58 protein-coding genes (1 of these 58 only partly in view) are annotated in these 55,845 nt (G+C 73.5%); 41 read left to right on the top strand and 17 right to left on the bottom strand.

Annotated elements, in window-relative coordinates; genetic code table 11:
- The 4 genes in view from ACYVID_RS09585 to ACYVID_RS09570 are tightly spaced (at most 49 nt apart) and all read left to right on the top strand, a layout consistent with a single transcriptional unit that may run on beyond the window.
- A protein-coding gene (locus ACYVID_RS09585; protein ID WP_460736482.1) for a phosphoglycerate kinase crosses the window boundary here: on the top strand, positions 1-1,019 show its 3' portion. The gene continues 187 nt to the left of window position 1, outside the view; the window shows 1,019 of its 1,206 coding nt (coding positions 188-1,206); its start codon lies off the left edge, out of view; its stop codon occupies positions 1,017-1,019.
- Positions 1,020-1,025: 6 nt separating this feature from the next.
- Positions 1,026-1,823 (top strand): triose-phosphate isomerase, encoded by a 798-nt coding sequence (gene tpiA / locus ACYVID_RS09580; RefSeq protein WP_460736481.1) that lies wholly within the window; start codon positions 1,026-1,028, stop codon positions 1,821-1,823.
- Between the two features lie 49 nt (positions 1,824-1,872).
- Positions 1,873-2,103: a preprotein translocase subunit SecG gene (secG, locus tag ACYVID_RS09575; protein WP_300644445.1), complete on the top strand. Its 231-nt coding sequence runs from the start codon at positions 1,873-1,875 to the stop codon at positions 2,101-2,103.
- A 29-nt stretch (positions 2,104-2,132) separates the two neighbouring features.
- On the top strand, positions 2,133-2,492 hold the full coding sequence (locus tag ACYVID_RS09570; RefSeq protein ID WP_460736480.1) for an RNA polymerase-binding protein RbpA: 360 nt from the start codon (positions 2,133-2,135) through the stop codon (positions 2,490-2,492).
- Between the two features lie 8 nt (positions 2,493-2,500).
- Here ACYVID_RS09570 and pgl read toward each other — a convergent pair whose 3' ends face one another.
- From pgl to tkt, 4 genes are all read right to left on the bottom strand, one after another.
- Positions 2,501-3,256 carry a 6-phosphogluconolactonase gene (gene pgl / locus ACYVID_RS09565; RefSeq protein ID WP_460736479.1) on the bottom strand — a complete coding sequence of 252 codons (756 nt, stop codon included), beginning with the start codon at positions 3,254-3,256 and terminating at the stop codon, positions 2,501-2,503.
- Positions 3,253-4,920, bottom strand: a complete 1,668-nt coding sequence (pgi, locus tag ACYVID_RS09560) for a glucose-6-phosphate isomerase (RefSeq protein ID WP_460736478.1) — start codon at positions 4,918-4,920, stop codon at positions 3,253-3,255. Before pgi ends, pgl begins: the two co-directional genes overlap by 4 nt.
- On the bottom strand, positions 4,917-6,023 hold the full coding sequence (gene tal, locus ACYVID_RS09555) for a transaldolase (RefSeq protein ID WP_460736477.1): 1,107 nt from the start codon (positions 6,021-6,023) through the stop codon (positions 4,917-4,919). Before tal ends, pgi begins: the two co-directional genes overlap by 4 nt.
- A 96-nt stretch (positions 6,024-6,119) precedes the next feature.
- Positions 6,120-8,153 (bottom strand): transketolase, encoded by a 2,034-nt coding sequence (gene tkt, locus ACYVID_RS09550; RefSeq protein ID WP_460736624.1) that lies wholly within the window; start codon positions 8,151-8,153, stop codon positions 6,120-6,122.
- A 206-nt stretch (positions 8,154-8,359) separates the two neighbouring features.
- Between tkt and ACYVID_RS09545 the strand changes: the two genes are divergently transcribed.
- The 8 genes from ACYVID_RS09545 (at position 8,360) to ACYVID_RS09510 (ending at position 19,867) form a co-directional block, all read left to right on the top strand.
- Positions 8,360-9,316 carry a heme o synthase gene (locus ACYVID_RS09545; protein ID WP_460736476.1) on the top strand — a complete coding sequence of 319 codons (957 nt, stop codon included), beginning with the start codon at positions 8,360-8,362 and terminating at the stop codon, positions 9,314-9,316.
- A 199-nt stretch (positions 9,317-9,515) separates the two neighbouring features.
- Entirely contained in the window at positions 9,516-10,388 is an 873-nt protein-coding gene (locus tag ACYVID_RS09540) for a glycosyltransferase family 2 protein (RefSeq protein ID WP_460736475.1), read from the top strand.
- Complete coding sequence (locus ACYVID_RS09535) at positions 10,385-11,584, top strand: glycosyltransferase family 4 protein (protein WP_460736474.1); 1,200 nt, start codon at positions 10,385-10,387, stop codon at positions 11,582-11,584. The genes ACYVID_RS09540 and ACYVID_RS09535 overlap by 4 nt, the downstream gene beginning before the upstream one ends.
- On the top strand, positions 11,581-13,920 hold the full coding sequence (locus ACYVID_RS09530) for a hypothetical protein (protein ID WP_460736473.1): 2,340 nt from the start codon (positions 11,581-11,583) through the stop codon (positions 13,918-13,920). Before ACYVID_RS09535 ends, ACYVID_RS09530 begins: the two co-directional genes overlap by 4 nt.
- Complete coding sequence (locus ACYVID_RS09525) at positions 13,917-16,541, top strand: hypothetical protein (protein WP_460736472.1); 2,625 nt, start codon at positions 13,917-13,919, stop codon at positions 16,539-16,541. Before ACYVID_RS09530 ends, ACYVID_RS09525 begins: the two co-directional genes overlap by 4 nt.
- 244 nt (positions 16,542-16,785) lie before the next feature.
- Positions 16,786-17,613: a polysaccharide deacetylase family protein gene (locus tag ACYVID_RS09520; RefSeq protein ID WP_460736471.1), complete on the top strand. Its 828-nt coding sequence runs from the start codon at positions 16,786-16,788 to the stop codon at positions 17,611-17,613.
- Complete coding sequence (locus ACYVID_RS09515; protein WP_460736470.1) at positions 17,610-18,632, top strand: glycosyltransferase family 2 protein; 1,023 nt, start codon at positions 17,610-17,612, stop codon at positions 18,630-18,632. Before ACYVID_RS09520 ends, ACYVID_RS09515 begins: the two co-directional genes overlap by 4 nt.
- Positions 18,629-19,867, top strand: a complete 1,239-nt coding sequence (locus ACYVID_RS09510; RefSeq protein ID WP_460736469.1) for a glycosyltransferase family 4 protein — start codon at positions 18,629-18,631, stop codon at positions 19,865-19,867. The genes ACYVID_RS09515 and ACYVID_RS09510 overlap by 4 nt, the downstream gene beginning before the upstream one ends.
- On the opposite strand, the gene ACYVID_RS09505 is transcribed toward ACYVID_RS09510, so the two are convergent.
- Genes ACYVID_RS09505 through ACYVID_RS09495 form a run of 3 tightly spaced genes read right to left on the bottom strand, consistent with a single transcriptional unit; the run spans position 19,816 to position 22,501 of the window.
- Positions 19,816-20,742, bottom strand: coding sequence for a COX15/CtaA family protein (locus tag ACYVID_RS09505; RefSeq protein WP_460736468.1), 927 nt, complete (start codon positions 20,740-20,742; stop codon positions 19,816-19,818). The genes ACYVID_RS09510 and ACYVID_RS09505 overlap by 52 nt on opposite strands.
- A gap of 5 nt (positions 20,743-20,747) precedes the next feature.
- Positions 20,748-21,521 carry an ABC transporter permease gene (locus ACYVID_RS09500; RefSeq protein WP_460736467.1) on the bottom strand — a complete coding sequence of 258 codons (774 nt, stop codon included), beginning with the start codon at positions 21,519-21,521 and terminating at the stop codon, positions 20,748-20,750.
- Positions 21,518-22,501, bottom strand: coding sequence for an ABC transporter ATP-binding protein (locus ACYVID_RS09495; RefSeq protein WP_460736466.1), 984 nt, complete (start codon positions 22,499-22,501; stop codon positions 21,518-21,520). Before ACYVID_RS09495 ends, ACYVID_RS09500 begins: the two co-directional genes overlap by 4 nt.
- 58 nt (positions 22,502-22,559) lie before the next feature.
- On the opposite strand from ACYVID_RS09495, the gene ACYVID_RS09490 reads away from it, so the two are divergent.
- From ACYVID_RS09490 to ACYVID_RS09435, 12 genes are all read left to right on the top strand, one after another.
- Positions 22,560-22,928, top strand: a complete 369-nt coding sequence (locus ACYVID_RS09490; RefSeq protein ID WP_300644418.1) for a hypothetical protein — start codon at positions 22,560-22,562, stop codon at positions 22,926-22,928.
- Complete coding sequence (locus ACYVID_RS09485) at positions 22,921-23,352, top strand: hypothetical protein (RefSeq protein WP_460736465.1); 432 nt, start codon at positions 22,921-22,923, stop codon at positions 23,350-23,352. Before ACYVID_RS09490 ends, ACYVID_RS09485 begins: the two co-directional genes overlap by 8 nt.
- Before the next feature lie 32 nt (positions 23,353-23,384).
- Positions 23,385-24,065 carry a helix-turn-helix transcriptional regulator gene (locus ACYVID_RS09480; protein WP_460736464.1) on the top strand — a complete coding sequence of 227 codons (681 nt, stop codon included), beginning with the start codon at positions 23,385-23,387 and terminating at the stop codon, positions 24,063-24,065.
- Positions 24,062-25,480, top strand: a complete 1,419-nt coding sequence (sufB, locus tag ACYVID_RS09475) for a Fe-S cluster assembly protein SufB (protein ID WP_460736463.1) — start codon at positions 24,062-24,064, stop codon at positions 25,478-25,480. The genes ACYVID_RS09480 and sufB overlap by 4 nt, the downstream gene beginning before the upstream one ends.
- A 53-nt stretch (positions 25,481-25,533) precedes the next feature.
- A complete protein-coding gene (gene sufD / locus ACYVID_RS09470; protein ID WP_460736462.1) occupies positions 25,534-26,727 on the top strand; it encodes a Fe-S cluster assembly protein SufD in 1,194 nt (397 codons plus the stop codon).
- Positions 26,727-27,086: a non-heme iron oxygenase ferredoxin subunit gene (locus ACYVID_RS09465; RefSeq protein WP_460736461.1), complete on the top strand. Its 360-nt coding sequence runs from the start codon at positions 26,727-26,729 to the stop codon at positions 27,084-27,086. The genes sufD and ACYVID_RS09465 overlap by 1 nt, the downstream gene beginning before the upstream one ends.
- Positions 27,083-27,847: a Fe-S cluster assembly ATPase SufC gene (sufC, locus tag ACYVID_RS09460; protein ID WP_460736460.1), complete on the top strand. Its 765-nt coding sequence runs from the start codon at positions 27,083-27,085 to the stop codon at positions 27,845-27,847. Before ACYVID_RS09465 ends, sufC begins: the two co-directional genes overlap by 4 nt.
- A 56-nt stretch (positions 27,848-27,903) precedes the next feature.
- Positions 27,904-29,169, top strand: coding sequence for a cysteine desulfurase (locus tag ACYVID_RS09455; RefSeq protein ID WP_460736459.1), 1,266 nt, complete (start codon positions 27,904-27,906; stop codon positions 29,167-29,169).
- Positions 29,170-29,173: 4 nt separating this feature from the next.
- Positions 29,174-29,653, top strand: a complete 480-nt coding sequence (sufU, locus tag ACYVID_RS09450; protein WP_460736458.1) for a Fe-S cluster assembly sulfur transfer protein SufU — start codon at positions 29,174-29,176, stop codon at positions 29,651-29,653.
- Positions 29,646-30,029, top strand: a complete 384-nt coding sequence (locus ACYVID_RS09445) for a metal-sulfur cluster assembly factor (RefSeq protein ID WP_300640961.1) — start codon at positions 29,646-29,648, stop codon at positions 30,027-30,029. Before sufU ends, ACYVID_RS09445 begins: the two co-directional genes overlap by 8 nt.
- A gap of 212 nt (positions 30,030-30,241) precedes the next feature.
- On the top strand, positions 30,242-30,889 hold the full coding sequence (locus ACYVID_RS09440) for an acVLRF1 family peptidyl-tRNA hydrolase (RefSeq protein ID WP_460736457.1): 648 nt from the start codon (positions 30,242-30,244) through the stop codon (positions 30,887-30,889).
- Between the two features lie 82 nt (positions 30,890-30,971).
- Entirely contained in the window at positions 30,972-31,880 is a 909-nt protein-coding gene (locus ACYVID_RS09435) for a phosphotransferase (RefSeq protein ID WP_460736456.1), read from the top strand.
- A gap of 8 nt (positions 31,881-31,888) precedes the next feature.
- On the opposite strand, the gene ypfJ is transcribed toward ACYVID_RS09435, so the two are convergent.
- Entirely contained in the window at positions 31,889-32,797 is a 909-nt protein-coding gene (gene ypfJ / locus ACYVID_RS09430) for a KPN_02809 family neutral zinc metallopeptidase (RefSeq protein ID WP_460736455.1), read from the bottom strand.
- An 88-nt stretch (positions 32,798-32,885) separates the two neighbouring features.
- Here ypfJ and ACYVID_RS09425 point away from each other — a divergent pair, with 88 nt between their 5' ends.
- The 3 genes from ACYVID_RS09425 to ACYVID_RS09415 all read left to right on the top strand — a co-directional run bounded on the left by ACYVID_RS09425 (position 32,886) and on the right by ACYVID_RS09415 (position 37,355).
- Positions 32,886-34,484, top strand: a complete 1,599-nt coding sequence (locus ACYVID_RS09425) for an ABC-F family ATP-binding cassette domain-containing protein (protein ID WP_460736454.1) — start codon at positions 32,886-32,888, stop codon at positions 34,482-34,484.
- Positions 34,485-34,645: 161 nt separating this feature from the next.
- Complete coding sequence (locus tag ACYVID_RS09420) at positions 34,646-35,443, top strand: enoyl-CoA hydratase/isomerase family protein (RefSeq protein ID WP_460736453.1); 798 nt, start codon at positions 34,646-34,648, stop codon at positions 35,441-35,443.
- Positions 35,444-35,483: 40 nt separating this feature from the next.
- On the top strand, positions 35,484-37,355 hold the full coding sequence (locus ACYVID_RS09415) for an ABC transporter ATP-binding protein (protein WP_460736622.1): 1,872 nt from the start codon (positions 35,484-35,486) through the stop codon (positions 37,353-37,355).
- Between the two features lie 23 nt (positions 37,356-37,378).
- Here the strand turns inward: ACYVID_RS09415 and ACYVID_RS09410 are convergent, their stop codons facing one another.
- Positions 37,379-38,167, bottom strand: a complete 789-nt coding sequence (locus tag ACYVID_RS09410) for an SURF1 family cytochrome oxidase biogenesis protein (protein ID WP_460736452.1) — start codon at positions 38,165-38,167, stop codon at positions 37,379-37,381.
- 87 nt (positions 38,168-38,254) lie between these two features.
- Between ACYVID_RS09410 and moaA the strand changes: the two genes are divergently transcribed.
- Positions 38,255-39,268: a GTP 3',8-cyclase MoaA gene (gene moaA, locus ACYVID_RS09405; protein ID WP_460736451.1), complete on the top strand. Its 1,014-nt coding sequence runs from the start codon at positions 38,255-38,257 to the stop codon at positions 39,266-39,268.
- Positions 39,269-39,298: 30 nt separating this feature from the next.
- On the opposite strand, the gene ACYVID_RS09400 is transcribed toward moaA, so the two are convergent.
- Together ACYVID_RS09400 and ACYVID_RS09395 are read right to left on the bottom strand one after the other, a co-directional pair.
- Positions 39,299-39,520 carry an acetone carboxylase gene (locus ACYVID_RS09400; RefSeq protein WP_460736450.1) on the bottom strand — a complete coding sequence of 74 codons (222 nt, stop codon included), beginning with the start codon at positions 39,518-39,520 and terminating at the stop codon, positions 39,299-39,301.
- A 12-nt stretch (positions 39,521-39,532) separates the two neighbouring features.
- A complete protein-coding gene (locus ACYVID_RS09395; protein ID WP_460736449.1) occupies positions 39,533-39,883 on the bottom strand; it encodes a DUF3099 domain-containing protein in 351 nt (116 codons plus the stop codon).
- 106 nt (positions 39,884-39,989) lie between these two features.
- Between ACYVID_RS09395 and ACYVID_RS09390 the strand changes: the two genes are divergently transcribed.
- The 4 genes from ACYVID_RS09390 (at position 39,990) to ACYVID_RS09375 (ending at position 42,489) form a co-directional block, all read left to right on the top strand.
- Complete coding sequence (locus ACYVID_RS09390) at positions 39,990-40,202, top strand: dodecin (protein ID WP_300640939.1); 213 nt, start codon at positions 39,990-39,992, stop codon at positions 40,200-40,202.
- A 104-nt stretch (positions 40,203-40,306) separates the two neighbouring features.
- Complete coding sequence (gene fabG, locus ACYVID_RS09385) at positions 40,307-41,026, top strand: 3-oxoacyl-ACP reductase FabG (RefSeq protein WP_460736620.1); 720 nt, start codon at positions 40,307-40,309, stop codon at positions 41,024-41,026.
- Positions 41,027-41,039: 13 nt separating this feature from the next.
- Complete coding sequence (fabI, locus tag ACYVID_RS09380) at positions 41,040-41,819, top strand: enoyl-ACP reductase FabI (protein ID WP_460736448.1); 780 nt, start codon at positions 41,040-41,042, stop codon at positions 41,817-41,819.
- 130 nt (positions 41,820-41,949) lie between these two features.
- On the top strand, positions 41,950-42,489 hold the full coding sequence (locus ACYVID_RS09375; protein ID WP_460736447.1) for a SixA phosphatase family protein: 540 nt from the start codon (positions 41,950-41,952) through the stop codon (positions 42,487-42,489).
- Positions 42,490-42,561: 72 nt separating this feature from the next.
- Here the strand turns inward: ACYVID_RS09375 and serB are convergent, their stop codons facing one another.
- Together serB and ACYVID_RS09365 are read right to left on the bottom strand one after the other, a co-directional pair.
- Positions 42,562-43,812 carry a phosphoserine phosphatase SerB gene (serB, locus tag ACYVID_RS09370; RefSeq protein ID WP_460736446.1) on the bottom strand — a complete coding sequence of 417 codons (1,251 nt, stop codon included), beginning with the start codon at positions 43,810-43,812 and terminating at the stop codon, positions 42,562-42,564.
- A gap of 34 nt (positions 43,813-43,846) precedes the next feature.
- Complete coding sequence (locus ACYVID_RS09365; RefSeq protein WP_460736445.1) at positions 43,847-44,605, bottom strand: hypothetical protein; 759 nt, start codon at positions 44,603-44,605, stop codon at positions 43,847-43,849.
- A gap of 104 nt (positions 44,606-44,709) precedes the next feature.
- Here ACYVID_RS09365 and ACYVID_RS09360 point away from each other — a divergent pair, with 104 nt between their 5' ends.
- The 3 genes from ACYVID_RS09360 (at position 44,710) to ACYVID_RS09350 (ending at position 47,169) form a co-directional block, all read left to right on the top strand.
- Positions 44,710-45,504, top strand: a complete 795-nt coding sequence (locus ACYVID_RS09360; RefSeq protein ID WP_460736444.1) for an ABC transporter ATP-binding protein — start codon at positions 44,710-44,712, stop codon at positions 45,502-45,504.
- Positions 45,505-45,513: 9 nt separating this feature from the next.
- Positions 45,514-46,005: an NfeD family protein gene (locus ACYVID_RS09355; protein ID WP_460736443.1), complete on the top strand. Its 492-nt coding sequence runs from the start codon at positions 45,514-45,516 to the stop codon at positions 46,003-46,005.
- 75 nt (positions 46,006-46,080) lie between these two features.
- Positions 46,081-47,169, top strand: coding sequence for an SPFH domain-containing protein (locus ACYVID_RS09350; protein WP_460736442.1), 1,089 nt, complete (start codon positions 46,081-46,083; stop codon positions 47,167-47,169).
- A gap of 73 nt (positions 47,170-47,242) precedes the next feature.
- Here the strand turns inward: ACYVID_RS09350 and ACYVID_RS09345 are convergent, their stop codons facing one another.
- Genes ACYVID_RS09345 through ACYVID_RS09335 form a run of 3 tightly spaced genes read right to left on the bottom strand, consistent with a single transcriptional unit; the run spans position 47,243 to position 49,535 of the window.
- Positions 47,243-47,662, bottom strand: coding sequence for a hypothetical protein (locus ACYVID_RS09345; protein ID WP_300640921.1), 420 nt, complete (start codon positions 47,660-47,662; stop codon positions 47,243-47,245).
- A 54-nt stretch (positions 47,663-47,716) separates the two neighbouring features.
- Positions 47,717-48,688: an alpha/beta hydrolase gene (locus ACYVID_RS09340; protein ID WP_460736441.1), complete on the bottom strand. Its 972-nt coding sequence runs from the start codon at positions 48,686-48,688 to the stop codon at positions 47,717-47,719.
- 16 nt (positions 48,689-48,704) lie between these two features.
- Positions 48,705-49,535 (bottom strand): glycerophosphodiester phosphodiesterase, encoded by an 831-nt coding sequence (locus tag ACYVID_RS09335; RefSeq protein WP_460736440.1) that lies wholly within the window; start codon positions 49,533-49,535, stop codon positions 48,705-48,707.
- Between the two features lie 75 nt (positions 49,536-49,610).
- Here ACYVID_RS09335 and ACYVID_RS09330 point away from each other — a divergent pair, with 75 nt between their 5' ends.
- Genes ACYVID_RS09330 through ACYVID_RS09320 form a run of 3 tightly spaced genes read left to right on the top strand, consistent with a single transcriptional unit; the run spans position 49,611 to position 52,463 of the window.
- A complete protein-coding gene (locus tag ACYVID_RS09330) occupies positions 49,611-50,714 on the top strand; it encodes a PP2C family protein-serine/threonine phosphatase (protein WP_460736439.1) in 1,104 nt (367 codons plus the stop codon).
- 50 nt (positions 50,715-50,764) lie between these two features.
- Complete coding sequence (locus ACYVID_RS09325) at positions 50,765-51,529, top strand: class F sortase (protein WP_460736438.1); 765 nt, start codon at positions 50,765-50,767, stop codon at positions 51,527-51,529.
- Complete coding sequence (locus tag ACYVID_RS09320; RefSeq protein WP_460736437.1) at positions 51,522-52,463, top strand: hypothetical protein; 942 nt, start codon at positions 51,522-51,524, stop codon at positions 52,461-52,463. Before ACYVID_RS09325 ends, ACYVID_RS09320 begins: the two co-directional genes overlap by 8 nt.
- Here ACYVID_RS09320 and ACYVID_RS09315 read toward each other — a convergent pair.
- Positions 52,417-52,947 carry a YbhB/YbcL family Raf kinase inhibitor-like protein gene (locus tag ACYVID_RS09315; protein WP_460736436.1) on the bottom strand — a complete coding sequence of 177 codons (531 nt, stop codon included), beginning with the start codon at positions 52,945-52,947 and terminating at the stop codon, positions 52,417-52,419. The genes ACYVID_RS09320 and ACYVID_RS09315 overlap by 47 nt on opposite strands.
- A gap of 85 nt (positions 52,948-53,032) precedes the next feature.
- On the opposite strand from ACYVID_RS09315, the gene cobA reads away from it, so the two are divergent.
- The 3 genes from cobA to ACYVID_RS09300 form a co-directional block, all read left to right on the top strand.
- On the top strand, positions 53,033-54,364 hold the full coding sequence (gene cobA / locus ACYVID_RS09310; RefSeq protein WP_460736435.1) for a uroporphyrinogen-III C-methyltransferase: 1,332 nt from the start codon (positions 53,033-53,035) through the stop codon (positions 54,362-54,364).
- A gap of 1 nt (position 54,365) precedes the next feature.
- On the top strand, positions 54,366-55,169 hold the full coding sequence (locus ACYVID_RS09305; protein WP_460736434.1) for a TrmH family RNA methyltransferase: 804 nt from the start codon (positions 54,366-54,368) through the stop codon (positions 55,167-55,169).
- Positions 55,170-55,352: 183 nt separating this feature from the next.
- The coding region (locus ACYVID_RS09300) for a helix-turn-helix domain-containing protein (protein WP_460736433.1) at positions 55,353-55,845 on the top strand (493 nt) is incomplete at its 3' end.

Genomic DNA, 55,845 nt, shown 5'->3' with positions numbered 1-55,845 from the left:
GGCCGAAGGGGGCTCCGGAGGAGCGGTACTCCCTGGCTCCCGTCGCCGCCCGCCTCGGCGAGCTGCTCGGTGCCGAGGTCGCCTTCGCCCGCGACACGGTGGGGGAGTCGGCGCACGAGACCGTGGCCACGCTCGAGGACGGACAGGTCGCCCTGCTCGAGAACGTCCGCTTCAACCCGGGCGAGACCAGCAAGGACGACGCCGAGCGCGCCGCGTTCGCCCGGCAGCTGGCCGACCTCGCCGACGCGTTCGTCTCCGACGGCTTCGGCGTGGTCCACCGCAAGCAGGCCAGCGTGTACGACGTCGCGCAGCTGCTGCCCAGCGCCATGGGCACCCTGGTGGCCACCGAGATCGACGTGCTGCGCCGCCTGACCGACTCCCCGGAGCGGCCCTACGCCGTCGTGCTGGGTGGGTCGAAGGTCTCCGACAAGCTCGGTGTCATCGACAACCTCCTGGGCAAGGCCGACAGGCTGCTCATCGGGGGCGGCATGGTCTTCACGTTCCTCAAGGCCCAGGGCCACGAGGTCGGCAGGAGCCTGCTCGAGGAGGACCAGCTCGACACGTGCCGGGAGTACCTCGCCCGCGCCGAGCAGCTCGGGGTGCAGATCCTGCTCCCCGGCGACGTCGTGGTCGACACCGAGTTCCCGTCCGGCGACCGCGAGCCCCAGCCCCGCGTGGTGCCCGCGACCGAGATCCCGGCCGACTGCCTGGGCCTCGACATCGGGCCGGCAGCGGGCGCCGACTTCGCCGCGGCGCTCGCGGACGCGCGGACCGTCTTCTGGAACGGCCCGATGGGGGTCTTCGAGGTGCCGCAGTTCGCCGACGGCACCCGGGCCGTCGCCGAGGCCCTGACCCGCACCGAGGGACTGTCCGTCGTGGGCGGGGGCGACTCGGCTGCCGCCGTACGCGCCCTCGGGTTCGACGAGGCGGCCTTCGGCCACATCTCCACCGGTGGCGGCGCCAGCCTGGAGTACCTCGAGGGCAAGGCCCTCCCCGGCATCGACGTCCTGGAAGGCTGAGCACACATGGCACCTGCAGCACGCACTCCGCTGATGGCCGGCAACTGGAAGGCGAACCTCAACCACCAGGAGGCCGTCGTCCTGGTGCAGAAGCTCGCCTGGACCCTGTCGGACAAGAAGCACGACCACGCCAAGGCCGAGGTCCTGGTGGTCCCGCCGTTCACCGACCTCCGCTCGGTGCAGACGCTCGTCGACGGCGACCGCCTCCCCATCAAGTACGGCGCCCAGGACTGCTCCGCGCACGACGGGGGCGCCTACACCGGCGAGATCCCGGTGGGCATGCTGGCCAAGCTGGGCTGCTCCTACGTCGTGCTCGGGCACTCCGAGCGTCGGGAGTACCACCACGAGGACGACGCCCTGGTCAGCGCGAAGGCCCACAAGGCGGTCGCCGCCGGGCTCGTCCCGATCGTGTGCGTCGGTGAGGGTCTCGAGGTCCGCCAGGCTGGGGAGCACGTCGCCCACACCCTGGCGCAGGTCGACGGCTCGCTCGCCGGGTTCACCGCGGATCAGGTCGCCGCCCTGGTCGTGGCCTACGAGCCCGTGTGGGCCATCGGGACCGGCGAGGTCGCCACGCCCGAGGACGCCCAGGAGGTCTGTGGCGCGATCCGGGCCCGGGTGCGCGAGGTGCACGGCGACGAGGCGGCCGACGCGCTGCGCATCCTCTACGGCGGGTCGGTCAAGGCAGCCAACGTGGGCGCGATCATGGCGCAGCCCGACGTCGACGGCTGCCTGGTCGGCGGAGCCAGCCTGCAGGCCGACGAGTTCGGCGCGATCTGCCGCTTCTACGACATGCCGGTCCTGTGACGCGGCCCGCCGCGTCCACCGCCCCCTCGATCACGTAGGATCACCGCTCGTGGAACTGCTCTTCACCATCATCCTGATGATCACCAGCGCGCTGATGATCCTGCTGGTGCTCCTGCACAAGGGCCGCGGTGGCGGTCTCTCCGACATGTTCGGCGGCGGTGTCTCCAGCTCGCTCGGCGGATCGTCGGTGGCGGAGCGCAACCTCGACCGACTCACCGTCGGCATCGGTGGCATCTGGTTCGCCACCGTCATCGCGCTGGGCCTCCTGCTCGCCTACTGACCCTCTCGGGCCCGACGAAGGAGACAACCGTGGCTGGTGCTGGAAACGCGATCCGGGGTAGCCGGGTCGGAGCGGGTCCGATGGGCGAGGCGGAGCGCGGCGAGGCCGCGCCCCGGCAGACCGTCGCCTACTTCTGCTCCAACGAGCACCGCGTGGTCGTGGCGTTCGCGATCGAGGCGCAGGCCCCCGACTCGTGGGACTGCCCCAAGTGCGGCCTCCCGGCCAGCCTGGACTCCGACAACCCGCCGCCGGCGCCCAAGACCGAGCCCTACAAGACGCACCTCGCCTACGTGAAGGAGCGGCGCTCCGACAAGGAGGCGGCCGACATCCTCGACGAGGCCCTCGCGCTCCTGCGCTCGCGCCGCAAGTCCGGCGACCTCATCTTCTGACCCTCCGGTCAGAGGCGCGAGGCGGCGTCCCGGTCGAGGAACCAGACGGTCTGCTCGCGGCCCGCGGCACCGACGGCGGGCACCTCGTCCACCGGGGGAACGTCCGTGCCGTCCTGGGACAGGGCGCCGGCCAGCGCACGCGCCACGGCCTCGGCCTTGCCCTCCCCGCTGACGAGGAACCAGGTGGCCCGCGTGCGGTTGAGGGCGCGGTAGGTCAGCGAGACGCGCTCCGGCGGCGGCTTGGGGGAGCCCGTCACGCCGACGGCGTCGACGTCGGTGACGTGCACCTGGGGGTGGCCGGGGAAGAGCGAGGCGATGTGCGCGTCCGGGCCGACGCCCAGCATCACGACGTCGAAGCCGTCGGGTGCGTGCCCCGCCAGCTCCGCGGCGTACGCCGTCGCCGCCTCGTCGACGTCGGCCGCCTGCTCCGTGGACGCGACCTCGTGGACGCGCTCGGCGGGCACGCCGAGCGCGTCGATGAAGGCGGCGCGGGCCTGGCCGGCGTTGCGGTCGGGCGAGTCGTGCGGGACGAACCGCTCGTCGCCCCACCACAGGTGCACGCGGTCCCAGTCGACGCCGGAGCCGGGCGAGAGGCGCGCGACCTCGCGGTGCACGGCCTCGGCGATGGTGCCGCCGGTCAGGACGACCTGGGGCTCACGCCCTGCGGCCTGCACCTCGGCGAGCGTGCGCAGCAGCGCGCCTGCGACGGTGGTGGCGAGGGCCTCCGCCGTGTCGAGGACCTCGATCCGCGCCGCGCTGCTCACGACCGGTTCCGCAGGTAGTAGTCGACCAGGCCCCGGGTCGAGGGGTCCTGCGCGGCGAGGACGTCGCGGTCGCCGGCCAGGGCCGGACCGAGCTCGGTCGCCAGCTGCTTGCCCAGCTCCACGCCCCACTGGTCGAAGCTGTCGATGCCCCACACCACGCCCTGGGTGAAGGTGATGTGCTCGTAGAGCGCGACCAGCTGGCCCAGCACCGACGGTGTGAGCCGCGGCGCCATGATCGACGTGGTGGGCCGGTTGCCGGCGAAGACGCGTGCGGGCACCACCGCCTCGTCCGTGCCCTCGGCGCGCACCTCCTCGGCGGTCTTGCCGAACGCCAGGGCCCGGGTCTGGGCCACGAAGTTGGCCAGCAGCAGCTCGTGGACGTCCTGCTCGCGGCCGTCCACGGTGTCGGTGAGCGGGTAGGACGGCTGGGCGAAGGCGATGAAGTCGGCGGGCACGACCTGTGTCCCCTGGTGCAGCAGCTGGTAGAAGGCGTGCTGGCCGTTGGTGCCGGGCTCGCCCCAGAAGACCTCGCCGGTGCCGGCGGTGACCGGGCTGCCGTCCCAGCGCACGCTCTTGCCGTTGGACTCCATCGTCAGCTGCTGGAGGTAGGCAGGGAAGCGGTGCAGCAGCTGGGCGTAGGGGAGCACGGCGTGGGTGCGGCAGCCGAGGAAGTCGGAATACCACACGTTGAGCAGCCCCATCAGGACCGGCACGTTGGCCTCCAGCGGCGCCGTCCGGAAGTGCTCGTCGACGGCGTGCATGCCGGCGAGCAGCGCACGGAACGCGGCCGGACCGACCGCGAGCACCAGGGAGGTCCCGATCGCGGAGTCCAGCGAGTAGCGTCCGCCCACCCAGTCCCAGAACCCGAACGCGTTCTGCGGGTCGATCCCGAAGTCCGCGACCTTGTCCAGGGCAGTGCTGACGGCGACGAAGTGTCGAGCCACGGCGGTGTCCCGCACGTCCTCAGGCAACCCGTCGAGCAGCCAGGACCGGCACAGCCGCGCGTTGGTGAGCGTCTCCAGGGTCCCGAAGGTCTTGGAGGAGACCACGAAGAGGGTCGTCTCCGGGTCCAGGCCCGCCAGGGTCGTCGCGGCGTCGGTGGGGTCGATGTTGGACAGGAACCGGCAGGCCGGCCCGTCGGCGTACGGCGCCAGCGCCTCGTAGGCCATCACCGGACCGAGGTCGGAGCCCCCGATGCCGATGTTGACGACCGTCTCGATCCGTCGACCGGTCGCCCCTGTCCACGCGCCCGAGCGGACCTGCTCGGCGAAGGCGAAGACCCGGTCGAGGACCTCGTGGACCTCGGGCACCACGTCGGTGCCGTCGACGACCAGCGAGGCCTCGCGCGGGAGCCGCAGGGCCGTGTGGAGGACGGCACGGTCCTCGGTGGCGTTCACCCGCTCGCCGCGCAGCATCGCGTCGCGCCGCGCCTCCACCCCGACCTCGCGTGCGAGCTCCAGGAGAGCACCGAGCACCGTGTCGGTGAGCAGGTTCTTCGACAGGTCCACGCGGAGGTCGGCCACCTCGTGGGTGAATCGACCCACCCGGGCCGGGTCCTCGGCGAACCAGCCGCGGAGGTCCGGCTCGAGCGTGCCCGCGAGGGTGGTCAGCCGCGACCAGGCCGCGGTGGACGTGGGGTCGACCGGGGCCTGTGCGCCGCTCACGCTCGCGCCTTCTCCATCTGGCCCTCGACGGTCTCGACGAGCTCGCCCCACGAGGCGACGAACTTCTCCACGCCCTCCGTCTCGAGCGAGGCGATGACGTCGTCCCAGTCGACACCCTGGGCGCGCACGGCGTCGATCAGCTGCTGCGCCTCGGCGGCTCGTCCGGTGACCTGGTCACCGTCGAGCTCGCCGTGGTCGGCGAAGGCCTGCATCGTCTTCTCGGGCATGGTGTTGACCGTGTCGGCCACCACCAGGTCGGTGACGTAGAGCGTGTCGGGGTAGTCGGGGTTCTTGACCCCCGTGGAGGCCCACAGCGGTCGCTGGGCGTTCGCACCGGCCTCGGCCAGCCGGCGCCAGCGGTCGGAGGCCACGACCTGCTCGTACGCCGCGTACGCGACCCGCGCGTTGGCGACCGCGGCGCGACCACGCAGGGCGAGGGCCTCGTCGGTGCCGATCGCCTCCAGCCGCTTGTCGACCTCGGAGTCCACGCGCGAGACGAAGAACGAGGCCACGGAGCGGATCGTCGACAGGTCGATGCCCGCCTCCTGGGCCTGCTCCAGGCCGGTGAGGTAGGCGTCCATGACCTCCTGGTAGCGCTCGACGCCGAAGATGAGCGTGACGTTGACGCTGATCCCCTCGGCGGTCACCGCGGTGATCGCCGGCAGGCCGGCCCGCGTGGCAGGGATCTTGATCAGCACGTTGGAGCGGTCCACGGCCTTCCACAGCGCCCGGGCCGAGGCGATCGTGCCCTCGGTGTCCTGGGCCAGGTCGGGCTCGACCTCGATGGAGACCCGCCCGTCGTGCGCGGTGCGCGCGGCCACCGGTGCCAGGACGTCGCAGGCGTTGCGGACGTCCTCGGTGGTCAGCTCGAAGATGACGCGGTCGACCGGCTCGCCGGCCTCGACGAGCGAGCGGACCTGCTCGTCGTAGCGCTCGCCGTCGGCGATGGCGCCCGCGAAGATGGTGGGGTTGGTCGTGACGCCGACGACCGAGCTGGTCTCCACGAGCTCGGCGAGCCCGCCGCTCTCGATGCGCTCGCGCGACAGGTCGTCGAGCCAGATGGACACCCCGGCGTCAGCCAGGGCCTTCAGTCGCTCACTCATGGGATCCTCCCGTTGGATCGGTGGTCGAGGCGCTGCGGTGTGGTGCTCTGACTGGGTCGCCGGCCGGCGCGGCCGACGGGGTCGCGGGGGCCGCGCTCAGCGGGCCGCGTCGATGCTGCTGTGGGCCGCGTCGACCACGGCCTGCGCGGTCATCCCGAACTCGGTGTAGAGCCGCTGGTAGTCGGCCGAGGCGCCGTAGTGGTCGATGGAGACGATCCGGCCGGCGTCGCCGACGTACTCCCGCCAGCCCTGCTTCACGCCGGCCTCCACGGAGACGCGGGCCTTGACCTGGGGCGGGAGGACCATGTCGCGGTAGGCCTGGTCCTGCTCCTCGAACCACTCCACGCACGGCATCGAGACGACCCGGGCGGCCACGCCGGCCTCGGCGAGCACGCGGCGCGCCTCGACCGCGATCTGGACCTCGGAGCCGGTGGCGATGAGCACCACCTCGGGCTCGCCGTCGCTGTCGAGCAGGACGTAGCCGCCGCGCTCGACGCCCTCGGCGGAGCCCCAGCGCTCGCCGTCGACGGTGCCACGCGGGAAGACCGGGACGTTCTGCCGGGTCAGGGCCAGCGCGGCCGGGCGGTCGGTGTGGCGCAGCAGCGTCGCCCAGGCGACCGCCACCTCGTTGGCGTCCGCCGGGCGGATGACGTCGAGGCCGGGCATCGCGCGCAGCGATGCGATGTGCTCGACCGGCTGGTGCGTGGGGCCGTCCTCACCCAGGCCGATGGAGTCGTGGGTCCACACGTAGGTGACCGGCAGCTGCGAGAGCGCCGCGACGCGGACGGCTCCACGCATGTAGTCGGAGAAGGTGAGGAAGGTCCCACCGAAGACGCGGGTCAGTCGGTCAGCGGCGATGCCGTTCATGATCGCGCCCATGCCGTGCTCGCGGATGCCGAAGTGCAGCACGCGTCCCTGGAACGGGTCGGCCTCGTAGCCCTCGGCGCCGTTGTCGGCCGGGAGGAAGGACGGCGCGCCCTTGATGGTGGTGTTGTTGGAGCCGGCGAGGTCGGCCGAGCCGCCCCACAGCTCGGGCATCACGCCGGCGATGGCGTTGATGACCTGGCCGGAGGCCGAGCGCGTGGCGACGCCCTTGGCGTCGGGCTCGAAGGTCGGCAGCGCCTCGGCGAGCCCGGCGGGGAGCTCACGGCGCTTGAGCCGGTGCAGGAGCTCGGCGCGGTCGGGGTTCGCTGCGGCCCAGGCGGCGTACGCCTCGTCCCACTGCTTGCCCCATGCCGCGCCGCGCTCGCGCAGGGCCCGGGTGTGGGCCAGGACGTCCTCGGGGACCTCGAAGTGCTGCTCGGGGTCGAAGCCGAGCACCTTCTTGGTGGCCGCGACCTCCTCGGCGCCCAGGGCGCTGCCGTGGGCGGCCTCGGTGCCCTGGGCGTTGGGCGCGGGCCAGGCGATGATCGTGTCGAGGACGACGAGCGAGGGCTTGTCGGTCACCTCCGCGGCGGCGCGCACGGCGTCGTAGAGCGCGTGCACGTCCTCCTTGTACGTCGTGCCGCCCTGGGTCCAGTCGACGACCTGCACGTGCCAGCCGTAGGCCTCGTAGCGGGCCGCGACGTCCTCGGTGAACGCGACGTCGGTGTCGCCCTCGATCGAGATCCGGTTGCGGTCGTAGACCACGGTCAGGTTGCCGAGCTGCTGGGTGCCGGCGATCGAGGACGCCTCGCCGCTGACGCCCTCCTGGAGGTCGCCGTCGGAGCACAGGACGTAGACCTGGTGGTCGAACAGGCTCTCGCCCGCGGCGGCCTCGGGGTCGAGCAGACCGTGCACGCGGCGCGCGGACATCGCCATGCCGACGGCGTTGGCGACGCCCTGGCCCAGGGGACCGGTGGTGACCTCGACGCCCGCGGTGTGGCCCAGCTCGGGGTGGCCGGGGGTCTTCGAGCCCCACGTGCGCAGCGCCTGCAGGTCGGAGAGCTCGAGGCCGAAGCCGCCGAGGAAGAGCTGGGTGTAGAGCGTGATGCTCGAGTGGCCGCAGCTGAGCACGAAGCGGTCGCGGGCGATCCACTCCGGGTCGGCCGGGTCGTGCCGCATGACCTTCTGGAACAGCAGGTACGCCGCCGGCGCCAGGCTCATGGCCGTGCCGGGGTGACCGTTCCCCACCTTCTGCACGGCGTCCATCGCCAGCACGCGGGCGGTGTCCACCGCCCGGTCGTCGACGTCGGTCCAGTCCAGCTGCGGGCTGAGGGTCACGTGGTTCCTTCCAGGGGGGTCGAGGAGCCTGGTCGCAGGCGATCACGAGCCTACTCGTGCCGGGCAGTAGACTCCGAGGCGCACCCGCACGTCTCACCCGACTGCACCCCGAACCCGTCCAGAGGGGCCTCTCCGTGACCCACGTCGGCCAGCCGGCCGCTGCCTCGCAGTGGCACGAGCCGACCCCTGACGCCGGGGGCGCCACCTGGCGCGACGTCGTGGCGGCGTACGTCGGGCTGACCAAGCCCCGGGTGATCGAGCTGCTCCTGCTCACCACCGTGCCGGTCATGTTCTTCGCCGCACGCGGGGTGCCGCCGCTGGGCCTGGTGGTGGCGACCGTCGTCGGCGGCAGCTTCTCCGCGGGCTCCGCCTCGGTCTTCAACTGCGTCTACGACCGCGACATCGACGAGCAGATGCGGCGCACCCGGCGACGGGCCCTGCCGCGGCACATCGTGAGCCCCCGTGCCGCGCTGGTCTTCGGGGCGGTGCTCGGCGTGCTGTCGGTGGTCGTGCTCGCGGTGTGGGTCAACACGCTGTCCGCGGTGCTGGCCGTGGTGGCGGAGGCGTTCTACGTCTTCGTCTACACGATGGTGCTCAAGCGCCGCACGACGCAGAACATCGTCTGGGGCGGCCTGGCCGGGTGCTTCCCGGCCCTCATCGGCTGGACCGCGGTCACCGGGGAGCTCGCCTGGACCCCGGTCGTGCTCTTCGCAGTGGTCTTCTTCTGGACCCCACCGCACACCTGGGCGCTCGCGCTGCGCTATCGCGAGGACTACGCCAACGTGGACGTCCCCATGCTCCCGGTGGTGGCCTCGGCCCACGCCGTCGCCCGGCAGGTCGTCGCCTACTCGTGGGTGATGGTGGCGACCTCGCTGCTGCTGTGGCCGGTCGCGGGCACTGGTCCGGTCTACCCGGTCGCTGCCGTGGTGCTCGGTGCGGTCTTCCTCGTCGAGGCCCACCGGCTGCTCGGCCGGGCACGGGGGAGCGAGGAGCTGTCGGTGATCAACCCGATGCGCCTCTTCCACGCCTCGAACCTCTACCTCAGCCTGCTCTTCGTGGCCGTCGCGCTCGACCCGCTGCTGCTCGGCTGACCCCGCCTGAGTCGACTCGTAGCCCTCGCCGCGACGGAGTGGTCGAGGCACGCGTGAGATGGGTGACTAACTCTTCACCTTCAGTGGGGTGTGGAGCGGCGACCCGTGGGTATCTGAAGGCGGTCAGGGCGACCGATCGTCGCCGACGCAGTACCGGACGGACCAACGGGTCCGTCTTTCATGGGGGGTCTTGAAAGGCATGCACCACACGTCAGACGAGCGCGCCTGCGCTCAGCACACCCAGCGCCCGGCCCGTCCGCGCATCAGCGTGGTCGTCCCGACGCTCAACGAAGCACGCAACCTCGAGGTCGTGCTGCCGGAGCTCCTCCAGGCGGTGCCGGACCTGCACGAGGTGATCGTCGTCGACGGCGGCTCGTCGGACGACACCCTGGAGACGGCTCGCCGCCTCCTCCCGGACGCGGTGACGTGCACGCAGGTGCGTCGCGGCAAGGGCAACGCCCTGGCCACCGGGTTCGCCCGCGTCACCGGCGACGTCGTCGTCATGTTCGACGCCGACGGCAGCGCCGACCCGGCCGAGATCCCGGCCTTCGTCGCTGCGCTCACGGCGGGCGCGGACTTCGCCAAGGGCAGCCGCTTCACCGAGGGCGGCGGCAGCGCCGACATCACCGCGGTCCGCCGAGCCGGCAACGAGTTCCTCAACACGGTGATGAACCGTGGCTTCGGGACCCGGTTCAGCGACCTCTGCTACGGCTACAACGCCTTCTGGGCCGACCAGCTCCCGGTGCTCGACCTGCCGGAGCACGAGCGGCCGGGTCCCGCGGACGGGACGATGCTGTGGGGTGACGGCTTCGAGATCGAGACCGTCATCAACTGCCGCTTCGCCGCGGCCGGCGTGCGGATCACCGAGGTGCCCAGCGTCGAGCGGCTGCGGATCTTCGGCAGCAGCAACCTGCACGCGGTCAAGGACGGGATGCGGGTGCTGCGCACGATCCGCACCGAGCGGGCGCGCGCGCGTCGCTCCGGGCACCTGGACCGGCTGAGCCGCACGATCCTGTCCGGTCAGGCCGTCCGCCGCAGCGGCGCCGACGACCTGTCCCGACTCGCCTCGTGAGCGCCCCGACCCGTGCGCGCGGGTCGGGCCGGACACCATCCACCCCCGAGGGCAGTTCCCCCGGTCGGGTGACGATGGTGACCGCCCGCTGCCAGCCCGAGATCGGCGGCATCGAGTCGCACGTCGCCGAGGTGGCGGCCCGCCTGGCCCGTCGCGGCTGGGACGTCGAGGTCCTCACGACCGACCGCTCCGGTCGGCTCGCGCGCACCGAACGCGTCGCCGACCACGTCGTACGACGCTTCCGCGCGTTCCCCGCCCAGCGTGACTGGTACCTCGCACCCGGCATCTTCTGGTCCCTGGTGCGGCACCGGCGCGAGCTCGTGCACGTGCAGGGCGTCCACACCCTGGTGCCCGTCGTCGCGATGCTCGCCTGCCTGCTGCGACGCACCCCCTTCGTGCTGACCTTCCACACGGGCGGCTCCTCGAGCACCTTCCGGCACCGGGCCCGGGGCACCCAGTTCCGGCTGCTCGCGCCGCTGCTGCGGCGCGCACGGGTCCTCGTCGGTGTCTCCGACCACGAGCGCCGGCTGTTCGACGCCGTGCTGGGCGAGCCCGGCCGGGTGCGGCTGGTCCGCAACGGCGGCACCCTCCCCGTGGTGGCGGTCCCGGACAGCGACGAGGCCGCCGCGCAGGAGCCGGTGCTGGTGAGCATCGGTCGCCTGGAGCGGTACAAGGGCCACCACCGGGTCATCGAGGCGCTGCCGCACCTGCTGCCGCACCACCCCGACGTCCGGGTGGAGGTCCTCGGCAGCGGACCCTACGAGCAGGAGCTGCTCGCGCTGGCCGAGCAGCTCGGTGTCGCGGACCGCGTCCAGATCCACTTCGTGCCCCCGCCCGAGCGGGCCGCGATGGCCCGTCGCCTCTCCCGCGCCTCGGTGGTCTGCCTGATCAGCGACTACGAGGCGCACCCGGTGGCGGTCATGGAGGCCCTGAGCCTGGGGCGCCCCGTGGTGGTCGCCCGCACCTCCGGCCTCACCGAGCTGGTCGACCGCGGCTGGGCCGTCGGGGTCGAGGCGGACGACGACCCGCGGGTCGTCGCCGACGCGCTGCTCGCCCAGCTCGAGCGCCCGGTGGGTCCCGACCCCTCCGAGCTCCCCACGTGGGAGACGTGCGTGGACGGTCTGGAGGAGGTCTACGCCGAGACCCTGACGACGCCGCGAGCGCGGCCGGTCCCGGACGTGCGGGAGCCGGCGTGACGTCCTCCGCGGTGGAGCCGGCCGACCTGCCGGCCCACCCCCCAGCCGTTCCGGTGCCCGCCGCCACGCACGCCGGGCACCGCGACCACCGGCTCGCAGGCAGCTGCCTCGTGGCGGCCCTGGGCCTGGTCGGCCATGCCACGGCGTACGCCCTCGGGTGGGCCGGCTGGAGCGGCCCCGCCCTCGTCCTCTGGTACGCCGCGCTCGTGGTGCTGGTGGTGCCGTTCGCGCTCCTGCTGACCTCGGCCGGCACCAGCCCGCGCGACCGCCTCCTCGGCTCCGTGGCGTACGGCGTCGCGCTGCACCTGTCCTGGCTGCTCACGAGCCCGGTCCTCTCGACCCGCTTCGACGAGACCCTGCACGTGACGACGCTGCTGCAGCTGCTCGACGGCAGCATCTTCGGCGAGCACAGCATGCTCCCCGTGAGCCCGCACTACCCGGGCCTGGAGCTGGTGGGCGTTGCGATCGTGTGGCTGACCGGCGTCCCACCCGTCGTCGCGCAGCTGGCGACCGTGCTGCTGGCCCGGGTCGTGCTCATGCTGGCGCTCTTCGCCCTCGGGACCCGACTGGGCCGCTCGACCAGGGTCGGGGCGGTCGTGGTGCTGCTCTACTCCGGCAGCACCCACTTCTACTTCTTCAACGCCATGTTCAGCTACCAGACGGTGGCCGTGGCGATGCTGGTCGCGACGGTCGTGCTGCTGCTGCAAGCCTCCGACACCTCGGGACGCCGGACCTGGCTGCTGCTGGGGGCGGCTCAGGCCACGCTGGCCGCCCTGACGGTCACCCACCACCTCACCAGCTGGCTGACGCTGGCCGCCCTGTGGGGGGTGGCCGGGCTGCTCGCCCTCGGACGGGAGCGCCGCCGCGCGCGCCTGGTGCTGTGGACCGCCGAGGCCGGCACGGCGGTGGCGGCCCTGTGGACCACGGTCGTGGCGCCCCTGCTGGTCCGCTACCTCGGACCGCTGGCCGACACCGCCGGCTCCGAGCTGGCCCGCCTCGCCACCCTCGACACCACGGGGTCGCGCGCCGTCCTGGAGTCCGGGGGCAACGCGACCCCGCTGTGGCAGGTCGCGGTGATGGCTGCCTCGATCCTGCTGTGGTGCGCGCTCCTGGTGCCGGCCCTGCTGGCGACCGTGCGCGGTCGCACGGTCGTGCGCTCGCGGGCGCACCTGGTGCTGGCCGGTCTGGCGGCGGCGTACCCCCTGCTGCACCTCGTGCGCTTCTTCCCGACCGCCGCCGAGATGGCCGACCGGGCCTCCAGCTTCGTGACGATGGCCGCCGCCCTGGTGGTGGCGCTGTGGCTGGTGCCGCGGTTGGACCGGGGCCGTCGGCTCGTCGCGCCCGGCGCGGTGCTCCTGGTGCTGGGCGGCGTGCTGCTCGGTGGCGGCCAGGACTGGCAGCGCGTGCCGGGGCCCTACCTGCCCGGTGCGGAGCAGCGCTCCGTCGACGCCACGACCGTCGCCTTCGGCCGGTGGGCCGGCCGCTACCTGCCCGAGGGGTCGCGGATCGCCTCGGACGTGACGATCAACCGGGTCCTGCCCAACTTCGCCCCGGTCGAGCCGGTCACCTCCCAGACCGGCTCGGACAACCTGACGCCCGTGTTCCTCGCGAAGAGCGTGGACGACGAGGTCGTCGCCCTCCTGCAGGACAACCAGGTCGACTTCGTGGTCGTCGACACGCGCACCATCGAGGAGACCGCGCTGTCGAGCAGCTACTACGAGGCCGGTGCAGCCTTCGGCGAGGGAGCGCTCACCCCGACCCGCCAGATGCTCCTGAAGTTCGACGGTGCTCCCGGCTTCGAGCGGGTGCTCGACGGCGACATCGTCGTGTGGGACGTGCGGTCCCTGCGTGGCGAGGCCGCGGACTTCAGCGAGCGCCCCGACCCCGGGATGCCGGGCACCTGGCACCCCTGGCAGGTCGGGCTCACCGCGGTCGCCGGGCTGCTGCTCCTGCTGCGGCGACGCCACCTCGTGGCCCCCGTCCGCGACGCGGCCGGGAGCCGGATGTGGGTCTGGGCCCTCGTGCTGCCCGCCCTGATGGCCACCGGCGCCCTCGCCGTGGCCCTGGACGTGCTGCCCCGCGCGGGTTCCACGCTGCTGGTCTGCCTGGTGCTGGCCGCGCTCGTGGTCGTGCCCGACCACCGGGGCGAGCGCGAGAGCGTCGGGGCCGCCACGGTCGCGCTGCGGGCCGCCACCACCGCGCTGGTGGCGCTCGCCGTCCTCCTGGCCGTCCGCTCCGCCTGGGACGCCCTGGCCCTCGAGGAGCTCCCGTCGCCCCCGAGCGTGCGGACCGAGCCCCTCGGCGGGACGGGCACGACCGACGGGGGCCGTCCGTGAGCACCCGCGACCGGGGTGTGCTCGCCCCCTTCCGCAGCCTGCTCGGCGCGCAGGCGCTGGGCACCGTCCTCGGCCTGCTGTTCTGGGTCCTGGTCGCCCGCGCCGTCGCCGCGCCCGAGGTCGGGGTGGCTGCGGCGGCGATCACCACCCAGACCCTGCTCGGCCTGGTCGTCTCCCTCGGCCTCGGCACCCACCTGGTCGCCGAGCTGCCCGCGCACCCGGTCGCCCGCCAGCACCAGCTGCTGCGGCGCTCCTTGCTGGCGGTCGCGGTGGTGGGCGGCGGCGCCGGTCTGCTCCTGGTGCTCGCTGCCGGCCCGCTCGGGCTGCTGGGGGAGAGCCTCGCAGCAGCGGTGGCCGGGCCGCTGGACGCCACCGTGATGGTGCTCGGCGTCGTCGGCGCCGGGTGGGCGCTCGTCGTCGACGAGGCCACCCTCGGGCTGCGGCGCTCGTCGCTACAGGTGTGGCGCAACCTGTGCGCCTCCGGCCTGCGCTTCCCGCTCGTCGCGGCACTGCTGCTCCTCGGCTCCGCCGACTCCACGGTCCTCCAGCTGGCCTGGGTCGCGCCGCTGCTGCTCTCGGTGGGCCTGCTCGTGCTGGTCGTGCACCGCGGCACCGACCAGGCGGCGCCCGCGCCCGCGACCGACTCCGCCCCCGGCCCCACCCTCGCCGAGGACGTACGCCGGGCCGCGAGACCGGCCCTGAGCCACCAGGGCCTGAACCTGGCCGTCGCCGCGGCCACGCAGGTGGTCCCGGTGGTCGCGGCCGTCGCGCTGACCCCGGCCGACAACGCCGCCTTCACGATCGCGTGGCGGGTCGCCACCGTGGCCTTCCTGCCGCCGTACCTCGTCGCCGTGGCGCTCTACGCCCACGGCTCGAGCCTCGACACGGACGCCTTCCGCCGCACGATGGGGCGCACGCTCCCCGCAGCCCTGCTGCTCGGCCTCGGGCTCTGCGTGGGCGCGGTCGCGCTGGGCCGCCCCGGGCTGCTCGTCTTCGGCGAGCAGTACGCCGAGGCCTCCTACCTCCTGCTCTGCCTGCTCGTCCCCGCCGGCACGTGGATGGTCGTCAAGGACCACCTCGTGGCCTGGTGGCGGGCGCAGCGGGAGTTCCGGCTGGCGACCCGGCTCGCGGCCGCATCCGTGCTGCTGGAGGTCGGCGCCGCGGGAGTGGGGGCCACCGTCGGCGGCGCACGGGGCCTGGCTCTCGGCTGGCTGGGCGGGATGGCCCTCAGCGCCCTGCTCGGATGGCGCTGGTGGAGCCGTCCCCTGGTCGGCCTGCCGTGGTCGCTCAGCCTGCGGGACCGCGCACCCGTCGGGCCGAACCCTCCTGAGCCCACGACCGGTCCCGCCGCGGACCACACCGTCCTCCCCACGACCCCGAGCCCCAGGACGGCACCGATGCCCACGCACACCTCCGCCCTCGACCGCCGGGACGACCGCGGCGCCGTGCGCCCCGTGGCAGCCGGCCTGCTGGCCGTCCTCGGCGTCGCGGTGCTCGGCACCGCGCTGGTCGCCGGTCTCGGCAGCCTGGGCGCTGCCCCCGACAGCAGCGGTGACGACCGCGCGGTGGGCAGGGTCGGTGCCGAGGTCGCGCAGTGCGACGTCGAGCAGCGCCGGGAGCTTCTGGTCGACCTGGGCGTCCAGGTCGCCACCGGGGACCCCGAGCAACCGCTGCGCAGCACCCGCGAGGTGCGCCGCCTCGTCGCCCGAGCCGCCGACGCCGGCGCGGGCGTCGTCTCCACCGACGTCGGCTGGCCCGACGTGCAGCCGAGCCGCGGCACCCCACCGCGCTGGGACGGCCTGGACCGCTTGCTGCAGGCCGCCGCCGCCCGGGACCTCCGGGTCCGGGTCCAGCTCACCGGCATGCCCTCGTGGGCCCTCGACGACCCCGCCGCCTCCCCGGAGGCCGCGCGCTGGCAGCCGCCCCGCAGCGCCGCGGAGCTGCGCCGGTGGCAGGGGTTCGTGCGCTCGGCACTGCGGCACCTCGACGGCCGCGCCGACTTCGTGGAGGTCTGGAACGAGCCCGACAACCCGACGTACTGGTCCAGCGGGGTCGACCCAGCCGCGTTCGCCCGGCTCCTGGAGGCCACCGCCCCGGTGGTGCGTCGCTGGGCGCCCGAGGCGAGCCTGGTCACCGGCGGTCTGGCCGACAACGACCTCGGCTACCTCGAGGCGCTCTACGCGGCCCTCGGCCCGGGGGAGCGGCCCTTCGACCTGGTCGGCGTGCACCCCTTCACCGGGTCGCGCCGGCCCGCCTCGGAGGACCCGGGGGCGCGCTACGAGACGGAGCTCGGTGCCGTCGACCTCACCTTCACCGGCTACCGGGACCTGCACGGCGTGATGACCGCCAACGGCGACGGTGACCTGGGCCTCTACCTCGGCGAGTTCGGCTACAGCACCACCGCGCAGGACGGGTACGACGCCGTCCCCGACGAGCAGCGGGCGCGCTACCTCCCGCAGGCACTCGACCTGGCCGCCTGCGACCGGTTCGTGACCGCGGTCGGGTGGTACTACCTCCACCCGACCCGCTGGGACGACCCCGCCTGGACCCTGCTGGACGAGCGACTGCGCCCCTCCCTCACCTACGACGCGCTGGTCGCGTGGACGCGGGGGCGCGTGTGAACGCGCACGCCGGGGGTCCGGAGTTGGTAGCGTGCGCCCGTCGGTCTCGGGGGGTGGCCGGCAGGTCCCTGTCCTGCCACCAGGAGGTCACCCCGCGTGCCGCACGTGCCCCTGCCGAGCCTCTCGGTCTGCCGATGCGGTCACCGTCGCGACGTCCACCAGCACTACCGGCCCGGCAGCGACTGCGGCCTGTGCGCCTGCAGCCGGTTCCGAGCGCGCCTGTTCGGGCGGTCCTCCGGTGACGATGAGCCCAGCGGGGACCGCCCGCACTCCTGACGCCCGGCCGCTGCCGCTGCCGCTGCCGGTGCTGATGTACCACTCTGTCGGGGGCGCCTTGCCGGAGCGGTTGCGCGACCTCTCGGTGCCCGCCCACCGGCTCGACGAGCAGCTCGGCGCCCTCGCCGACGCGGGCTACGCCCTGGTCGGCTTGACCGAGGCACTGGTGCGACACGCCCGGGGCGACCGGGTCGTCGGCCTGACCTTCGACGACGGCTACACCGACTTCGTCGACGCCGCTCTGGAGGTGCTCGCACGCCACGATGCCCGCAGCACGCTCTACGTCCCCACCCGCCACCTCGGTGGGCACGCCACCTGGCTGCCCGACGGCGGCCACCTGGCGATCCTCGACGGTGAGGCGGTCCGCGAGGTCGCCGACCGCGGCCACGAGATCGGCAGCCACGGAGCGGTGCACGTGCCCCTCGACGTCCTGCCGGGCGCCCTGGCGGCGGCGCAGCTGCGGGAGAGCCGGCGCGTGCTCGAGGACGTGGTGGCACGTCGCGTCGAGTCCTTCTGCTACCCGCACGGCTACCACTCCCGCCGGCTGCGCGAGCAGGTGCGGCGGGCGGGCTACACCAACGCCTGCGCGATCGGGCACCGCACGAGCCCGGTCGGCGAGGACTCGTGGGCGGTGTCCCGGCTGCTCGTCGGACCGGACCACGACGGGCCGGCCGTGCTCCGGCTGGTCCACGGGGACGGCCGCCGCGGGCCGGTGCCCGCCCTCAAGCGCCTGGCCGGCCCGGCCTGGCGCGCCACCCGCCGTACGGCACTCGCGACCGGGAGGACCTGGACATGACCGACACGACCGACCCCGCCTTCTTGCCCACCCACGAGCAGGTCCCGGCCCCGACGCGGGAGTCGACGCCCGAGCCGGGCCCCGTGGCCAGCATCGGCGTGCTGGTCTGCACCCACGCCCCCGAGCGCCTCGACCAGGTCGCCCGCGCGGTGGCGTCCCTGGACACCCAGACCCGGGTGCCCGACGAGGTCCTGGTGATGGTGGACGGCACCGAGCAGCTCGCCCGGATGGTGCGCGCGGCCCTGCCCCCGGTCCTGCCTCGCACCGGGCTCACCGTGCGCGTGTCGGCCGTGGGCCGCAACCGCGGCGTCTCGGTGGCGCGCACGCTGGGCGCGGAGCAGATGGGCACCGACGTCGTGGCCTTCCTCGACGACGACGCCGAGGCCGAGCCGGGCTGGCTGGCCGCCCTCGCCGTCCCGTTGGACGACCCCCGGGTCATCGGCAGCTCGGGGTGGTCCGAGCCGGCATGGATCGGCCGTCGACCCGCGTGGCTGCCCGACGAGTTCCTGTGGACGGTCGGCTGCTCCTACGCGGGGATGCCGACCGAACCGGCCCGGGTCCGCAACGTCTACGGCGGGTGCGCGGCCGTGCGCCGCCAGCTCTTCCTCGACCTGGGCGGGTACGACGCCGACCTGGGGCACGGGGCCGGCCGCAGCGGTGGCGGGGAGGAGGCCGACTTCGGCCTCCGGGCAGCGGCAGCGACCGGCGGGGAGTTCGCCTTCGAGCCCGCGGCGGTCATCCGCCACCGCGTGCCTGCGGCCCGGCTGACCTGGCGCTACTACCTCGAGCGCTGCCGCAGCGAGGGCGAGCTCAAGGCGCACATGGCCGCCGCCTCCGCACCCGGCTCCCTCGGCCCCGAGGTCGGCTTCGCCCGCGCCCTGCCCGGGGCGGTGGTGCGCGCCCTGCTGCGCCGCGGCCACCGAGCCGAGGCGCTGGGGCTGGTGCTGGGGGCCCTGGCCGTGGTCACCGGCCTGGTCAACGGGTCGGTCCAGGCCCGGCGGCAGAGGAGACGGGCGTGAGGGTCCTGCTGCTGGCGCAGTTCTACCCCCCGGTCATCGGCGGGGAGGAGCGCCACGTCCGCAACCTGGCCGTGGCGCTGGCCGCGCGCGGCCTCGACGTGCACGTCGCGACCCTCGACACCGACCGGGGGACCCCGCAGCAGGACCCGGGCGTGACCGTCCACGTCCTGGAGCACGTCGGGTCGCGGGTCCCGGGCCTCTACCCGACGGCCGACCGGCCCCTGGCCCTGCCGGTCCCGGACCCGCTGACCACCCGCGAGCTCTCCCGCCTGGTGCGCGAGGTCCGGCCCGACGTGGTGCACGCCCACAACTGGATCGTCAGCTCGTGGACCGCGCTGCCCTCGGCGTACCGCATCCCGCTCGTGCTCTCCCTGCACGACTACGGCCATGTGTGTGCCACCAAGCGGCTCATGCGCGACGGACACCCCTGCGAGGGCCCGAGCCCGCGCCGCTGCCTGCCGTGCGCGGGGGAGCACTACGGCCCCGGCCGCGGCCAGGTGGTGTACGCCGCCGTGCGCGCCGGGCTGCCGTGGCGCCGCCGCGCGGCCGACCTGTTCACCCCGGTCAGTTCCTACGTCGCCCGGGCCAACGGGCTGGACACCGACGGTTCGCCCTTCGAGGTCGTCCCCAACTTCGTGCCCGACGAGCTGCTCGAGCGGGACCGGTCACCCCGGGACCCCGACCTCCCGGACGCCCCCTACCTCTTCTTCGCCGGCGACCTCTCGGAGCAGAAGGGCGTCGGCACGCTCCTGCGCGCCTGGGAGCGGCTGCCCGTGGGCCGCCCGGAGCTGGTGCTGGTCGGGCGTCCCTCGATGCCGCTCGACGACCTGCCCGCGGGTGTCTCCGTGCACCACCACTGGGAGCACGAGCGCGTGGTCAGCGGCTTCCAGCACGCGCTCGCCGCGGCCCTGCCGAGCCAGTGGCCCGACCCGTGCCCCACGACCGTGCTGGAGGCGATGGCCCTCGGGACGCCCCTGGTGACCACCCACCTCGGCGGGATCGCCGACATGGTCACCCACGAGCGCTCGGCGCTCGTCGTGCCACCCGGGGACGTGCCCGCCACGACCGCAGCGCTGCGGCGCCTGGTCGAGGACGACGCGCTGCGGGCCCGCTTGTCGGCCGGCGGTCGGAGGGACGTGCGGCCGTTCCTGCAGGGCCGGGTGGCCGAGCAGCTCGAGGGCGCCTACCGCAGGCTGGCGGCGAGCGCGGGCTCGGCGGCGGCCGCCGGGGGCTGAGCCGGCTGCGGGTGGCGCACCCGCAGCAGCACCCAGGTCGTGGAGGCCGCCAGCACGCCGGCACCCAGCAGGTGCACGCCGACCAGCAGTTCGGGCAGACCGGTGAAGTACTGCACGAAGCCGACCAGCCCCTGCGCCAGCTGGAGGCCCAGCAGCAGCCAGGTCGCCCGGACGGCGGCGCGGTCGGCGCGGGTCGCGTGCAGGGCCGCACCCAGACCGATGGTCATGCCGATGTAGAGGAAGACGGAGTCGGCGTGCAGCTGGCTCCACTGCACGGGGTCCAGGCCGTTGCGCGCGACGTCGGCGTCGCCGGCGTGCGGGCCGGAGCCGGTCACGATCGTGCCGAGGTAGAGCACGACGTAGCCGACCGCGAAGACCCCCCAGGCCAGCGTCACCAGCGGGCCCCGGGCGGCCGGGACCGGCCGGTCGAGCTGCTGGAGGAAGCGCACCGACAGGGAGACCAGCACCATCGAGAGCATGAGGTGCAGCGCCACCGCCCAAGGGTTGAGGTCGACCAGCACCGTGATGCCGCCGATGACCGCCTGGAGCGGGATGCCCAGGGCCAGGACGAAGGCCAGCCGACGCAGCTCGCGTCGTCCGGTGCGCCACGCGGCGAGGAAGGTCAGCACGGCGATGGCCACCAGCACGAAGGTGAGCAGCCGGTTGCCGAACTCGATGACGCCGTGCAGGCCGAGCTCGCCGTGCGGGGTGAAGCTCTCGTCGGTGCAGCGCGGCCAGGTGGGGCACCCCAGGCCGGAGCCGGTCAGCCGCACGGCACCGCCCGTGACCACGATCAGGATGTTGGCGACCAGGCTCGCCCAACCGGCCCACCGGGCCTGGCGCAGCCGGGTGTCCTGCAGGGTCTCGAGCGTCATGGGCGTCACTCCCACTGGAAGGTCCGGGCAGTCAGGACGGTACCCACCAGGGCCCAGGCACCGAGAGCCACCAGCGACGTGACCTGCACCGCACCGTCGACCAGCGCGGCGCGCATGCCCTCGCCCAGCGCGCCGGAGGGCAGCCACTGCGCGACCTCGCCGAACCCGCCGTACGCCGAGGCCGGGAGGACCACGGCGCCGCCTGCCATCAGCAGCAGGTAGACCAGGTTGGCCGCGGCCAGCGTGGCCTCGGCCCGCAGCGTGCCGGCGACCAGCAGCCCGATCGCCGCGAAGGCCGCCGTGCCCAGGATCCCGACCAGCAGCGCGCCCAGCACGGACGCACCGGAGACGACCGGGTCCCAGCCCAGCGCGAGCGCCGTGCCGCCGAGGACGACGAGCTGGAGCAGCTCGACCAGCAGCAGCGCCAGCACCTTGCCGGCCAGCAGGCCGGAGCGGGGCAGCGGGGAGCTGCCGAGCCACTTGATCACGCCGTAGCGCCGCTCGAAGCCCGTGGCGATCGCCAGGGAGGTGAAGGCGGTGGACATGACGGCGAGGGCCAGCACGCCGGGGGCGAAGGTGTCGACCGCCGAGGCGTCGAGGTCGAGGCCGACACGCTCGGAGCCGGCGACCGCGCCGACCAGCACGATCACCGGGATCACGACGGCCAGCAGCAGCTGCTCGCCGTTGCGCAGCATCAGCCGCGCCTCGGTGCGGGCCTGCGCCAGGACCTGGCGGGGGAGGGACGCGGCGCCCGGCCGCGGCGTGAAGGTGCCGCTCACGCCACGGCCCCGTCCCGCTGCGGGCCGGGGGAGTCGGGCTGGTCGTCCAGGCCGCGGCCGGTCAGCTCGAGGAAGACGTCCTCCAGGGTGCGGGTGCCCAGGCTCAGCGACTCCGGCAGCACCCCCTGTTCCTCGCACCACCGCGACACCCGCGCGAGCGTCGAGGCGTCCGCGGGCCCGGTGACCAGCAGGCTCAGGGCGTCGAGCACGGTGACGGTCGTGCCCGGCCCCAGCGCGGCCGTCAGCGACTCCGGCGCGTCCGGCGGGAAGGGGCTGGTGACCACGAGCCGGATCGTGGAGACGGAGCCGCCGCGGGTGAGCTCGACGGGCGAGCCGGTCGCGATCAGCCGACCACGGTCGATGATGTGGATGGTGTCCGCGAGCCGCTCGGCCTCGTCCATGTAGTGCGTGGTCAGCACGACGGTCACGCCGTCGGCGCGCAGCTCCTCGAGCAGCTCCCAGGTGGTGCGCCGCGCCTGCGGGTCCATCCCCGCGGTCGGCTCGTCGACGAAGACCAGCTCCGGGCGGCCCACGAGGGCGCAGGCCAGCCCGAGGCGCTGCTGCTGCCCGCCCGAGAGCCGGCGGTACGGCGTCCGCCCGCAGTCGGCGAGGCCGAGCCGCTCCACGAGCAGCTGGTGGGGGAGCGGGTGGGCGTGCAGCGACGCGGCGTGGCGCAGCATCTCCTCGGCCCGGATGCCCGACCAGGCGCCCCCGCTCTGGAGCATCACGCCGATCCGCGGCAGCAGGGCCCGGCGGTCGGCCTGCGGGTCGAGCCCGAGCACCCGCACGGTGCCGCGCTGCGGACGGCGGTAGCCCTCGCAGGTCTCCAGGGTGGTCGTCTTGCCCGCCCCGTTGGGCCCGAGCACGGCGGTGATGCTGCCGCGGGCGACGGTGAGCGAGAGCCCGTCGACGGCCCGCTTGGCGCCGTACCGCATCTCGAGGGCGTCGACGACGACGGCGGGCTCGTGGTCGTCGTGCACCCCGGCAGTCTAGGGAGCGCTCCCACACGGGCTGTGGCCGCACTCCTACAGTGAGGCCGTGGTCGTGTGGCTGGTCGTCCCCGTGCTGGTGCTCAGCGCGCTCTGCGGCATCTGGACCGTCGTGATGGTCGTGCGCGACGAGAGCCCCCCGGGCGACCGGTTCTTCGCGCTGCTGGGCGTGCTGCTCGCGGTGCTGGTGGTCCAGCTCGTCGTGGGCCTGGTCCAGCTCTCGACGACCTCCCGCGACGTGCCCACCGCGACCTTCGTGTCCTACCTCTTCACCGTCGTCCTGGCGGTGCCCTTCGGTGCCGCGCTCGCGCTGGTGGAGCGCAGCCGCTGGGGCAACGGCGCGCTCCTGGTCGCGCTGCTCACCGTCGCGGCCATGGAGACCCGCCTCGACCAGCTCTGGCGGCTGGCCGGTGCCTGAGCCCACCACGCGCGCCGCCGGCACCGTGCGCGACATCTCCACCGGTCCCGGCCGCGTCCTCGTGGCGGCGTACGCCGTGTTCGCGGTCGCCGCGACCGGGCGCTCGCTCGTGCAGCTCGGCACCGACGCCGACCGGGCACCGCTGGCCTACTCCCTCTCGCTGCTCGCGGCGGTGCTCTACCTCGTCGCGACCGCCTGCCTGCTGAGCGGGGGCCCGACCGCCCGCCGGGTGGCGCTGGTCTCGGTCGTGGTGGAGGCCGCGGGCGTGCTCGTCGTGGGCACGCTGTCGTACGCCGCGACCGACCTGTTCCCCGACCGGACCGTCTGGTCGCACTTCGGGCAGGGCTACGGCTTCCTGCCGCTGGTGCTGCCGTTCCTCGGGTTGTGGTGGCTCCGCGAGACGGGTAAGGCCACCCTTCCTTGAACGGCCCTTTCCATTAACGGCACACTGGCGTTGTGGAATTCACCCGCGACGACCTGAGCACGCGCCAGCGTGTCGCGCGGTCGATCCTGGTGAACGGGCCCTCGACCGCCGCGACGCTGGCCGAGCAGCTCGACCTCACCCCGGCCGCCGTCCGTCGCCACCTCGACCAGCTGGTCGAGGACGGCGAGGTCGAGGCCCGCGACCCCCGCCCCGGTGCGGTCCGTGGCCGAGGCCGCCCGGCGAAGCTGTTCGCGCTCACCGAGCGCGGCCGCGACAGCTTCGAGGCGCAGTACGACGACCTGGCCCTCCAGGCGCTGCGCTTCCTCGCCGAGACCGGTGGTGAGGACGCCCTGCGCGCCTTCGCCGACCAGCGGGTCTCCTTCATCGAGGCCCGCTTCGGCGCGGTCCTCGAGGAGAACCCCGACCTCACGCCCGCCCAGGTGCTGGCCCGCGTCTTCACCGACGAGGGGTACGCCGCCTCCGTGCGCGAGCTGCCGCTGGCCGGTGAGCAGCTGTGCCAGCAGCACTGCCCGGTCTCCCACGTCGCCCACGAGTTCCCGCAGCTGTGCGAGGCCGAGACCGCGGCGATCAGCCGCGTCCTGGGTCGCCACGTCCAGCGGCTGGCCACCATCGCCCACGGCGACGGTGTCTGCACCACCTGCATCCCTGACCTCCCCAGCAGCACCCACCGCGAGAAGGAGTCGGTCTCATGACCTCCATCGAAGAACTCAACCCGGAGCTCCAGGGCATCGGCCGCTACGAGTTCGGCTGGGCCGACCCGGACGTGGCCGGCGCCGCCGCCACCCGTGGTCTCAACGAGGCCGTGGTGCGCGACATCTCGGGCAAGAAGAACGAGCCGCAGTGGATGCTCGACCTGCGCCTGAAGGGCCTGAAGCTCTTCGACCGCAAGCCCATGCCCACCTGGGGCTCGGACCTGTCGGGCATCGACTTCGACAACATCAAGTACTTCGTGCGCTCCTCGGAGAAGCAGGCCACCAGCTGGGAGGACCTGCCCGAGGACATCAAGAACACCTACGACAAGCTCGGCATCCCCGAGGCGGAGAAGCAGCGCCTCGTCGCCGGCGTCGCCGCGCAGTACGAGTCCGAGGTCGTCTACCACTCCATCCGCGAGGACCTCGAGGAGCAGGGCGTGCTGTTCCTCGACACCGACACGGCGCTGAAGGAGCACGAGGACCTCTTCAGGGAGTACTTCGGCACCGTCATCCCCGTCGGTGACAACAAGTTCTCCGCGCTCAACACCAGCGTGTGGTCGGGCGGCTCGTTCATCTACGTGCCGAAGGGCGTGCACGTCGACATCCCGCTGCAGGCCTACTTCCGGATCAACACCGAGAACATGGGCCAGTTCGAGCGCACGCTGATCATCGTCGACGAGGACGCCTACGTGCACTACGTCGAGGGCTGCACCGCGCCGATCTACTCCAGCGACTCGCTGCACTCCGCAGTGGTCGAGATCATCGTGAAGAAGGGCGGCCGCTGCCGCTACACGACCATCCAGAACTGGTCGAACAACGTCTACAACCTCGTCACCAAGCGTGCGGTCTGCGAGGCCGGCGCGACGATGGAGTGGGTCGACGGCAACATCGGCTCCAAGGTGACGATGAAGTACCCCGCCATCTACCTCATGGGCGAGCACGCCAAGGGCGAGACGCTCTCGATCGCCTTCGCCGGCGAGGGCCAGCACCAGGACGCCGGCGCCAAGATGGTCCACGCCGCGCCGCACACCTCGAGCTCGATCCTGAGCAAGTCGGTCGCGCGCGGCGGTGGCCGGACGTCGTACCGCGGCCTGATCCAGGTCAACGAGGGTGCCTACGGCTCGAAGTCCAACGTCCTGTGCGACGCGCTGCTCGTCGACCAGGTCAGCCGCTCCGACACCTACCCCTACGTCGACATCCGCGAGGACGACGTGTCGATGGGGCACGAGGCGAGCGTCTCCAAGGTCTCCGACGACCAGCTCTTCTACCTCATGTCGCGCGGCATGGAGCAGGACGAGGCGATGGCGATGATCGTGCGCGGCTTCGTCGAGCCGATCGCCAAGGAGCTCCCGATGGAGTACGCCCTCGAGCTCAACCGGCTCATCGAGCTGCAGATGGAGGGCGCGGTCGGCTGAGCCGACCCGCCCCGCACCACCGCTCGCCCCCTGACGCTAGGAAGACACCCCCTGTGACCGTGACCGACGCTGCCGCCGAGCAGACCGCCGACGCCGTGGCCGCCGCCCTCGAGGTGGACCACGTCGAGAGCCACCTGCACCCGGTGAGCTCCTTCGACCTCGACGACCACCCGATGCCCACCGGGCGCGAGGAGATCTGGCGGTTCACGCCGCTCAAGCGCCTCGCCGGCGCCCTCGACGACGCGCCCGGGGACACCGACGCGCTGTCGGTCGAGACGATCGGCGACGCGTCGTACGTCGTCGGCACCCTCGCCCCGGGCCAGCACCCCCGTGGTGCCGCGCTCGTCCCCGACGACCGCGCCTCGGCCCTGGCCTCGCGGCACGCGCCCGAGGCCGTGCACGTGCGGGTCCCGGCCGACACCGAGCTCGACGAGCCGATCGGCCACCGCCTCACCGGTGCCGCCGGCAAGCGCTCGCACCGCCACACGGTGATCGAGGCCGGCACCCACTCCCGCGCCACCTACGTGCTCGACCACCGCGGCTCGGGCGTGCACGCCGGCAACGTCGAGGTCGTGGTGGGCGACGGCGCCGACCTGACCGTGGTGACGCTGCAGGACTGGGACGACGACGCCGTGCACGTGGGCACTCACGAGGCCGTCGTGGGTCGCGACGCCCGCTACCGCCACATCGCGGTGACCTTCGGCGGCTCGGTCGTGCGTACCAGCTCCAACGTGCACTACGCCGGGCCCGGTGGCGACGCCGAGCTCCTCGGGCTCTACTTCGCCGACGCCGGCCAGCACTTCGAGCACCGCCTCTTCGTCGACCACAACGCCCCCCGCACCAAGAGCAACGTCGTCTACAAGGGCGCGCTGCAGGGTGAGCGGGCGCGCACCGTGTGGATCGGCAACGTGCTGATCCGCAAGGTCGCCGAGGGGATCGAGACCTACGAGGAGAACCGCAACCTCGTGCTCACCGACGGCTGCCAGGCCGACTCGGTGCCCAACCTGGAGATCGAGACCGGCGAGATCGAGGGCGCCGGCCACGCCTCTGCCACCGCGCGCTTCGACGACGAGCAGCTGTTCTACCTCCGCAGCCGCGGCGTCTCCGACGAGGAGTCCCGCCGCCTGGTGCTGCACGGCTTCTTCCAGGACCTGATCCGCAAGATCGGCTTGCCGGAGCTGGAGGAGAAGCTGACCGCCGCGGTCGAGGACGAGCTGGCCCGCAACGTCGCCGGCAAGGTCCTCTGATGGCCTTCGAGCGCGCCTGCGCTCTGTCCGAGGTGCCCACCGACGAGGCGCTCGCCGTCGTCGTCGGTGAGTACTCCATCGCGGTCGCCCGGGACGGGGAGGGCGAGGACCTCGCGGTCTACGCCCTCCAGGACCAGTGCAGCCACGCCGCGGTCAGCCTCAGCGAGGGCGAGGTGGCCGACTGCACCGTCGAGTGCTGGCTGCACGGCTCCCGCTTCGACCTGCGCACCGGCAAGCCCACCGGGCTGCCGGCCACCGAGCCGGTGGCCACCTTCCCCGTGGAGGTCCGCCAGGACCCCGACGGGGCAGCCGTCTACATCGACACGACCACCACCCTGAACGGAGTCACCCCCGCATGAGCACCCTCCAGATCACCGACCTCCAGGTCTCCGTCGACACCGAGGACGGCCCCAAGGAGATCCTCAAGGGCGTCACGCTCACGATCGACAGCGGCGAGACGCACGCGATCATGGGTCCCAACGGCTCCGGCAAGTCGACGCTGGCCTACTCCATCGCCGGCCACCCGAAGTACACGATCACCGGCGGCTCGGTGACCCTCGACGGCGAGGACGTCCTCGCCATGTCGGTCGACGAGCGGGCGCGGGCGGGGATCTTCCTCGCCATGCAGTACCCCGTCGAGGTCCCCGGCGTCTCGGTCGCGAACTTCCTGCGCACCGCCAAGACCGCCATCGACGGCGAGGCCCCCAAGCTGCGCACCTGGGTCAAGGACGTCAACGGAGCGCTGGAGAAGCTCAACCTCGACTCCTCGTTCTCGGCCCGCTCGGTCAACGAGGGCTTCTCCGGTGGCGAGAAGAAGCGTCACGAGATCGCCCAGCTCGAGCTGCTCGACCCCAAGGTCGCGGTCCTCGACGAGACCGACTCCGGTCTGGACATCGACGCGCTCAAGGTCGTCTCGGAGGGCGTCAACCGCTTCCGCGAGCGTGAGGGCAAGGGCGTCCTGCTCATCACGCACTACACGCGCATCCTGCGCTACATCAAGCCCGACCACGTCCACGTGTTCGTCGACGGCAAGGTCGCCGAGTCCGGCGGTCCCGAGCTCGCCGACAAGCTCGAGGCCGAGGGCTACGACCGCTACCTCAAGGCCGCCACCGCCGGTTGAGGTGCGAGGGCCGTCAGGCCCGAGCCACGAACCCCGGTGACACGAAAGGAACGCTGATGGAGGGCCTGCTCCCCGACCTCGAGGTCGTCCGCAAGGACTTCCCGATCCTCGGCCGCACCACGGCCGACGGGCTGCCGCTGGTCTACCTCGACAGCGCCAACACCTCGCAGAAGCCGCAGGTGGTGATCGACGCGATGGTCGACCACCTCGAGCGGCACAACGCCAACGTCGCACGCGCCATGCACCTGCTCGGTGCCGAGGCGACCGAGGCGTTCGAGGGCGGTCGGGACAAGGTCGCGGCCTTCATCGGCGCGCCCGAGCGGGACGAGGTGGTCTTCACCAAGAACGCCTCCGAGGCGCTCAACCTCGTCGCGCAGACCCTGGCCTTCGAGGGCCCGCACCGGGTCGGGCGCGGCGACGTCGTGGTCACCACCGAGATGGAGCACCACTCCAACATCGTGCCGTGGCAGATGCTCACGCAGCGCACGGGCGCCGAGCTGCGGTGGTTCACCTTCGACGAGGCCGGCCAGCTGGACCTGTCCCAGGTCGACGAGCTCCTCACCGAGCGCACCAAGGTCGTCACCTTCACCTGGGTCTCCAACATGCTGGGCACGGTCAACCCCGTCGCCGAGCTGACCCGGAAGGCCCACGAGGTCGGGGCGATCGTGGTCGTCGACGCCTCGCAGGCCGCTCCGCAGCTGCCGATCGACCTGGCGGCCATGCCGGTCGAGGAGCGTCCCGACGTGGTGGTCTTCACCGGCCACAAGGTCGTCGGTCCCACCGGGATCGGCGTGCTCTGGGGCCGCCGGTCGCTGCTCGAGGAGCTGCCGCCCTTCCTGGGTGGCGGCGAGATGATCGAGACCGTCACCATGGAGCGCAGCACCTACGCCGGGCTCCCGCACAAGTTCGAGGCCGGCACCCCGCCGATCGTCGAGGCCGTCGGTCTCGGCGCGGCGGTGGACTACCTCGCCGGGCTCGGCATGGAGGCGGTCCACGCGCACGAGCAGGCGATCACGGCGTACGCCCTGGAGGGGTTGGGCACGGTCCCGGGCCTGCGGGTCCTCGGGCCCCTGGACGCCACGCAGCGGGGCGGTGCGATCAGCTTCGAGCTCGCCGGCGTGCACCCCCACGACGTCGCGCAGGTCCTCGACGTGCGCGGCATCGCCGTCCGCGCCGGGCACCACTGCGCCCGGCCGGCGCACGCGAAGTTCGGTGTGCAGAGCTCGACCCGCATGTCGTCGTACGTCTACACGACGCCGGGGGAGATCGACGCGCTCGTCGAGGCGCTGCACTACACCCGCGACTACTTCAAGGTGGGCTGAGGCGATGTCCGCGGAGCTCGACGCGCTCTACCAGGAGATCATCCTGGACCACTACAAGAACCCGCACCACGCCGGTCTGCGCGACCCCTACGAGGCCGAGGTGCACCACGTGAACCCCACGTGCGGCGACGAGGTGACGCTGCGCGTCCACCTCGAGGACGCCGACGGTGTGCTCCGTGTGCAGGACGTGTCGTACGACGCGGTCGGCTGCTCGATCTCGCAGGCCTCGACCTCGGTGATGACCGACCTCGTGATCGGCAAGCCGGTCGAGGAGGCCCTGGCCGTCCACGAGGTGTTCCTGACCCTCATGCAGGGCAAGGGGACCGTCGAGCCCGACGAGGACGTGCTGGAGGACGGCATCGCCTTCGCCGGCGTCGCGAAGTTCCCCGCGCGCGTGAAGTGCGCGCTGCTCGGCTGGATGGCGTGGAAGGACGCCACCGGCCAGTCGATGACCACCACCGCCCAGGGAGGCGACGATGACTGACACCCACACCCCCGACCACTCCGACCTCCCCACCGAGGTCCCGGTCCCGACCGGCGGCGGCACCTCGACCGTGACGATCGAGGAGGTCACCGAGGCGCTCAAGGACGTCGTCGACCCCGAGCTCGGCATCAACGTCGTCGACCTCGGCCTCGTCTACGGCGTGCACGTGGACGAGTCGTCCAACTGCGTGGTCGACATGACGCTGACCTCCGCGGCCTGCCCGCTGACCGACGTCATCCAGGACCAGACCGACTCCGCGCTGGAGGGCCTGGTCAACGACGTGGCCATCAACTGGGTGTGGATGCCGCCGTGGGGGCCCGACAAGATCACCCCCGACGGCCGCGAGCAGCTGCGGGCGCTGGGCTTCAACGTCTGAGCGCTGACCCTTCGACGCAGGAGGAGGGGCAGCAGGCGAAGAGGTCGAGCAAGGCGCGGGCACTGCTCACCCCGTTCACCGACGACGTCTCCCTGACCCCTGGGGACCAGCGTGCCTACGCCGGCTACGTCCGGGCCCAGCGGCACAAGGGCTTCCAGCACGTCGTCACCCGGTTCAAGCCGCGTGGGCCGCGCGAGCCCTAGGGTGGCGCGATGCCCTCGGTGCCCTCCATGACCCCGGTGACCGTGGTGCTGGTCCCGCCGGCCCGCCTGGAGCGCTGGGTCGCCAACTTCTCCGACCGGCACGGCCCCACGACGCTCTCGGTCGAGGGCGGCGCCCTCGCGGGCACCGCGCAGGACGGCTCGACCTTCCGCGCTGCGCTGCCCCTCGAGCAGCAGCACGGTGGGCCCGCCGAGGTGGTCGCGCTCGCCGCCGCCGCGGTGGCCGCGGTCCCGGACGACTGGGGCGTCCTGCTGGTGCGCAAGGGTGGCTTCGCGGTCGCCCGGCTGGCCGGCACGACGGTGGTCGCCAGCAAGGTCGGCCAGCGGCACGTCCAGGGTCGCACCAAGGCCGGCGGCCAGTCGCAGCAGCGCTTCGCCCGGCGTCGCGACAACCAGGCGCGCGCGGCGTACGAGGCGGCCGCCGACCACGCAGCGGGGCTGCTCGGCGACCTCGCGGGGCCGCTGGTCGTCGGTGGTGACCGTGGGGCGGTGGAGGAGGTGCTGGCCGACGCGCGCCTGGCCCGGCTCGCCGTCGTGGGCACGCGGCTGCCGGTGCCCGACCCCCGACGCGCGGTGCTGGAGCAGGCGGTCGCCGACGCCCTCTCCGTGCGGGTCGAGGTCGTCAACGCCGACGGCTGAGCACGGCCGGCCTGCCCGACGCCTGCTGCACTCGTGCTCGAGTTCACCGTCCGGCGCGGCGCGATCGGCTAGCGTCACCGGCATGTGGCAGCCCCAGCCCGGCTGGCATCCCCTCCCGAGCGGCACCTCCCCGTCCACGGTCGGGGTGTGGCGGGCGGTCGTGGGGGACGAGCCGGTGGCCGTGAAGCGGCTGGGCGCGCCCGGCGAGCACGACCCGCCGGAGCTCTCCGACCCCCACCACTTCGCCTACTGGCGGCGCGGGGCGGACGTGGTGACCTCCGGCGTCCTGGCGCACTCGCAGGGCCTGCGACCGCCGGTGCGCAGCTACGCCGTGGAGGACGTCGAGGGCATCACCATCACCGAGGACTGGGTGGAGGACGCCTGCAACAACGGTCTCTTCGCCGCGCACGCCCTCGGCCGCTTCGCCGGTACGCCGGTGCCGGACGTCCCCTGGTTGGCGCGCGACCAGCTGCGTGACCGGCTGCGGCGCACCGAGCGCCGGGGCGGCTGGCCGACCCTGGCCCGCACGACCGTCGCCGACGTCGCCGAGCACCTGTGGGAGAGGCGCGGCACCTTCCTGGACCGGCTCGACGCCCTGCCGCAGGTCCTGCAGCACGGCGACCCCACCCCGGGGAACCTCCCCGGCCGCGAGGGCGACGACGTCGTGGCGATCGACTGGTCGTGCCTGGGCACCGGCCCGGTCGGCGGCGACCTGGGCTACTACCTGCTCTCGGCGCGCGAGGAGTTCGACCCGCTGCTCGAGGCCTACCTCATGGGCGTCCCCGAGGCGGTGGCCGACCGGGAGCAGGCCTCGCTGGGGGCCCGGGTGGTCGCGGTCTACACCGCGCTGTCCCGCGCCGAGTGGGCGCTGTCGCGGGTGGCGAAGGGCGAGGGCGCCCTGGCCGGCAAGTTCCGGCACCCGGCGGTGGCACCCCACCTGCGGGCCCTGCAGCGGCAGTTCCCGCTCATCGAGCAGCTGCTCGACGGCTGAGGCGCCGGTCAGAGCCGATCGGCGGCGAAGGTGTCGCAGGCCTCCAGCGAACCCGTGTCGAGACCCGTGCGGAACCACCGCACCCGCTGCTCCGCGGAGCCGTGCGTCCACGACTCCTCGGTCACCTGGCCCTGGGTCCGCTCCTGGATCCGGTCGTCGCCGACCGCGGCCGCCGCCTCCAGGGCCAGCCGGACGTCCTCGTCGGTCAGCTCCGTGATGAGCACCTCCCCGGCGGCGTCCTCGGTGGTGGTGGCCGCACGTGCCCACATCCCGGCGTAGCAGTCGGCCTGCAGCTCCAGCCGCACCGCGTCGGAGGTGGGGCCCTGCTGGGTGCGCACGCGCGACATCGTGCCCAGGACGTCCTGGACGTGGTGGCCGTACTCGTGGGCCAGGACGTAGGCCTCGACGAACCCGCCGTCGGGGCCGCCGAGCTGCCGCTCGAGGACGTCGTCGAAGAACCCTGAGTCGAGGTAGATGCCGTCGTCGACCGGGCAGTAGAACGGTCCGACGTCGGACGTCGCGCCGCCGCACCGGGTGGACACCGAGCCCTCGAAGGTCGTCAGCGCCGAGATCGGCTCGTAGCGCGAGCCCAGCTCGTCGGTCCAGAAGTCGTGGAGGGAGTTCTCGACGGCCACGCGTGCGCAGTCGGCCGAGGTGCTGGCGTCCTCGCCGGTCTCGCACGCGGCGTACCGCTCGGTGTCGTAGGTCGCCGGTCCGCCGTCCTCCCCGCCTCCGAGGTAGGAGATGGCCGCGAAGACGAGGACCGCGACGATCACCGCGCCGATCGAGCCGCCGCCGATCGCCCCGCCCGGCAGGGAGCCACCGCGGCCGAGGGACGGACCACGCCCGCCGCCCCCGCCGCCGCCGGCGTGGCGGGTACGACGGGTGTCAAGCCTGGCTTTGGGGTTGAAGCGCACGGGACCTCCCGGGAGTCTGCGTGAGCGACCTCACTGCGCCGTCCGCGAATCGTCCGGCGCCAGGTGCCGACCCTAGACTCCCACCGCCATGATCACCGCTCACCAGCTCGAGGTACGGGTCGGTGCGCGACTCCTGATGCAGGACGTCAGCTTCCGGGTCGGACCCGGTGACAAGGTCGGGCTGGTGGGCCGCAACGGCGCCGGCAAGACCACCCTCACCAAGATCCTGGCGGGGGAGGGACTGCCCGCGGCCGGCCAGGTCACGACCACCGGCGACGTCGGCTACCTGCCCCAGGACCCGCGCACCGGCGACCCCGACGTCCTCGCCAAGGACCGCATCCTCTCCGCCCGCGGGCTCGACGCCGTCGTGGCCAAGCTGCGGCGGGCCGAGGAGGAGATGGGCTCCGACGACCCTGCCGTCCGCGACAAGGCGATGCGTCGCTACGCCCGCGCGGACGACGAGATGCACGCCGCGGGTGGGTACGCCGCGGAGTCCGAGGCCGCCACCATCGCGGCCAGCCTGGGCATCGAGGACCGGGTGCTGGCGATGCCGCTGCGCACTCTCTCCGGCGGCCAGCGCCGCCGGGTGGAGCTGGCCCGCATCCTCTTCTCCGGTGCCGAGGTGCTCATCCTCGACGAGCCGACCAACCACCTCGACGCCGACTCGATCATCTGGCTGCGCGACTTCCTCAAGGCCCACTCCGGCGGCTTCATCATCATCAGCCACGACAACGACCTGCTCGCCAGCACCGTCAACAAGGTCATGCACCTCGACGCCAACCGCGCGGTCATGGACGTCTACAACATGGGCTGGAAGAACTACCTGACCCAGCGCGAGACCGACGAGGTCCGGCGCCGGCGCGAGCGGATGAACGCCGAGAACAAGGCCAAGACGCTCACCGACCAGGCCAACAAGATGCGCGCCAAGGCCTCCAAGGCGCAGGCGGCCCAGTCGATGCTCAAGCGCGCCGAGAAGATGCTTGAGGGCGTCGAGGGGGAGCGCGCGGCCGACAAGGTCGCCCGGATCGCTTTCCCGAAGCCCGCCGCCTGCGGCAAGACGCCCCTGACCGCGCGGGAGCTGTCGAAGTCGTACGGATCCCTCGAGGTCTTCACGGGCGTCGACCTGGCCATCGACAAGGGCTCCCGCGTGGTCATCCTCGGCCTCAACGGCGCCGGCAAGACCACGATGCTGCGGATCCTGGCCGGCGTCGACCAGCCGGACACGGGCGAGGTCGTCCCCGGCCACGGGCTCAAGGTCGGCTACTACGCCCAGGAGCACGAGACCCTCGACACCTCGCGCACGGTGCTGGAGAACATGCAGTCCGCCGCGCCGCAGCTCACCGACACCGAGGCCCGCAGCGTGCTCGGCTCCTTCCTCTTCTCCGGTGACGACGCGCACAAGCCGGCCAAGGTGCTCTCCGGTGGCGAGAAGACCCGGCTCGCCCTCGCGTCGCTGGTCGTCTCCAGCGCCAACGTGCTGCTGCTCGACGAGCCCACCAACAACCTCGACCCCGCCTCCCGCGAGGAGGTGCTGGCGGCGATCCGCTCCTACGAGGGCGCGATCGTGCTGGTCACCCACGACGAGGGCGCGGTGCACGCCCTCGAGCCGGACCGCGTGCTGCTGCTGCCCGACGGTGACGAGGACCTCTGGAACGACGGGTACGCCGACCTGGTCTCCCTCGCCTGACCGCCCAGCACCGCCGAACCGTCAGTTCTGAACCCCCGAGGCGTCACTTCCTCCCGCAGCCTCGTGCGGAAGTGCCGGCTCGAGGGTTCAGATGTGACGGTTCGGCGGTCCTCCCGGGGCACGGCCACCGCGCCCTCGGGGGACCTGGGAGACTCGCCCCCATGAGCAACCCGACTGAGCAGGAGCTGGCCGACGCCGGGCTGCTGCTGCACCGCGAGGGCCCGGTCGCGACGATCACGCTGCACCGTCCCGAGGTCCGCAACGCCCAGACCCCGACCATGTGGCGGCTGCTGGCCGCCATGGGCGAGCAGCTGGTCACCGACGACGAGGTGCGCGTGGTGGTGCTCCGCGGCTCGGGCTCGGCCTTCTCGGCCGGGCTGGACCGCAGCATGCTCGATCCCGCCGGCGCCGGTGACGGCGTCGAGACCGTGGCTGCCCTGCTGGCGCAGAGCGACGAGCAGGTCTCCGCGACCATCGACGACTACCAGCGCGGGTTCACCTGGCTGCGCGACCCCCGCATCCTCAGCATCGCCGCCGTGCACGGCTACGCCATCGGGGCCGGCTTCCAGCTGGCGCTCTCCTGCGACCTGCGGGTCCTGGCCGAGGACGCGCAGCTGTGCATGAAGGAGGCCGCACTCGGCCTGGTCCCGGACCTCACGGGAACAAAACCCCTCGTCGAGGCCGTTGGCTACGCACGAGCACTCGAGATCTGCGTGTCGGCCCGGATGGTCGGCGCGGCGGAGGCCCTCCGCATCGGTCTGGCGCTCGAGGTGGTGCCCGTCGAGGCGCTCGACCAGAGCGTCGCAGCCCTCGTCGCAGCCCTCACCTCGGCCGCGCCGGAGGCGGTGCGGGAGACCAAGGCCCTGATGCTCTCCGCGGCGGCGGCGCCGCTGGAGGAGCAGCGCCGCCTCGAGCGCGAGGCCCAGGGACGGCGCTTCCGCGCCCTCGCGGGCGGCTGAGCGGCGGGGGCAGGCCCCAAGAGGAGGACACGTGTCGGGGATGATGAACGCGGGGGCCGCCTGGCGGCACCTGCGCTCCGACCGCAGTGCGCTCGACCGGCGCGTGGGTCGGGAGACGCTGCGCAGGGTGCTGGGCTTCGCCGTGCCCCACCGACGCACGATCGGGGTTTTCCTGGCCCTCACCGTGGTCGACGCCAGCCTCGTGGTCGCGACCCCGCTGCTGGTGCAGCGGATCGTCGACGACGGCATCCTGCAGGGCGACCGGTCACTGGTGGCCTGGCTGGCGGTGGCGATGGCCGGGCTCGCGGTCTTCACGGCCCTGCTGAGCGTCCTGATGGCCTGGTTGTCGGCCCGGATCGGCGAGGGCCTGATCTTCGACCTGCGCACCCAGGTCTTCGCGCACGTGCAGCGCCAGTCGATGGCGTTCTTCACCCGCACCCAGACCGGCGCTCTCGTCAGCCGGCTCAACAACGACGTCATCGGCGCCCAGCGCGCCTTCACCTCCACGCTGTCCACGACCGTCTCCAACGGCGTCGCCGTGCTCGTCGTGGGCATCACCATGCTGGCCCTGAGCTGGCGGGTGACCCTGCTGTGCCTGGCGCTCTTCCCGATCCTGATGCTGGCCTCGAAGTGGGTCAGCACCCGGCTCGCGGGCCTGACCCGGCAGCAGATGGACGGCAACGCCGACCTCGCCACGATGATGACCGAGCGCTTCAACGTCGGCGGAGCGCTGCTGCTCAAGCTCTTCGGCCGCCGCGAGGAGGAGGACGCCAGCTTCGCCGTGAAGGCCGGGCGGGTCCGTGACCTCGGCATCCGGATCACCCTGACCACGCGGGTCTTCGGCGCGGCCATGCTCGCCGTGCCGGCCCTGGCCACGGCGCTGGTCTACGGCGTCGGCGGCCAGCTGGTCGTCACCGACGCGCTGACCCTGGGGACCCTGCTGGCCCTGGCGACCCTGCTGCTGCGGCTCCTGGGTCCGCTGCAGGGACTGACGAACGTCCGGATCGACGTCATGACCGCCCTGGTCAGCTTCGAGCGGGTCTTCGAGGTGCTCGACCTGCCCTCGCTGGTGCAGGAGAAGCCGGACGCCGTCGACCTGCCGCGCACCGCGGGCCGGCTCGAGCTGGACCACGTGGACTTCACCTACCCCGGCGCCGACGAGGTCTCGCTGCCCTCGCTGGAGGGGGTCCAGCGTCCCGACGTCTCCAGCCCTGGCGGGCCGGTGCTGCGCGACGTGTCCTTCTCCGCCGAGCCCGGCCAGATGGTCGCTCTCGTCGGCCCGTCCGGCGCCGGCAAGACGACCGTGACCCACCTGGTCGCGCGGCTCTACGACGCGACCGCGGGCTCGGTGCGCGTGGGTGGCGTCGACGTGCGGGACGTGAGCCTGCAGTCGCTGGAGGACGTGGTCGGCTACGTCACCCAGGACGCGCACATGTTCCACGACACCATCCGGTCCAACATGCTCTACGCCCGACCGGGGGCCTCGGACCAGGAGATCTGGGCCGCTCTGGAGGCCGCCCAGGTCGCCGGCCTCGTGCGCCGGCTGCCCGAGGGCCTCGACACCGTGGTCGGCGACCGCGGCTACCGGCTCTCCGGTGGTGAGCGCCAGCGCCTCGCGATCGCGCGGCTGCTGCTCAAGGCCCCCGCGATCGTGGTGCTCGACGAGGCGACCGCGCACCTGGACTCCGAGTCCGAGGCCGCGGTCCAGCGGGCGCTCGACGCTGCCCTGGACGGCCGCACCTCCCTGGTCATCGCCCACCGGCTCTCCACCGTGCGCGACGCCGACCTGATCCTGGTCCTGGAGGACGGGCGGATCGTCGAGCGGGGCACCCACACCGAGCTGCTGGCCCGTGGCGGCCTGTACGCCGACCTGCACCGCACCCAGTTCCTCGACGACACCCGGGCCGGCTGACGCGACCCCGAGCCGGAGTGGGACTAGCGGGCGGACGTGGTCTCGCGGGGGGCGCGGGTCGTGCGCCGGGGGCGCTCGCCCCGGGGTCCGCGACGGCGCTCGTCGTACGCGAGGTAGCCGAAGCCGAAGATCGCCAGGACCCCGAAGAACCACCACTGGAGCCCGTAGAAGAAGTGCGGGCCCTCGTCGAGCTCGGGCAGCTCGACCGGCTCCAGCGCCGTGGCGGGCTCCGGGCTCTCCGAGCGCAGCTCGACGAAGCCGCCGTAGACCTCGCGGTCCAGTGCCTCGCCGATCCGCTCGCTGCTGACCGCGCGCGTCGAGCGCTCGGTGACGGCCGTGCTGTCGCCGCTGCCGTCGGCGCGGACGTAGCCGGTGACGGTGACCTCGCCGGCCGGGGGCGCCGGGACGTCGTCGGGGTCGGCGGTCCCGGCGTTCTCGGTGCGCAACCACCCACGGTCGACCAGGAGCGACGCGCCCGACGCGGTCACGAGCGGCACCACCACGTCGACGCCCGCGATCCCCTCACGGGTGCGGTAGCGCACGATGATGGTGTCCTCGACGGCGTACTCGCCGGTCGCGGAGACCACGCGCCACTCGTCCTGCTCCCGCACCGGGGTGCCGGGGCGCAGGACGTCCGCGACGGGAGCCGGGGGCTGGTTCTCGTTGGCGCGGACGACCTCGTTGTCGGCGCGGCGGTCCTCGAGCCGGTCGAACTGCCACTGGCCCAGCCACCAGGCGCCGGCGGCGAGCAGGGCCACCGCGAGGGCGAACAGGATCCAGCGCCGGGACAGCAGGAAGCCGAACGTGCGCACGCCCCCAGGCTATCCAGGGGCAGGTCACGGCCCACCGGGTGACCAGGGGTCCGTGAGGAGTGAGGTGCCCCACGTATGCTCCGTCACATGACGACCCGAGTCCCGGACCAGCGCGTGCTCGCCGACCGGTTCGGTCGCGTCGCGACGGACCTGCGGGTCTCCCTCACCGACCGGTGCAACCTGCGGTGCAGCTACTGCATGCCCGCCGAGGGCCTGGACTGGCTGCCGGGGGAGCAGGTGCTCACCGACGACGAGGTCGTGCGGCTGATCGGCGTCGCCGTGCAGCACCTGGGCGTGCACGAGGTCCGGTTCACCGGCGGGGAGCCGCTGGTGCGGCGTGGCCTGGTCGACATCGTGCGTCGCACCCGGGCGCTGGGCGACCACCTCGACGTCTCGATGACGTCCAACGCCCTCGGCCTGGCCCGCACCGCGACCGCCCTGGCCGAGGCGGGCCTGGACCGGGTCAACGTCAGCCTCGACACCGTGCGGGCCGACACCTTCCACACGATCACCCGCCGCGACCGGTTCGACGACGTGGTCGCGGGTCTCGCGGCTGCGCAGGACGCCGGCCTCGGCCCGGTCAAGGTCAACGCCGTGCTGCTGCGTGGCGTCAACGACGACCAGGCCCCGGAGCTGCTGCGCTGGTGCCTGGACCACGGCTACGACCTGCGCTTCATCGAGCAGATGCCCCTGGACGCCCAGCACGGCTGGCACCGCGACGCGATGGTGACGGCCGACGAGATCTTCGCGATGCTCGAGCAGGAGTTCGTCCTCGAGCCGGCCGAGGAGCCCCGCGGCTCCGCCCCGGCCGAGCTGTTCACGGTCGACGGGGGCCCCGGCACCGTGGGCGTCATCGCCTCGGTCACGCGGCCCTTCTGCGGTGACTGCGACCGGGTGCGGCTCACCGCCGACGGCCAGGTCCGCAACTGCCTCTTCGCGCGCGAGGAGTCCGACCTGCGCACGGCCATGCGGGCCGGCGCCACCGACGAGGAGCTGGCCGACCGCTGGGTGGTGGCCATGCGCGGCAAGGCGGCCGGGCACGGCATCGACGACGAGACCTTCCTGCAGCCCGCCCGTCCGATGTCGGCGATCGGCGGCTGAGCAGGCCGGCACCCCGGGGCCCGGCCAGGGTCAGACCGTGTGGTCAGCACCCTTCTCGTGCACCACGACGTCCTTGATGAAGCCGCGCGAGCCCAGGAAGGAGCGCAGCGGCTCGAGGTGCTCCTCGCAGGCCAGCCACGCCTTGCGGCGCTCAGGGGTGTGGATCTTCGGGTTGTTCCACAGCAGCGCGTGCGTCGCGGGCTGGCGACAGCCCTTGCCGGAGCAGACGTCCGGCTCGTCCAGTGATCCCACGCCCGGAGTGTGTCAGCCCCGGTCGGCGGAGGAGGCGCCGAGGGGGCGCTGCTCGCTGCTGCCGCCGAGCGCCCGGGCGGTGTACGCCGCGGCGCCGAGGTCGTGCTCCTGCATCCGGGTGGCCTGGACGTTGGCCAGCACGACGGCGATGTAGGGCAGGATCACCGCCCCGGCGATGAGGATCGGCCAGAGCCAGTCGATGCCGGCGAGCCCGGCGATGACGGCGCCCACGAAGCAGAGGGACCGCAGGCTCATCGAGAGCAGGTAGCGCTTCTGCCGCCGCCGCAGGTCCTCCTGCGGGCTGGGGGCGGCGGAGGTGATGCGAACGGCGTCGTCGTCGCGATCGCCACGCTGTCGTGCCATGACCTCGAGCGTACGTCGGCCCCGGTCACCCACCAGGGCGCGCGCACCCCGCCCGGGTCTGGCGCGCCAGCCCGCCGCGGCGGCCCGTCGGGAGTAGGGTCGCGACGTGACCAACCGCACCTACCGCATCACCGAGATCGTCGGCACCTCGCCCGAGGGCATCGACCAGGCCATCCGCAACGGCATCGAGCGCGCCTGCCAGACCCTGCGCCACGTCGACTGGTTCGAGATGACCCAGGTCCGCGGCCAGGTCAAGGACGGCTCGGTCGAGCACTTCCAGGTCGGCCTCAAGATCGGCTTCCGCCTCGAGGACGACTGAGCCCGGGTCCGACCCGGGGCCGTCGTCGGTCGCTCGTTTCGGGTACCTGTCGGTAATCACTAGCGTCGTCGGACGTGAGCCCGACACCTCCCGCCGAGCCCGGAATACCGCCCGACCGTCAGCCCCGCTCGGTGCTCGTCACCGGGGGCAACCGCGGCATCGGACGCGCGATCGCCGAGGCCTTCCTGGCCCAGGGTGACCGGGTGGCCGTGACGACCCGCGGTGGGGGAGCGCCCGACGGCGCCCTGGACGTGCGCTGCGACGTCACGGACGCCGCGGCCGTCGAGGCGGCGTACGCCGAGATCGAGGCGGCGCACGGCCCGGTCGAGGTGCTGGTCGCCAACGCCGGCATCACCGCCGACACGCTGCTGCTGCGGATGTCGGAGGACGACTGGGCCCGGGTCCTCGACACGAACCTGACCGGGTCCTTCCGGCTCGCCAAGCGGGCGTCCAAGGGGATGCTGCGGCTCAAGCGCGGTCGGATCGTGCTCATCTCCTCGGTCGTGGGCCTGACCGGCTCGGCCGGGCAGGTCAACTACGCCGCCTCCAAGGCCGGCCTGGTGGGCATGGCCCGCTCGATCGCCCGGGAGCTGGGCTCGCGGGGCATCACCGCCAACGTGGTGGCGCCCGGCTTCATCGAGACCGACATGACGGCGGTGCTCGACGACGCGCAGAAGGACGCGATCCGGTCGCAGGTGCCGCTCCAGCGGTACGGCACGACCGACGAGGTCGCGCAGACGGTGCTGTGGCTGACCGGCCCCGGCGCGGCGTACGTCACCGGGGCCGTCATCCCGGTCGACGGTGGACTCGGGATGGGGCACTGAGGTGGGAACGGGCATGGGAATCCTCGACGGCAAGGTCGTCCTCGTCGCAGGCGTGACGATGGACTCCTCGATCGGCTTCGCGACCGCACGGTTCGCCCAGGAGCAGGGCGCGACCGTGCTCATCTCCAACTTCGGTCGGGCGCTGGGCATCACCCGTCGCATCGCCAAGCGGCTGCCGGTGGAGCCGGCCGTGCTCGAGCTCGACGTCACCGACCCCGAGCACCTCGAGCGGCTCCCGGACCTCGTGCGCGAGCACCTCGGCGCCGACGCGCGCCTCGACGGGGTCGTGCACTCCATCGCCTACGGCAACCCCGAGACGCTGCTCGGCGGGCGGTTCCTCGACGGGCCGTGGGAGGACGTCGCCCAGGCGGTGCAGGTCTCGGCGTACTCCCTGAAGTCCCTGGCGGTCGCCTGCCGCCCGCTCATGGGACCCGGGTCGTCGGTCGTGGGCCTGACCTTCGACGCCACGGTGGCCTGGCCGGCGTACGACTGGATGGGCGTGGCGAAGGCCGGCCTGGAGTCCTGCGCCCGCTACCTCGCGCGCGACCTCGGCCCGGAGGGCATCCGGGTCAACCTGGTCTCCGCCGGACCGCTGCGCACCTTGGCGGCCAAGGCGATCCCCGGGTTCACCGACCTCGAGGACATGTGGTCGACCCGGGCGCCGCTCGGCTGGGACAACACCGACCAGGAGCCGACCGCCCGCGCCGTCTGCGCGCTGCTCTCGGACCTCTTCCCCGCCACGACCGGCGAGATCGTGCACGTCGACGGCGGTTTCCACGCGATGGGGGCCTGACCGGCGTCCTGGTTGCGCGGGGCCCGGCCGGCCCGCCGGGCCGCGGTCGGTGCCGACGTACGTCGCTGGGCGGACCCCGCGTTGTGGACCCCGCGTTGTCCGGTGACCGGGGGCCTGTCAGATTGTGGGCGTGCCCGAGAACCGCCGCCCGGAGACCCCGCGCCAGCTCGTCGTCATGCGCCACGCCAAGGCCGAGGCGCACGGACCGACCGACTTCGACCGCCACCTCGCCGACCGCGGTGTGACCGAGGCCGAGATGGCCGGGCGGTGGCTGGTCGAGCAGGGGTTCGTGCCCGACCACGTGCTGGTCTCGGCGGCCCTGCGGACGCGCGAGACCTGGGCCGCCGTCGCCGACGGGGCCGGGTGGGACGCCGACGCGATCGAGACCGACGAGTCCGAGACCCTCTACGAGGCCGGGCCGGAGACCGCGCTGGACCTGGTGCGCGAGGTGCCCGAGGACGCGCTGGCGCTCCTCGTCATCGGCCACAACCCGACCATGGGCTACCTCGCCGAGCTGCTCGACGACGGTGACGGCGACGAGGAGGCCTCCAACGCGCTGGTCCTGGGCTACCCGACGTCCGCGATGACGCTCTACGACCTCACCGGCGACTGGGCCGACCTCGACGAACAGGGCGCGACCATCCGCGCCCACCACGTGCCCCGCGCCTGACTCGCTCGACGACGACCGACCCCGAGGACGGCCGAACCGGCGCACAGCTCCGGAGGATGCGCCGGCTGGGGCTCAGACGGGGGGAGCGGGGGTGGTGACGCCGGCGGCCCGGTCGGCGGCCTCGATCTCCTCGCGGGAGATGCCGAGGAGGTACATGATCGTGTCGAGGTAGGGCACGTTCACCGAGGTGTCGGCAGCGTCGCGCACGGCCGGCTTGGCGTTGTAGGCGATGCCGAGGCCGGCGGCGGCGAGCATGTCGAGGTCGTTGGCGCCGTCGCCGATGGCGATGGTGGAGGCCACGTCGACCCCGACCTCGGCGGCGAACTCGCGCAGCGCTGCCGCCTTCCCGGCGCGGTCGACGACCGGGCCCACGATCCGGCCGGTGAGCCGGCCGTCGACGATCTCCAGCTCGTTGGCACGGGCGAAGTGGATGCCCAGGTCGACCGCGAGCCGGTCGGTGATCTGCGTGAAGCCGCCGGAGACGATCGCGAACCGGTAGCCCAGCCGCCGCAGGGTCCGCACCATGGTGCGTGCCCCGGGCGCGAGCTGGATGGCGTCGTACACCTCGTGCAGGGCGGAGGCCGGCACGCCCTCGAGCAGGGCGACCCGGGAGCGCAGCGACTCCTCGAAGTCCAGCTCGCCGCGCATCGCCCGCTCGGTCACCTCCGCGACCTCGGCCTCGCAGCCCGCGTGGGCCGCGATCATCTCGATCACCTCGCCCTGGATGAGCGTGGAGTCGACGTCCATGACGATGAGGCGCATGCCGCGGCGCAGCAGGTCGGCGGGCTGGACGGCCACGTCGATGCCCTGGCGGGCGGCCTCGGTGGCCAGCTCCGCGCGCAGCGCCTCGGGCGAGGCGCCGGAGACGCGCAGGTCCAGCGCGGTGACGGGGTAGCGCGCCATCCGCTCGATCCGGTCGATGTTGCCCCCGGCGGCGGCGATCCGGCCCGCGACCGCGGCCATCGCGGCGGCGGTGAGCGGGGTGCCGAGCACGGTGACGTGGGCGCCGCGCGAGGACGGCGGCGAGGTGTCCCCAGTGCCGGGCTCGACCTCGAGGGTCATCGCCAGCTCGTCGGCCGTGACCTGGAGGGCCTGGCGCAGCGACTGGACGTCGCTGGGCACCGTCACGAGCACGCCCAGGATGAGGCGGCGGCGCAGGACGATCTGCTCGAGGTCGACCACCTCGACACCGGCGCCCGCGAGGGTCGCGAAGACCGCCGAGGTGATGCCCGGGCGCTCCCGCCCCGTGAGCGTGACCAGCAGGGTCTCGGGGTGGGGGGTCGGCCCGTCGGCCTGAGGGGGGTTGCTCGGCGGAGTCGTCATCGCGGCACGAGGCTAGCGGTGCGCGACGCCGTGCTCACGCCGGCGGCCAGACCTCGGGAGAGCACGCGGCCACCATCGCGCGGCGCGCGTGCGCGCCCAGGGGCAGGATCGCGGCCTCCCGGCGGGTGATCTCGTGCAGGCTCAGCGCCCCGCCCTCGTCCTCGAGGGCCAGCTCGACGACCTCGGCCGCGCGCAGTCCCCGGGCCAGCAGCTCCACGCAGCGCGGGGGAGTGCCGGGCGGTGCCTCCAGCGGCTCGGCGTGGCGCAGGTCGATCAGCCGGTCGGCCACCTCGGGCCGCCAGCGGGCCACGTCCAGGGCGGCGAGCGCGTCCGCGGCCTCCAGCAGCCCGGCGCGCAGCGCACGGTCGGCCTCTCCGACGTCCGGCAGCTGACGACGCGCGGCCCGGTGGGCCACCCACGTCGTCGCCGCGCCGACGGTCTCCGGCACCAGGCCCACCGCGCTGCCGTCGCCCAGGACGACCACCACGGCCTCCCCGGCCTCCAGCGCCGCGGTGTTGAAGGCCGCCGGCCCTCCGAGACCGACCGGGTCGCCCTCGACCGGGAACGCGGCACCGAAGGACTGCGCGCCCTCCACCCGCAGCCTGGCCAGGCCGCCGAGGAGCGTCTCGGTCGCGCCGTCGCCCCCCAGCCCGAGCGCCGAGAGGCCGGCGACCGCGTGCGTCACGTCGTCGGCGAGCACCGCGTCGATGAGCAGGTCGGGGACCACCTGGCCGCGCAACCAGGAGGTGCCCCACCACGCGAGGCGGGCCGAGGCGGGCAGGTGCGACGTCACGGCGGGAGAGGGTACGCCGGAGGCCGACGTGCTCCCGGCGCCGCCCGACCCGCCGGTCCTCCCGCCCGGTCGGCGCCGGGGCAGCGCGTGGATAGGGTGCGGCCATGGCTGCGGTCCTCGAGCTCGTCGACGTCACCGTCCGCCGGGGCGACTCCGTGCTGCTCGACCGGGTCTCCTGGACGGTCGAGGAGGACGAGCGCTGGGTGGTCCTGGGTCCCAACGGCGCCGGCAAGACCACCCTGCTGCAGATCGCCTCCGCCCAGCTGTTCCCCACCCAGGGCAGCGTCGACGTCCTCGAGGAGCGGCTCGGCTCGGTCGACGTCTTCGAGCTGCGGCCCCGCATCGGGCTCACCAGCGCCGCCCTCGCCGAGCGGATCCCGCGGCACGAGACCGTGCACGACGTCGTGGTGTCGGCGGCGTACGGCGTGCTCGGTCGCTGGCGCGAGGTCTACGACGAGCTCGACCACGACCGGGCCACGTCGCTGCTGCGCGAGCTCGGCGCCAAGCACCTGGCCCCGCGCACCTTCGGGACGCTCAGCGAGGGCGAGCGCAAGCGCGTCCAGATCGCCCGGGCGCTGATGAGCGACCCCGAGCTGATGCTGCTCGACGAGCCGGCGGCCGGCCTCGACCTCGGTGGGCGTGAGGACCTCGTCTCCACGCTGTCGCTGCTGGCCTACGACCCGGACTCGCCGGCGACCGTGCTGGTCTCCCACCACGTCGAGGAGATCCCGCCGGGCTTCACCCACGCGCTGCTGCTGCGCCAGGGCTCGGTCGTGGCGGCCGGGCTGCTCGACCAGACGCTCACCGAGCAGAACCTGTCCGCGACGTTCGGCATGCCGCTCACCGTCGTCCACAGCGACGGCCGTTGGGCGGCGCGCCGGCGCACACGCGCCCGGTAGGGTCGGTCCATGGAGTGGCTCGGCGACAACGCCTGGGCGGCCTGGCTCTCGGTCGCAGCGGTGCTCGGCGTGGCCGAGATGTTCAGCCTCGACCTCATCTTCCTCATGCTCGCCGTCGGCGCGATGGGCGGCCTGGTGGCCGGGGTGCTCGCCGCGCCGGTCGCCGTGCAGGTGCTCGTGGCGCTCGGCACCTCGCTGGCGACCCTGACGCTGCTGCGGCCCCGGCTCGTGGGCCGGCTGCACGGCGGCCCCGAGCTCTCCCTCGGCACGAGCAAGCTGATCGGCACCCAGGGCGTGGTCACCGCCCAGATCACCGCCACCGAGACCGGCAGGGTCCGCCTCGCCGGCGACACCTGGTCCGCGGCGCCGTACGACGAGCACCTGGTCATCGAGCCCGGGCAGACCGTCGAGGTGCTGGAGATCCGCGGCGCCACGGCGTTCGTGCACCCCACCGGTGACCCCCTGCCGCCCTCGCGGCAGCTGCCCCGCGACCACGCCTGAGACGGCGACGCGTGGTCCACCCCCCGACCCCCGACACACCCTGACAAGACACCCGCCCCCCAACGAAGGAGCAGCATGGGCGTCGCGATCCTGATCCTGCTGGTTGTCGTCTTCCTGTTCGTCCTCACCGTGCTCGCCAAGACGGTGCGCATCGTGCCGCAGGCACGCGCGGGCATCGTCGAGCGCTTCGGGAAGTACCGCACCACCCTCAACCCCGGCCTGAACATCGTCGTGCCGTTCATCGACAAGGTCCGCTACGTCATCGACATGCGCGAGCAGGTGGTCAGCTTCCCGCCGCAGCCGGTGATCACCGAGGACAACCTCGTCGTCTCGATCGACACCGTCATCTACTTCCAGGTCACCGACTCGGTGGCTGCGACCTACGAGATCGCCAACTACATCCAGGCGATCGAGCAGCTGACCATGACCACGCTGCGCAACATCGTGGGCGGCATGGACCTCGAGGAGACCCTCACCAGCCGTGAGTCCATCAACGGCGGGCTGCGCGGGGTCCTCGACGAGGCCACCGGCAAGTGGGGCGTGCGGGTGAACCGCGTCGAGATCAAGGGCATCGACCCGCCGCCGTCGATCAAGGACTCGATGGAGAAGCAGATGCGCGCCGACCGCGACAAGCGGGCCGCCATCCTGACCGCGGAGGGCGAGCGTCAGTCGGCGATCCTCACCGCCGAGGGCCAGAAGCAGTCGGCGATCCTCACGGCCGAGGGTGACCGCGAGTCCAGCATCCTGCGCGCGCAGGCCGACCGCGAGGCCGCGATCCTGCGGGCCCAGGGTGAGGGCCAGGCCATCCAGACGGTCTTCCAGGCGATCCACGACGGTCGCCCGGACCAGTCGCTGCTGGCCTACCAGTACCTGCAGATGATGCCGAAGATCGCGGAGGGCGACGCCAACAAGGTGTGGATCGTCCCCAGCGAGATCGGCAAGGCGCTCGAGGGCCTCGGCTCGACCATGAACAACCTCGCGGGCATCCCGCAGGAGGTCGACGGCCCGGCGACGCGCGTCGACATGGGCTCCAGCGAACCCGAGCTGCCGGAGACGTCGTCCGCCGGCGCGGGGGCGCACGAGGCCGTGCAGGCCGCGATCCAGGAGGCCGCCCAGGCCGCCAACCCGCGGCGTGCCGACGGCTCGGAGCCGCCCACGGCCTGACCCCCGCGACGACCGCACGACCCGGCACCGGCCGGGCCCCCTCGGGGTCCCGGCCGGTGCGGCGCGTCGGGGACTACTTCTTCGCGCGCTTGCCCGCGGTGGCGGCAGCAGCGGTGACCGCGGCGGCCTTGCGCGAGCGGCGGGGGAGCAGACCCAGCAGGCCCGCGAGCACAGCGCCCCCGGCGACGGCGGTCATGACGGTGCCGGCGCGCTGCTCGATCCCGTCGGTCTTGGGGCCGACGAGGCCCGCGTAGGCGTCGGCGGCGTCGACACCGACGCCGAGCAGCACCAGGCCGGTGCGGCCACGGCCCGAGGACACGAGGGTCGCCACTCCGAGGGCGACCTCACGGGCACCGAAGAGGCGCATCACGAAGGCGGACTGGGGGTTCTTGGCCACGTCCAGGCCCATGGCGCCGACCGTCGCGTCGGGGCGGGCCAGGGAGGCGGCGCCGATCACGATCCGGCCGAGGGAGAGTCCGGTCACAGGGTTCATGGCGCCAACCTAGCCGTCACGCCGACCCGGGTGGGGGACCGTCCGGGTGGACGGTCAGGCGGTCGCGTCGTCGACGTACGCCGCCCACCAGCGCGCCAGCTCGCGGTAGACCTGGTCGCGGGCCGGTTGCCTGGAGAGCACCACGTCGTGGCGGGCGCCGGGGACCGCGACGTAGGTGACCCGCGAGCCGATCGCGGTCGCCCAGCGCCGGATCTGCGGCACCTCGAGCACCACGTCGGTCTCGTGCACGTCCTGGCCCATGTCGCGCGGGAACGCCGAGCGGTCCGAGGACAGGACGAGGACGGGCACCGCGACGTCCAGGCCCCGCTGCAGACGGGCGTGGCCGTGCCTGATCGCCCGCAGCCAGCCGGCGTGCACGGCGAAGGACTCGATCGGCTTCCAGGCCAGGTCGAAGTCCCACTCGCCGTCGTGGTCGCGGTGCAGCGAACGGGCGTAGACACCGCTGACGTCGCGGCGGATCTCGTGCAGCGGGCGGTGTCGGCCCAGCTCCTTGAGCACCAGCGACCCGAGGGTGCGGACCAGGAGGCTTCCCTGCAGGTCCAGCCAGGGCGAGTTGAGCACCACCCCGGCCAGCTCGCGCGGCCTCCGCCGGTGCAGCCACAGCGGCAGGGTCAGGCCGCCGGTGGAGTGGGCCGAGGCGACCACGTGGTCGTGCCCGTCGCGGGTCGTGATCCGCTCCCAGGCAGCGTCCAGGTCGGCGTCGTAGGCCCGCAGGTCGGTGACGTGGTTGGCGGTCTGGCCCGGCAGGAGGGAGCGACCGTACTTGCGCAGGTCGACGGCGTAGAAGTCGTAGCCGCGATCCAGCCACCACGCGGCGTACTCGGTCTGGAAGAAGTAGTCGGCGAAGCCGTGCACGTGCAGGACCGCGCGACCGCTGGGCTCGGCCGCACGGCGGGAGACCAGCGTGGCGACGACCGGGCCCTCGTCGTCGTGGCCCAGCGGGATCGTCTCGGCCACCCACGGCTCCCCGAGGACGTCGGTGCGCACGTTGGTCGTCCCCGTCACCCCGTCACCCCGCCGCTCACGCGCTCATCCTAGGAACATCGAGACCCTCTCGACCGGTGTCGCGGACCCAGAGGGCGAGCGCGGGCTGGTTGCTGGTCACCAGCCAGGCGCGGCCCGGGCGCATCCAGTAGCGCAGGGACCGCTCGGTGTCGACGGTCCACACCAGGAGCGGGAGGCCGCGGCGGCGGGCGTAGGCCGCGACCCCGAGCCGGGCCAGGGTGTGCTTGGCGACGACGAGGTTGGCCCGCGACCCGGTCAGGCGCAGGTGCGGGCGCAGCTCCGACCAGCGAGTGCGGACCTGGCGCACGACGGGGAGCCCGCGGACGCTGCGTCCGAGGGACAGCCCGACGAGCAGGTCCAAGCCCTCGGCGTCGGCCCAGTCACGGACGGCGCGGACCGAGTCGTCCTCCAGGGTGGTCACCACGACGGCGTCGACGCCGAGGAGCTCCACGGCCCGGCGCGCGGCAGCCACCTCGTGGGTGCCCGAGGGGACGGCGTACGCCGCCGGGGGAGAGGTGAACTTGAGGTCGACGTGCGCCCTGGCGCGGCCGGCGAGCGCCCGCAGCACCTCCTCGTAGCCCAGCACGTCGGGGTGGACCCGGCGCAGCTCGGCGAGGGTGAGCCGGTCCAGCGGGACCCGTCGTCCCTCGAGCTCGACCTCGTCGTCGTGCAGGAGGACCAGGGAGCCGCAGGCCAGGCGCTGGACGTCGAACTCGACGTACTCCACGCCGAGCCCGACCGCCTCGTCCAGCGCGGCGCGGCTGTTCTCACGGGACCGGTCGGTGCCGGCACCGCACCGGTGGGCACTGACCAGGACCGGGGCCCGCTCACGGCTGCGTCGCGACACGGGGCAGGACCCTAGTGGGCCCGGGGCGCGGCGCGGACACCCGCGGGACGTGGCGCGACCGCCTAGTGTCTGCTCGTGGCCGAGCGACCGTGGCGGGACCTGGTGGGCCGCTGGCGCAGCGGGACCGACTCCAGCCAGCGCGCCACCCTGCTCGTCCTCCTCGCCATGGTCTCCGGCTGCTTCGCGATCTCGCTGCCCTACTACTCCGTCATGCCGGTGAGCACCTACTTCGTGTGGCTGGTGCTGGGCATGCTGCTGCTCAAGCACCGACAGCTGGTGCTGCTGACCGCCTGGACCGTCGCCGGCGCCCTCTCCCTGGCGGTCGTCGACGGACTGCGCGACGGCGAGTTCGGCAGCGCCCGCGCGTCCGGGATGCTGGCGCTCGTCCTGGGCGCCGCGCTCATCCTCTTCCAGTCCCGTCGACAGCGCTCGGGGCTGCCGGTGCCGCTCGGCGGGGCGATGCTCGCCGACCTGCGCGACCGGCTGCGCCGGCAGGGCACCGTGCCCCCGCTGCCGGACGGGTGGCGCTGCCAGTCGGCGATGGTCGCCGCGCACGACGTGGGGTATGCCGGCGACTTCATGGTCGCCCGGCTCGCCGAGGACCGCAGCACGCTCGAGATGGTGCTGGTCGACGTGGTCGGCAAGGGCGTCGCGGCCGGCACCGACGCCCTGCAGTTCGCCGGGGCCCTGGGCGGGCTGATCGGGTCGCTGCCCCCGGTGGCACTCGTCGAGGCCGCCAACGACTTCCTGCTGCGCCAGGAGTCCGACGAGACCTTCGCCACCGCCGTCCACGTCCTGGTCGACCTGCGCTCCGGCGCCTACGACCTGCACAGCGCCGGACACCCGCCGGCGCTGGTCTGGCGCGCCGAGCACGCGCAGTGGGAGGTCGACAGTGCCCGGGGCACGGCCCTCGGCGTCCAGCGCCGCCCGGAGCTGCACCACAGCACCGGTGTCCTGGCACCGGGCGACGCGCTGATGTTCTACACCGACGGGGTCGTGGAGCGGCCCGGTCTCGACCTCGACGAGGGCATCGAGTGGCTGCGCAGCACCGCTCGGGCCGCGCTCGCCGCCGGCTTCCCGGGTCTCGCGGACCGGGTCCTGCGCCGGGTGCCGCGCGGTGACGACGACCGGGCGGTGCTGGTGCTGGACCGCTGTCCCGAGCAGCACCCGACCGCCTGAGCGGGCCCCGATGGGTGTCGCGCCGGCACCCATCGGGCAGGCTGGACCTCGTGGACACCCCGGCGACGCGCGACCTGTCGGCCGCCCCTGCCGACCTGTGGCACTACGTCCGCGACCGCCCGCGGCGCTCGGCCGCGGCCGCGGCGGCCCTGCTGCTGGCGCTGGTGCTGGTGGCCGTGCTCGTCCGGCCGGGCGGTGGGGACTCCCCGCCCTCGGCCGCGCCCGGCACCGCCGGGACCCCGAGCGCGTCGCCGCCGCCCGGCGTCGACACGACCCAGGACGCGACGTACGCCCGCATCCGGCCCGGCTACCCCGACCGTGTCATCGTCCCCACCCTCGACGTCGACGCCCCCGTCCTGCCGATCGAGGCGCCCGACCGCACGCTCGTGCCGCCGGCCGACCCGCAGGTCCTCGGCTGGTGGGCCGACGGTGCCCAGCCCGGCGCCGACACCGGCAGCGCCCTCGTCGTGGGGCACACGGTCCACTCCGGCGGCGGGGCGCTGGACGACCTGGAGACCCTCGACGCGGGCGACCAGGTCCTGGTGCGCAGCACCCGCACCCCGGGCGGCGAGGGCTCGCTGCACACGATGGAGTACGTCGTCGAGACCGTGCGCATCTACCGCAAGGGCCGGCTGGCCGAGCGGGCCGCGGAGCTCTTCAGCCAGGAGGTGGACGGGCGGCTGGTGCTGCTGACCTGCGAGGACTGGGACGGCACCCGCTACCTGTCCAACGTCGTGGTCACGGCGCTGCCCGTCGACCCCGAGGCCTCGCCCACTGCCGGACCGACCCCAGGCAGCGGCGCGGTCGATGGCTGAGCCCGACGACGGCCGCGCGGTCGACCTGCTGCTGGCCGAGGCGGACCGCGACCGCACCGGCGAGGTGAGCGACGCCGCGACCTGGGCAGCGGTCGTCGGGGTCGAGCGCGTCTCGCTCGTCGCCGGCACCCAGGACCCCGGTCGGCTGCGCCTGCTGCTGCAGGGCCACGCCGACGACGACGTGCTGCCCGAGGTCCACCGGGCCCGGGAGCGGGTCGTCGACGCGCTGGTGCGCTCGACGCAGCAGCGCAGCCCCGACTCCGGGGTGGCGCACCGCGACGCCGGGCACCACTCGGTGACCCTTGACGCCGTCCGCCTCCGCGCAGCGCTGCGAGCCGCGCACCGCACCTTCGAGGCCGAGCCCTACTACCGCGCGCGGTACGCCGAGCGCGGGGCCCGCTTCGCCGGCACCGACTCCGCGTGGCTGGTCACGCTGGCCGAGCTGCCGCGCGACGGCTGCCTGGGCCAGGTCGACTGGCTGTCCCGGGTGCTCGCCGGCCGGGGGATGCCCTCCTGGCTGCTGGAGCGGCATCTGGAGGACCTGGTCACCGAGATCGAGGACGCGCTCGGGCCCGGCACCACGGGCTACCTCGGTGCGGCCGCGACCGCCCTGCGCAGCCGCCGCCGCGACGCGGTCTCCGACGACGAGCTGCTCGTGGCAGCGGACCGGCTGCGCGCGGAGACCGGCGGCAGCGAGCCGCTGCCCGGCGCTGCCGCGCTGGTCCTGGCCGCCGCGGCCGACGCGGCCGGAGGGGTCACCCGCGGGTACGAGTCCTGCGTGGCGTGGCTGACCGATCCCGACCGCTGCGACCCGACGGTGGCCGCCTGGCTGCGGCACGAGGCGGCCACCGTGGCGCCGGCGGTCAGCACCGGCACCGGGGCGCGGGTCAGTGCTGGTAGGTCCCGTGCAGGATCGCGCGCGCGGCGGTCTTGAAGACCAGGTTGAACGACACGACGGCCGGGCTGGCGTCGGAGTCCACGCCGAGGCTCTCCTCGGTCACGGCGTGCACGACGAAGAAGTAGCGGTGGACCTGGTCGCCCTGCGGGGGAGCGGCACCCATGAACCCCTTGCCGCCGCCGTCGTTGCGGCACATGAAGGCGCTGCCCGGCAGCTCGGCGCCCTCGGCGCCGGCACCGGTCTCCAGGGAGGTGCAGTCGGCCGGCAGGTCGACCAGCACCCAGTGCCAGAAGCCGCTGGGGGTCGGCGCGTCGGGGTCGAAGCAGGTGACCGTGTAGCTCTTGGTGCCCTCCGGGCCGGGCTCCCACGACAGCTGAGGGGAGGTGTTGCCCTCGGCGGCTACCTGGCCGGGGCCGAGCGGCTGGCCGTCGGTGACGTCGGTGCTGGTCACAGAGAACGACGGGACCGCGGGCAGCAGGTCGTAGGGGTTCGGGGTCACAGGTCGGTCGAGGGAGGTCATGTCCTCGAACGTAGCCGCGTCTCGGAGGCCGGACCACCACCCTCGGCGGCACCTGCGACCAGCCTGCTGGGGGAGGATGGTCCGCATGCTCGGTGAGTCCCAGGACGGTCCGTCCCCCGAGGGGGACCACCCGCCGTACCCCGTCGGCCTGCGGCTGGCAGGGCGGCGCGTCGTGGTCGTCGGCGGCGGGCACGTGGCCCAGCGCCGGATCCCCGCCCTCATCGCCGCCGGTGCCGACGTGCTGCTGGTCTCGCCCCAGGTCACCCCGGCCCTGGAGGGGCTGGCCGGTGAGATCACGTGGGAGCAGCGTCGCTTCGACCCCGGCGACCTCGAGGACGCGTGGTACGTCGTCGCGGCGACCAACGACCCGCACGCCAACGATCTGGTCTCGACCGAGTGCGAGCGGCGGCGGATCTTCTGCGTCCGCGCCGACGACGCCTCGGCGGCCAGCGCCTGGACCCCGGCCGTCGGACGGCACGCGGGGGTGACCGTCGCGGTGCTGGCCAACCGCGAGCCGCGCAAGTCCGCCGGCGTGCGCGACGAGATCATGGGGGCGCTGCAGGACGGCACCCTCAGCGCCCGCGCGACGCACGACCGGACCCCTGGCGTCGTCCTCGTCGGCGGGGGACCCGGTGACCCCGCGCTGGCCACCGTCGCGGCCCGCCAGGCCCTCGCCTCGGCCGACGTCGTCGTCGCCGATCGGCTGGCCCCCCGCGAGCTGCTCGACGAGCTGCCGGCCCACGTGGAGCTGGTCGACGTCGCCAAGCTGCCCCGCGGCCGCTCGGCCACCCAGGAGGCGATCAACGACGTCATCGTGGCCAGGGCCCGCGAGGGCAAGCGGGTGGTGCGGTTCAAGGGCGGTGACGGCTTCGTCTTCGGTCGCGGCTACGAGGAGCTGCTGGCCTGCCAGGCCGCCGGCGTCCCGGTCTCGGTCGTGCCGGGCATCACCTCCTCCATCGCGGTGCCGGCGGCGGTCGGCATCCCCGTCACCCACCGCGGCGTGGCCCACGAGTTCACCGTGATCTCCGGGCACCTCCCGCCCGACCATCCCGCGTCACTGGTCGCGTGGGAGGCGGTCGCCCGGATGCGCGGCACCGTGGTGCTGCTGATGGCCGTCCACAACGCCGGCGCGATCGCCGAGGTCCTCGTCGCCGGGGGCCGCCCGGCCAGCACGCCGGTCGCGGTCGTCGTGGAGGGCACGATGCCCGAGGAGCGGACCGTCCTCTCGACGCTGGGCGCGCTGGGCGCCGACATCGAGGCCCAGGACGTCCGGCCCCCGGCGATCATCGTGATCGGCGACGTCGTCGCGGTGGCGCGCCCCGACCGCTACCCGGCCCCCGAGGTCGTGGTGCCCGACCGAGCGACCCACGCCGCCAGTGACCCGGCAGCAGGCGACCCGGCCGTCGGCCAGGACTGACGTGGCGCACCTCGTCGAGGTCGACGACCCCGCCGACCCCCGGCTCGCGGACTACCGCGACCTGCGCGACGTCCAGCTGCGCCGCGCCCTCGAGGCCGAGCACGGGCTCTTCCTCGCCGAGGGCGAGAAGGTCGTGCGCCGGGCGGTCGAGGGCGGCTTCACGCCCCGGTCCTTCCTCATGGCGCCCCGCTGGCTCGACGGCCTGGCCGACGTGCTAGAGACCTCCGACGCCCCCTGCTACGTCATCTCCGAGGCGCTCGCCGAGGAGGTGACGGGCTTCCACGTCCACCGCGGGGCGCTGGCCTCGCTGCACCGGCGCCCCGACCGGCCGGTCGAGGAGGTGCTCGAGGACGCGAGGTTCGTGCTGGTGCTGGAGGACCTGGTCGACCACACCAACGTCGGCGCCGCGTTCCGCTCCGGCGCAGCGCTCGGTGTCGACGCCGTGCTGCTCGGCCCGCGGTGCGCCGACCCGCTCTACCGCCGGTCGGTCAAGGTCGCCATGGGCGCCGTCTTCGCCCTGCCCTGGACCCGCGTGCCGGACTGGCACGGCGCGCTGCCCGACCTGTCCGCACGCGGGTTCACCAGCGTGGCGCTCACGCTCGCGCCCGACGCCGTACCCCTCGAGGAGGCGGTGGCCGGGCTCGACCGCGTGGCCCTCGTCCTGGGCTCCGAGGGTCACGGCCTCTCCACCCGCTGGGAGCAGTCCGCCGACCGGCGCGCGATCATCCCCATGGCAGCAGGCATCGACTCGCTCAACGTCGCCGCGGCCGCTGCCGTCGCCTGCTACGTCACCGCCCGCCGCTGACCCGCCCACTCGGCACGGATTCGAGCGTCACTCGGCGAGCGCCGACTCACGCTCGAACCAGCGCCGAGTCAGGCTCTTCTGCTGCATGTGTGGGTGCTGCGATCGCGCCTAAATGAGCGCACGCCGTTCTCTGGCTAGGTTTCTGAGCTGTCGAAGAACAGTCACCAGGAGCAGGAGAACGGCGTGCGTGAACGCAGCCTATGGCGTGCCTTGCTAGGTATCGAGAAGAGCGTCATCGAAGCCGTCGAGCACGACGAGGAACACGATGACGGAAACGGGTGTGTGGTCGTCCATGTCCGGCCGGTGGCGAAGTCCCGCAACAGGTGCGGACACTGTCTACGCCGGGGCAGCCTCTATGACGCGGGTCGTGGTCGACGCCGGTGGCGCTCGCTGGACCTGGGCACCGTCACGACGTTCCTCGAGGCCGACGCGCCCCGGGTGTCCTGCCCGGTCCACGGGGTCGTGGTCGCGCACGTGCCGTGGGCGCGCCACGACGCCGGCCACACCCGCGACTTCGACGCCACCGTGGCCTGGCTGGCCACCCAGACTTCCAAGAGCGCCGCGACGGTGTTGATGCGCATCGCGTGGCGCACCGTCGGGTCGATCATCACCCGGGTCTGGGCCGATACCGGCGGATGCGTCGACCAGCTGGCCGGGCTGTCGCGGATCGGGATCG

This window comes from Nocardioides ginkgobilobae, assembly GCF_054781275.1.
This window is presented reverse-complemented; position numbering and strand designations above follow the sequence as displayed.

Excerpts from the sequence above, each read along its gene's own strand:
- ACYVID_RS09465 (WP_460736461.1), top strand. The coding sequence starts at position 26,727 with ATGGCCTTCGAGCGCGCCTGCGCTCTGTCCGAGGTGCCCACCGACGAG.
- tpiA (WP_460736481.1), top strand. The coding sequence starts at position 1,026 with ATGGCACCTGCAGCACGCACTCCGCTGATGGCCGGCAACTGGAAGGCG.
- fabI (WP_460736448.1), top strand. The coding sequence starts at position 41,040 with ATGGGAATCCTCGACGGCAAGGTCGTCCTCGTCGCAGGCGTGACGATG.
- sufB (WP_460736463.1), top strand. The coding sequence starts at position 24,062 with ATGACCTCCATCGAAGAACTCAACCCGGAGCTCCAGGGCATCGGCCGC.
- sufU (WP_460736458.1), top strand. The coding sequence starts at position 29,174 with ATGTCCGCGGAGCTCGACGCGCTCTACCAGGAGATCATCCTGGACCAC.
- ACYVID_RS09505 (WP_460736468.1), bottom strand. The coding sequence starts at position 20,742 with ATGACGCTCGAGACCCTGCAGGACACCCGGCTGCGCCAGGCCCGGTGG.
- ACYVID_RS09355 (WP_460736443.1), top strand. The coding sequence starts at position 45,514 with ATGGAGTGGCTCGGCGACAACGCCTGGGCGGCCTGGCTCTCGGTCGCA.
- sufC (WP_460736460.1), top strand. The coding sequence starts at position 27,083 with ATGAGCACCCTCCAGATCACCGACCTCCAGGTCTCCGTCGACACCGAG.
- ACYVID_RS09515 (WP_460736470.1), top strand. The coding sequence starts at position 17,610 with ATGACCGACACGACCGACCCCGCCTTCTTGCCCACCCACGAGCAGGTC.
- ACYVID_RS09395 (WP_460736449.1), bottom strand. The coding sequence starts at position 39,883 with ATGGCACGACAGCGTGGCGATCGCGACGACGACGCCGTTCGCATCACC.
- cobA (WP_460736435.1), top strand. The coding sequence starts at position 53,033 with ATGCTCGGTGAGTCCCAGGACGGTCCGTCCCCCGAGGGGGACCACCCG.
- tkt (WP_460736624.1), bottom strand. The coding sequence starts at position 8,153 with ATGGACGCCGTGCAGAAGGTGGGGAACGGTCACCCCGGCACGGCCATG.
- ACYVID_RS09445 (WP_300640961.1), top strand. The coding sequence starts at position 29,646 with ATGACTGACACCCACACCCCCGACCACTCCGACCTCCCCACCGAGGTC.
- ACYVID_RS09440 (WP_460736457.1), top strand. The coding sequence starts at position 30,242 with ATGCCCTCGGTGCCCTCCATGACCCCGGTGACCGTGGTGCTGGTCCCG.
- moaA (WP_460736451.1), top strand. The coding sequence starts at position 38,255 with ATGACGACCCGAGTCCCGGACCAGCGCGTGCTCGCCGACCGGTTCGGT.
- ACYVID_RS09455 (WP_460736459.1), top strand. The coding sequence starts at position 27,904 with ATGGAGGGCCTGCTCCCCGACCTCGAGGTCGTCCGCAAGGACTTCCCG.
- ACYVID_RS09425 (WP_460736454.1), top strand. The coding sequence starts at position 32,886 with ATGATCACCGCTCACCAGCTCGAGGTACGGGTCGGTGCGCGACTCCTG.
- ACYVID_RS09360 (WP_460736444.1), top strand. The coding sequence starts at position 44,710 with ATGGCTGCGGTCCTCGAGCTCGTCGACGTCACCGTCCGCCGGGGCGAC.
- ACYVID_RS09350 (WP_460736442.1), top strand. The coding sequence starts at position 46,081 with ATGGGCGTCGCGATCCTGATCCTGCTGGTTGTCGTCTTCCTGTTCGTC.
- ACYVID_RS09320 (WP_460736437.1), top strand. The coding sequence starts at position 51,522 with ATGGCTGAGCCCGACGACGGCCGCGCGGTCGACCTGCTGCTGGCCGAG.
- ACYVID_RS09345 (WP_300640921.1), bottom strand. The coding sequence starts at position 47,662 with ATGAACCCTGTGACCGGACTCTCCCTCGGCCGGATCGTGATCGGCGCC.
- ACYVID_RS09540 (WP_460736475.1), top strand. The coding sequence starts at position 9,516 with ATGCACCACACGTCAGACGAGCGCGCCTGCGCTCAGCACACCCAGCGC.
- ACYVID_RS09415 (WP_460736622.1), top strand. The coding sequence starts at position 35,484 with ATGATGAACGCGGGGGCCGCCTGGCGGCACCTGCGCTCCGACCGCAGT.
- serB (WP_460736446.1), bottom strand. The coding sequence starts at position 43,812 with ATGACGACTCCGCCGAGCAACCCCCCTCAGGCCGACGGGCCGACCCCC.
- tal (WP_460736477.1), bottom strand. The coding sequence starts at position 6,023 with ATGAGTGAGCGACTGAAGGCCCTGGCTGACGCCGGGGTGTCCATCTGG.
- ACYVID_RS09520 (WP_460736471.1), top strand. The coding sequence starts at position 16,786 with ATGAGCCCAGCGGGGACCGCCCGCACTCCTGACGCCCGGCCGCTGCCG.
- ACYVID_RS09420 (WP_460736453.1), top strand. The coding sequence starts at position 34,646 with ATGAGCAACCCGACTGAGCAGGAGCTGGCCGACGCCGGGCTGCTGCTG.
- ACYVID_RS09315 (WP_460736436.1), bottom strand. The coding sequence starts at position 52,947 with ATGACCTCCCTCGACCGACCTGTGACCCCGAACCCCTACGACCTGCTG.
- ACYVID_RS09435 (WP_460736456.1), top strand. The coding sequence starts at position 30,972 with ATGTGGCAGCCCCAGCCCGGCTGGCATCCCCTCCCGAGCGGCACCTCC.